Source organism: Paenibacillus sp. KN14-4R (genome assembly GCF_052180255.1).
Lineage (GTDB): Bacteria > Bacillota > Bacilli > Paenibacillales > NBRC-103111 > Paenibacillus_AM.
Map to the genome: position 1 here is coordinate 1,221,715 of NZ_CP197466.1, position 57,671 is coordinate 1,279,385.

The window sequence follows — 57,671 nt, forward strand, 5'->3', positions numbered from 1 at the left end:
GGGAAGCAGCTTGGTTATGAAGTGAAGCTATTAGGGATCGCAGAGAGCCAAGATGATCATATTAGTGTTTCGGTACAACCAACAATGGTGAAGAGAACACATCCACTTGCTTCTGTTAATGGCGTATTTAATGCTGTGTATGTGTACGGAGAAGCAGTTGGCGAGACAATGTTCTATGGCCCAGGTGCAGGCACAATGCCAACGGCTACTTCCGTCGTTGCAGATCTAGTTGCCGTGATTCGTAATCTACAAGCGGGTGTAAGTGGACATGAAGTGTTCAAGCCCTATAAAGAGAAAAAGTTGAAGTCTGATGAGCAAATTTCATCTAAATACTTCTTGTTGTTACATGTGGACGATAAAGCAGGTGTGCTAGCTAGAATTACACAAGTATTCTCGCAATATGATGTAAGTCTGGAATCCGTATTGCAGCATCCGAACGCACATAACCCGAATGCTGAAATTATTATTATTACACATGGTGCGAATCGTGCAGCAATGAATCAAGTGATTGCTGAATTTGACCATTTGGAAGTCATTCGCTCCATTAAAAGCGTGTACCGTGTTGAAGGTTAATCGATAAATTGATACGAATAGGGAGAGGCGGACATACGATGAGATACATGGGATTGCTGCATCAATATAAAGAGTTTTTACCAGTGAATGAGAATACACCAAATTTAACTTTACATGAAGGAAATACACCGCTTGTTCGTGCCGATCAGTTATCGGAAGAACTTGGTCTTGATCTGTATTTTAAATATGAGGGCTTAAACCCTACAGGTTCATTCAAGGACCGCGGTATGGTAATGGCGGTTGCCAAGGCGATGGAAGAAGGTTCACGTACGATTATGTGTGCTTCTACAGGGAATACATCGGCAGCAGCTGCAGCTTATGCGGCTAGAGGAAATTTGAATTGTATCGTGTTGATTCCAAATAACAACATTGCACTTGGTAAGCTTGCACAAGCGATGATCTATGGTGCAAAAGTAATTGCGATCGAAGGTAACTTTGACCGTGCGCTTGAAATTGTTCGTGAAATTACAGCAAAGCACCCAATCACTTTGGTAAACTCAGTGAATCCTTATCGAATTGAAGGTCAGAAGACAGCTGCTTTTGAAGTGTGTGAGCAGCTGGGCGAAGCACCTGATTATTTAGCAATTCCAGTTGGAAATGCGGGTAATATTTCGGCATATTGGAAAGGATTTAAAGAGTTTAAAGAGCGGGGTAAGATCCATTCCTTACCTAAAATGATCGGATTCGAAGCAGAAGGCGCAATGGCAATTGTCAAAGGAGAACCGATTCTGGAACCAGAAACAGTAGCAACAGCGATTCGTATTGGCAACCCGGCATCATGGAAAACAGCAGTAGCTGCAGCTGAAGAATCTAAGGGTCAAATTAATTATGTAACGGATGATCAGATTTTGCATGCCTATCGCTTGATTGCAGCTAAAGAAGGAATTTTTGCAGAGCCAGGTTCTGCAGCATCCATCGCTGGTGTATTGAAATTGCATAGTGAAGGATATTTCACTAAAGGCCAAAAGGTTGTATGTGTATTGACTGGACATGGATTGAAAGATCCTAACATAGCAATTAAAACCGTGGCTACAGAGCCGCTCGTTGTTCAAGATACAGAAGAAGCTGTAATGGAAGCAATTGCGAAGCTGGAATCGCAAGGTTAAGGTGGGAACAAGATGAGACATCAACGCGTACGAGTTAAGGTTCCTGCTTCTACAGCGAATTTGGGACCCGGGTTTGATTCGCTTGGGATGGCACTTGAAATATATGCTTGGATCGAGATGGGATTTGCTGAAAAGACTCAAATTGAGCTCTTTGGCGACAATTTGGAAGGAGTAGCACTTGATAAATCCAATTTGATTTATGAGGTTGCACAGATGGTGTTCGCCGAAGCAGGCGAACATCACCCTGAGCTGTACATTGGGATGTACAGCGAAATCCCCTTAACGCGGGGGCTCGGCTCCTCCGCGTCCGCTATTGTTGGCGCACTAAGCGCCGCCAACGCTCTGATCGGCGGTAAGCTATCCGCTGACCGCCTCTTCCAGCTGGCTTCCCAGCTGGAGAAGCACCCCGACAATGTTGGCGCCTCGCTGTTCGGCGGCATTGTCGTCGCATTCTGGGATGGTGCTCGGGCGGAGCACATCCGACTAGAGCCGCACCTCGATATGGAGGTGCTGGTTGCGATTCCGTCGTTCCAACTATCGACGGAAAAGGCACGCCACGTGCTGCCGCAGTCTGTGGCGCTTCCCGAGGCTGTGTATAACCTCAGCCATTCCTCTTTACTTGTTGCTTCATTTGCTACTGGTAACCTTGCGATGATCCGTCATGCGATGCAGGATCGCTTGCATCAGCCGCATCGTGCAGCGCTCATCCCAGGTATGACAGAGATCTTGGATCGCGCTGTAGAACACGGCGCACTTGGTGCCGCCCTATCGGGAGCAGGTCCAACGATGCTTGCATTACTAGATGCTCGAGGTGGGCGTAGAGATGAGCTTGAAGCCTTTTTAAGAAATACATTTGTGAAGCATCAGATTGAAGTTGATACTAGGCTGCTGCGCCCTTGTCTAACGGGTGTTCAAGTACTGCCTGCTGAACAAGGGGACTGTTCATTACTAGAGCTCGCAAAAGGAGAACTTGCTGTATGAGACGAATAGCACTACTAGGACCCGGTACGTTTTCCGAAGAATCTGTACAGCATTTTCTTGGGAGTGGTCACTATGAATATGTAAATAGTAGATTTATTTCTGACGTATTTACACAAACAGCTAGTGGGCAGACAGATTATGGTGTCATCCCGATTGAAAATACAATAGATGGTTCAGTTGCTCTGCATATGGACTGGCTTGTGCATGAAGTTGATTTGCCAATACAAGCTGAGTGGGTTTATCCTGTAGATATCAATTTAATAGGCTTTACACCCAAAGGGCAGATAGATTCTGAGAACCCGTATCGTCACATCCGTAAAGTGCTCTCGCATCCTGTTGCCTTAGCACAATGTCGCCAGTTTATTAAGCAGCATATGCCTGATGTAGAAATTGAACAGGTAAGCACGACAGCAGAAGGTGTGCGTCAGGTACAAGCTGCGAAAGATCCCGCAACTGCTGCTTTCGGGACAACAAATGCATCCAAACTTTATGATGTACCTGTACTTGCTGCATTGATTCAAGATCATAAAGATAACGTGACACGGTTTTTGTTAGTTGGGGAAGAAAAACCACAGCTGCAGAAATCTGAGCATATGAAAACGACGATTCTAGTCACGATGCCTGAGGATTATCCGGGTGGACTTCATCAGGTGCTCTCTGCATTTGCTTGGCGGCGCATCAATTTGTCTCGTATTGAGTCCAGACCTACGAAGAAGAAGCTAGGGAATTACTATTTTTATATCGAAATTGAGGGTTCTCTGGATTCTATTTTGCTGCGTTCATCCTTCGAGGAGATTGAGGCCATCGGCTGCGAAGTAAGAATATTGGGCTGTTACCCGTGCTATACGCACAAAAGCGGCCCCATTATGATGGAGGTGTAAGTTTCACATGTCAGAACAATGTATTTATTTAGACGGCGAATACGTTAGTAAAGCGGAAGCAAAGGTTTCCATCTTCGATCATGGTTTCCTATATGGTGATGGTATTTTTGAAGGAATTCGTATTTATAACGGCAACATTTTTAAATGTAAAGAGCACTTGGACCGCCTCTATGATTCAGCGAAATCGATTATGTTGAACATCCCGCTCTCCTATGAAGACATGCAAGACGTGATGGTAGAGACGATTCGTCGTAACGGTCTGCGTGATGGCTATATCCGTTTAATCGTCTCGCGTGGAGCTGGTGATCTCGGAATAGACCCTCGTCGTTCCCCTAAAGCAAGCGTGATCATTATTGTAGAAAAACTTGCGATCTATACCGAAGAAATGTATCAGAACGGTCTAAAGACGGTTTCCGTATCCCAACGCCGCAATATTCCAGATGCATTAAATCCGAAGATCAAATCACTCAATTATTTAAACAACATTCTGGTTAAAATCCAAGCGAATCTTGCAGGTGTGGGCGAAGCGATCATGCTTAACTCCCAAGGCTATGTGGCTGAAGGATCCGCAGATAATATTTTTATCATTAAACGTGGAACGCTTTACACACCTCCATGCTACTGCGGAGCTCTTGAAGGAATTACGCGTGGCGCGATTATCGAGCTTTGCGAGCGTCTTGGTTACAAAATGAAAGAAGAGCCATTTACACTTCATGATGTATATGTTGCCGACGAAGTGTTCTTCACAGGTACAGCAGCAGAAGTAATCGCTGTGCGTGAAGTAGATGGTCGTATCATCGGTGATGGTAAAGCGGGTCCGATTACGACTCACTTGTTACAAGAATTCCGTTCATTTGTTGAGGTTGACGGTGTAAAAATATACGAATAGTTCGTCCTGTGGACGCTTAAAATTCCGTGCAGACAGTGTTTAACACTTGTGCATGGGATTTTTTTTTGTAACTAGAGGTCAAAAGCCCAGAACCTGCATAAAATGTACTGTCTTGAGATGGGCGAGGGGATTAAAGGAATCAGAAGGAGGATTTAAGTTGAAAATTCATATTTCGAAAAAAGGGGATACCCTATTTAGTATCGCGACAAAATATAATGTCGATCTGGATAAGTTAGCCGCAACTAATCCCATGTTAGTAAGAGGAGATGACTTGGAGCCAGGCGTAAAGGTGAAAGTCCCAATTCCGCCCACACCCATTGAACTTCCTCCAGCACAGTATTTACATCAACATACGGTTCATCAAGGAGATACGCTGTGGAAGTTGAGCAAAGCATGGAATGTGCCATTGAAAGTCTTAATATCTGTAAATCCGCAGCTCAGAAATCCTAATGTGTTATTAAGCGGTGAAATTGTGAACATTCCCAAACTGGCAGACACAATCGCTCATGTCAGTATGGTTGCAGAGCCAGTTGTTAAGAGAAGTAAAGTAGAGGGACGTCAGCCAATAGAAACTGCCCAGGAAGAAGTTCGTGAAGAGAATCAAGTCGATTGGAAGCAAGAGACGATCACGGGTCAGGAAGCAGATACGTATACTGGTAATGCTTACGTAACATCTGAGAGTATCTTACCTGAAGTGAATTATAACTACGCGATAGAAGAGCAGCAGAGAATCATGCCGATGAATACAGAATGGGGAACGAACTATCCCGTCTATGAGACAAATGTGACAAACCCTTATGAAACGTATGCGATTGACCCTCGAACTAATATTCCAGCACTCCCATATGATGATTCAACTCAAATTGCGCCGGAGCAAGGGATTGATACGGAACAATTGAAAGCACAAATTCATCAAATTTTGAATGCTGCAGTAGATCAGCAATCTGAGGCAGCTCCATCAGCTAACAAACAGAAAACGACTAAATCTAGTGAGAAATCCAAGGTAAAGGCGAAAACCTCATCGCTTTCTAAAAAATCTTCCAAAACAACCTCTAGAACGACGACGAAAAATGGGCGGCCTTGGATCAAAATGTAAGGTACCATTTAAGAAATAAAAGTGGAGCATCTGAGCAGAAGCTGAGATACTCCACATTTGTTTATTAAGAAAAAAATTTCTATTTGGGCTGTCTTTGAGTAGAAATGAGCCACTTCCCTTCCTGCTCACCTACAATGAAATTGGGATTGATGGTTGGCGATTCTTCTGTAGAGAGTAGGCGTGCATTTTTTGCCTTCGGATCGATGCGATACCATCCTTTGCCTTCAACATAGAATAACGCTACTGCACCGGTCATATAAGGACCTGACAGCCGGGTTTCAGGTGAGATACCCATGGAAGTTTGGAACGAAATTTCTTGATCCATACTGGTCCACGTCCATTGCTCATTTCCTTTGTCCGCTTGAACGAGAACATTCCAGGTGTGTCCAGCATATTGAACAATTTTTTGTGTCAATTTCTTTCCACTCGGAGATTTATGAAGGATACGTGTTTGTCCGGTTGCGATATCAAGAATCTGTAGTCCGGAATCGGATGGGTAGATTATTTTTTTGCCTTCTAACCATTGCACATCCGTGATACATGAGCCTTCATAACAAGTATTCGAGCCTAAATTGTCATAATGCTTGATCGTTTTGCCATTAAAACCATCGAGAACTTCTAGCTGCATATGGATAATATTTTTATCGTTCATGATGCCCCAGATAATAGCAAGGGTTCCGGCTTGTGCATCGATGTCGAAACCGATTATTCTACCGTTTGCTTTAGGTACTGTCCATATCGAATCAAATTGCAGTGTGGTCGTGTCAAAACGCTGCAGCTCAGTAAATTTAGAGCCTCGTCGGATCGATATGATTTCTTCTGACTGCGAATTCCATTTCGGGTTTAGCAGTTCAGAATCGAATTGATATAAAAACGTTTGAAGCACATTGCCTTTGCGATTGACGAGTTCGTATATCATTTCAGCTCGCATCTCTGTCTCCACATGAAATGCGGCGAGAAGTAATCCATTATTTTTGCTTGATGGAACAATCGAGCTATATAAGTTATCAGCAGTGAAAGGATGATTTTGCGTACGTGTTACTGGATCATACCAGATGTACTTCGCAAGGGTTGTTGGCTCAAGTAAAATATGCTTCTCAGATTTCATTTGGAATCCACGTGCTGTACGGATACTTGTTGCGTCAAGTGTGACGAACTTATTTTTAATCGCCTCTTCATATTGCAGGGTTAAATCAAACGATCGATTATCGATCCAAGATATACTCCACTGTGCACCTGGAAGGGAGCGTTGATAATGCTCGTTAACCGATGTACGGTCAAGCTCCTCACTAAAGCTAAAGTTAATCATATACTTTTCGCCAATTTGAATTGGACGTGGCATGGTGATATGTTCACTGCTCCAATTAAAAGCTTGATCGATAAGTGGAATAGTAGAACTTGTAATTGTATATGTAATGGGCTTCATGTAATAAACATTGATCTGCTTGCTCTCATTGTGGCTAGGTGAGAAGAAACTGATGGCTAAGTCCGTCGTAGGCGCCCCTTTTAATGAAATGATAATGTGCTGGTCCCCTGAACCTATCGCTGCTGTGAAGGATACAGGCTCTCCTCGTGTAGTCGTAACCGCAATGTTGCGTCTAATCGTCTCGAACTGCTCCATTGTAGATGTCGTGGTTTTCGGAATGTTAAGGGAGAATGTAATTGCAGCATCTCGATGGGAGAACCAAATTTGTTGACCAGGTTCATAATCCCAGTATTGGTCATTCTCACTAATGCGAATAGAGTGAAATTTATCCTGCTGAATTTTATCAAAGAGTTTATTTGCCGACGCCGTACTATCCTTAGGTGTAGGAAGAGGCGTTGTTATAGGAAGTGGAGATTGCGGGTTTGGTGTCTGAGTTTGCTGCCTGCTTAATGATGTGAGTATGAGCACGATGCAGCATAGCGCAAATACACTTCCATATAGGATTCTCCAATTGGTTTTGGTCCAACGGTTCATCTTTTCTTTCCTCCTGAAAGTTTCATCCTTATTTCATAGAAGATTCTCTACTACTGGTTCGACCTCTCTTGTCCTAAATCCTCTATGTATATCCAATGCATCGAATGGGAAAAATAGAGAAAAATCGAATGAATAGAAGGGGATCAACGTGGTTGTTTTCAAAATACTGAGACAATGGAAGAAGATGCTTCGTCGCCAACGCAAATGGCTGCCGCTCGGATTCTTTATCGTGATCGTCCTGCTCATTATTGGCGGTTATAAAGCAAACGTAAAATCGGGCGTTAACCAGATACAAGGTGAAATTCAAAGTGTATTTGCACCTTCTGATCAGAAGATTCATCCTGATCAAGTGAAGACGTTGGCCGAGATAAGAAATACGAACCAGGATCGTGAAGTGATTTTACAGAAAAAGTATGTTTGTGGAGAAGAATTGCAAAATCTAGGACTGTTGTCCCCGAGTAAAGTGGATGAACTCCTTACTGAGCATCCTGATTGGTCGATTGCTTTACATCCAGATGGAACGGTTTATATGAGTCAACACATTTCGGATTTGTCGCCACAGTGTAAGAAGGGGGCTTATTTTGGATTGGATGAGAAAGGTGTTTTCTCATTATTTGACGGGCTCCCAGCTGAGAAGAAAGTCATGCGAACCTTTTTCCAATTAAATATTCAGCATTTACGCAGTGCGCTGCCGGATGATACGATTTCGCAGCTAATGAAAGGAATTCGTGTGAAGGATGTAGACGAATACAACTCTGTGTTATCAACATTTGCAGATTATGCATTGGCTGAGTATGCACCGAGAATAGACCCTTCTTCGTAGGTTTAAAACGTATGCGTCTGTAGAACGAAAAGGTCATGGATGAGATAGGTATCCACTCCTAAGCGGGGAGTGCCTATCTCTTTTTGTTGTGATCTGCTATAATGGCAGTGAATACATATGTTCGCTTTTTGGTGAAAAAGGAGAGATTTCGCTTGCGTATTTTAGGCATCGATCCGGGGATTGCAATTGTCGGTTTCGGCTTTATTGATAAAATAGGATCAAGGCTCACACCCGTCCAATATGGGTGCATCCAGACAGAGGCACATACAGACCCTGCAGAGCGTTTAAAACAGGTCTATGACTCCATTCAGGAGCTTATTAAGCGCTATAAACCGGATGCAGTGGCTATTGAGAAATTATTTTTCAATCGGAATGTGACGACGGCAATGTCGGTATCACAAGCGCGCGGTGTACTCATTCTAGCTGCTGTGCAGCATAACTTGCCCATTGCGGAATATACACCACTTCAGATCAAACAAGCGATTGTCGGTTATGGTAAAGCAGAGAAGAAGCAGGTGCAGGAGATGGTTAAGGTATTCTTGAAGCTGTCGGCTGTTCCGAAGCCTGACGATGTGGCAGATGCACTTGCGGTTGCTATTTGTCATGCACATTCATCCACTCTATTAAATAAAATGAACGAGGGTAAAAAAATATGATCGATTTTTTACGGGGTCGCCTTGCGGTTAAAGAAATAGATTATGTCGTATTGGATGTAAATGGGGTCGGGTATCGAGTATGGTGTCCAAATCCACATGAACCTAAATTTCGTGATGGAGAAGAATTAACATTGTTCGTTCATTATCATGTGAGAGAAGACGCACATCTGTTATTTGGCTTCCCGACTAGAGAAGAACAATATTTGTTTCGTAGATTAATAGAAGTATCGGGCATCGGACCGAAAGTTGCCCTCGGCATACTCGGTGGGGCTAGGCCTGAGGCTGTTATTTCGGCGATTCGTAGTGATAACCTGAACTTCTTATGCAAGTTGCCGGGTATCGGAAAAAAGACGGCTCAGCGTCTAATTCTGGACTTGAAAGACAAACTAGGTGCTGCACTGGAAGGTGGTGGAGCACTTAGTAGCGCTTCATGGGCTTCAAGTATTGATATCGGCTTAGGACTAGATCTTGTTCCAGCTGAAAGCTCTACGGGTGTCTCCTCCGAATGGCAGGCTGCCAAAGAAGTGCTGCTTGCACTTGGATATAGCGAAGCTGAGGCAGATCGAGCGATACAGTCGGTTCGTGGTAAGCTTTCAGAGACAGATAGCTCAGTTGATATTATCGTGCGTCATGCACTGCAGGCGCTTTATAAGCAGTAGAGTTGTAGGGGGATGAACATGGAAGATCGAATTATTTCCGCTAATTTAATGATGGAAGATAGCGGAGTCGAGTTTAGTCTGCGTCCTCGCTATTTAGCGGAATATATTGGACAAGCACAAGCCAAAGAAAATTTAAAAATATATATTGAAGCTGCTAAGCAGCGTAAGGAAGCGCTTGACCATGTGCTTTTGTATGGTCCTCCTGGACTTGGTAAAACGACGTTGTCGAACATTATTGCCAATGAACTGGGGGTCGGTATCCGAACGACTTCAGGTCCAGCGATTGAACGCCCTGGTGATCTAGCTGCGATCCTTACCAACTTGCAGGAAGGCGATGTTCTTTTCATTGATGAAATTCATCGCTTGCATCGTACAGTGGAAGAAGTACTGTATCCAGCTATGGAGGATTTTGCACTCGATATTATTATCGGAAAAGGACCATCCGCACGATCTGTTCGTCTGGACTTGCCTCCTTTTACACTAATTGGTGCGACAACTCGGGCAGGTTTGCTCTCATCTCCACTTCGAGATCGTTTTGGCGTTGTGTCACGCCTTGAATATTATTCTGTGGATGAACTGACTTATATCGTATCTCGTACAGCTGACATATTGGAAGTAGGGATTGTCGGTGAGGCGGCTAGAGAGATTGGGATGCGTTCACGAGGTACACCGAGGATTGCGAACCGCTTGTTGAAGCGGGTGCGTGATTTTGCACAAGTAATAGGTGACGGTATCATTACGCCTGAAATTGCAGCACAAGCTCTAAAATCGATTCAGATCGATGACTTGGGTCTCGATGAGATTGATCACAAAATGCTTCGCTCGATCATCACGAGTTTTGCTGGGGGACCTGTAGGTCTTGATACAATTGCGGCAACAATCGGGGAAGAAAGTCAGACGATTGAAGATGTCTATGAGCCCTATTTGCTTCAAATCGGTTTTTTGCAACGTACACCAAGAGGTCGTATGGTAACGCCTCAAGCTTACAATCATTTGGGTATTCCAATTCCTAAATCAAATTAAGCTTGCATACGTCAAAGATTCCGCGGGAGAGGATGAACTTAAAGATGAAATTAAGCAAATTATGGATGCATACGGGGAAATATGTTATAGCAGGAGCTCTATTATTTGGCGCTACATTGCCAATTGCAACAACCTCAACTTATGCAGCTGCAGCTGTACCTAAGCTAGATCAAATACGAGTTGCATTGTTTATGAATACGAGTAAAAGCAGCAATACGTCAGTTGTTACATTGAAATCAGATAAGGGGTTTGACCTTAATGTCCGCACGCCAAATGGTTCGACGCCGCTCTTTAGTTCAGCAGATTCATCTATTCGTGCATCTGCTGATGGCTACCGCGTATTATTGCTAGAAACGGATAACCAAGGTACAGCCAAAACAATTGCAGACCAGCTTTCTAAGGGTGCTGATAAAGTGAATCTAATTACATACACGAAGCAAGGTAAGCTGATGTACCGCGCTGAGTATGGTTATTATTCAACCCAAGAGCAAGCTGCTGCTGGACGGGATTCCGTACTGCGTAATGGCACAACGAGTGCATTGCTAGGTGCATTTAAACCTGTTGTAATAGGTAACGCTCGTTTACAAGCTGGGAATGCGGGTACTGAAAGTGAAGCAGTAAAGATGCTGGCTGTCGTGAATCAAGCTGGTATTTATGGCAACATCGTAGTTCAACCTGACGCTTCAGGCAACCCTCAATATATGGTTTGGATTGGTGATGAACAGGACGCAGCATCATTACAGACTTTTCAAGCATCTGCTGCGCAGCTATTACCTGGAATCTCACTGCAAGCTGTTGATTTAAAAAAGCCTTATGTCATCCGTAAGACAGATGCAGGAGCTCCTCATTTTGTATTTTATGGGGCGGGTAATACGAATTTGCTTATTCATCCTAAACAGCTTGGTGTAAGTGTGAAAGAGAAATCGGATAATACATACCGTGGTGATATTGAACTTAGCTTGTATAAAGATCGGCTCGCTGTGATTAATGAAGTAGCTTTTGAGCAGTATCTATACTCGGTAGTTGGTGCTGAGATGGGGGGATCTTTCCCGACTGAAGCATTGAAAGCGCAAGCTGTATCTGCTCGCACTTATGCATTAATGAATGGTCTGGCCTATGATATCGCTCATGTGGTTGACAATACTTATGATCAAGCCTATTACGGCATGAGCAGAGAAGCGAGTAACGTCAATCAAGCTGTGGATGCAACCAAAGGCGAAGTGATCATCGATGCACAGCAAAAATTAGTTGCTCCATTCTACTCTGCAAGTGCGGGTGGCGTAACAGCAGACCCTTCTGAGGCATGGGGTGGCCAAGGATATGATTATTTAAAAAGTGTCAGTTCGCCTGATGAGGCAACTGCTGAAAAATGGTATCGAGTTCTATTGAATGATGGAAAGACCGGTTATGTATTTGGAAATTATATGAAAGCAACAGGTAATTCGACAGTTGCTGGATTTTCATATTACCGGGTCACAGAACCGAACTTGAATGTTCGGATGGCACCAACGACATTCGCATCACTTGGACCCATTATTGGGAAGCTAAATGTTGGTGATCAAGTCGTCGTTTTAGAAGAAGTAATGATTGCGTCACCTTATGTGTGGGAAAGGGTCTTTGATGCAGCATCACTTGCTAATACACTAGGTAAAAATGGGGTATCGGTCAATGGGCGTATCTCTTCATTTGAAATTACGAAGCGGGGTCCATCAGGTCGAGTTGTAGAAGTTTCTGTGAATGGTCAGCCGATCAAAGTGAAAAATCCGGATGCAATTCGAACGACACTAGGCTCTCTTCCAAGCACATTGTTTGAAATTGAACAAACCGGGCGTTATACTATAAAAGGCGCTTCGGCTGTAAACAATCGGGATAATTCACAGCCTATCTATGCTTTGACCGGAAATCAATCGCAAGGAACGCAAATCTCGCAATCCCAGTATTTTGTGCTTGGAGCAAGTGGTAAGGGTAATTCATTGACTTCAGATCCTAATTTCCGTATTATCGGGAAAGGATATGGACATGGAATTGGAATGTCCCAGTATGGAGCTAAGAATTATGCCCTTCAAGGCTTTACGTATTTGCAAATCATTCAGGCATATTATAATGGAGTAACACTAACAAAAGGATGAAATCACATGGATGTTGAAGCTTTTGATTATATATTACCTGAGGAGCTAATCGCGCAGACGCCATTGGCGGATCGGACTAGCTCCCGTCTGATGACATTGAACAAGCAATCAGGCGAAATTCGTCACCAACATTTTGCTGATCTTATCCATGATATGAAAGCCGGGGATTTACTCGTGATGAACGATACACGGGTCATTCCAGCCCGGCTTTTTGGCGTCAAAAAGGACACTGGCGCTAAGGTAGAAGTGCTTCTGCTCAAATCACTGGGTGAGGACCGCTGGGAAGCGCTTGTTAAACCAGGGAAACGAATTCGAAGTGGTGCAACGCTTGTATTTGATTCAAAACTGAGTGCGATCGTTGAAGAATCGGGTGAGATGGGATCACGCATCCTAAAATTTGAGTATGAAGGTATTTTTAATGAAATTTTAGATGAGCTTGGCCATATGCCTTTGCCGCCTTATATTAAAGAACGTTTGGATGAAAAGGACCGTTATCAGACGGTTTATGCCAAGCACGAAGGATCTGCTGCTGCACCGACAGCAGGGCTTCATTTTACGAATGAATTCTTGAAAGCTGTTAAGGATAAAGGCATTCAAATTGCTTATATTACACTTCATGTGGGTCTTGGAACTTTCCGGCCGGTTTCTGTCGATCGGATTGAAGATCATGCGATGCATGCAGAGTACTTCGACGTCCCAGAGGAAACGGCTGCTGCAATCAATGAGACGAAAAAAAGAGGCAGTCGCGTAATTGCAGTGGGTACAACCTCTTCTCGAACACTTGAAACAGCAGCGCGTGTGAGCGCGGCGAAGCAAGAACAAGCAGATGGAGTTAAGCAATCAAGTTCTTCTGAGTTTCAACCGATTACAAGCTGTCAAGGATGGACGGATATTTTTATTTATCCAGGCTATCAGTTCCAAGTCGTTGATGCATTAATTACGAATTTCCATTTGCCAAAATCAACATTGTTAATGTTAATCTCAGCAATGGCGGGACGTGACAATATTTTACGAGCCTACGAAGAAGCAGTTAAAGAACGCTATCGCTTCTTTTCTTTTGGCGACGCGATGTTTATTTATTGAATATAGATTAGGATGTGAATGAAGTTGGCAGCAGTAACGTACGAACATATTAAAACTTGCAAACAGTCTGGCGCTCGTCTAGGTCTCGTTCATACACCGCATGGTACGTTTGAAACTCCGGCATTTATGCCAGTGGGTACGCAAGCAACCGTGAAGACGATGAGTCCGGAAGAACTCAAAGTGATGGATGCGCAAATTATTTTGAGTAACACGTATCATCTATTTCTTCGCCCTGGTCATGAGATTGTTAGAAAAGCAGGTGGATTACACAAGTTCATGAATTGGGATCGTCCGATTCTAACAGATAGCGGCGGGTTTCAAGTCTTCTCATTAAGCGACATGCGTAAAATTACAGAAGAAGGCGTACACTTCCGCTCTCACTTAAATGGAGATAAGTTATTCCTTTCCCCAGAAGTAGCCATGGAAATTCAAAATGCCCTTGGTTCGGATATCATGATGGCGTTCGACGAATGTCCACCGCCAGATGCAGATTACAATTATGTGCTCAAATCACTTGAGCGCACAACCCGTTGGGCAGAGCGCTGCTTGAAAAGCCATGCAAGACCACATGATCAAGCACTTTTCGGTATTGTGCAAGGCGGAATGTTCAAGGATTTGCGCAAAATGAGCGCGGAGCATTTGACTTCCATGGATTTCCCGGGTTATGCTATTGGTGGACTAAGTGTTGGCGAGCCTAAACCTGTGATGTATGAGATGCTTGAATGTACAGTTCCATTGCTTCCGACAAACAAGCCTCGTTATTTAATGGGGGTTGGGTCACCGGACGCGTTGATCGAAGGTGCAATTCGCGGTGTCGATATGTTCGATTGCGTGCTTCCGAGTCGGATTGCGCGTAACGGAACGTTAATGACATCTAGTGGACGGTTAGTCATTCGCAATGCGAAGTTTGCGGAGGATTTTGGTCCGATTGATCCAGAATGTTCGTGTTATACGTGTCAGAATTATAGTCGTGCGTATATTCGTCATCTCATTAAAGCAGATGAAACATTCGGTCTTCGTTTGACAACGTACCACAATTTGCATTTCTTACTCCAATTAATGCGTGATGTCAGACAAGCTATTATGGAAGATCGCCTCTTGGATTTTCGAGATGGGTTTTTCACAAAGTATGGACTCTATGACAATGATAGAGGATTTTAAGAACTAGGGAGGAATTTTGAAGATGAGTTTCTTAGCTGCTGATGCCGTTGGAGGTTCCAGTTTGTTAACCTTTTTGCCATTAATCGTGATGGTCGTGTTGTTCTACTTCTTGCTTATTCGTCCACAGCAAAAACGTACAAAAACACGTAACATGATGCTTGGCAACTTGAAAAAAGGTGATAAAATCGTTACAATCGGCGGTTTGCATGGTACGATCATGGAAATCACTGACGATGTGATTGTTCTTCGTGTAAACGATGCAACAAAATTAACGTTTGACCGTTCTGCTATTAACACGGTTGTTTCAACTTCTGAAGCAAGCGCTTCGTAATCCATCCCTTTTGTGTGATGGGTCATAAAATAAAGGGCTGCCCAAAATGTCGATTTAGACAATGGGCGGCTCTTTTTTTAATTCCACATCAATAAAACCAACCTGAGCGAGTCAGCGAATCTGTACCTGCCCTCAGGTCCAAGATAATAAAAACACCCTGCACTTAAACGCGCAGGATGTGGATGTTATTAAGAAAAGTAATGTGGTTAATCGCTCAATCCACGCTGTCGAACAGGGGTATTTACACGGTAAGGTAACCGAGCAGTCTGAGCACCCTCAGCAATTTGCAATCCATATCTGGCTGCTGTAATGCCAAGGATTAAACCGGCTCCCATATCAAGGAACCAATGAATACCAAGATAGAAGATGGAGAAAATAATAATAACAGCTGTAATGGCACTAAACCATTTCCAGAAAACATTACCTGATCTTGCAGCAATAATCGCAATTGTGACAGAAAGCGAAGTGTGCAAACTCGGGAAACAGTTATTCAGTCCAGACATCTCACGATACGATTGCTCAAAAGTCGGGAAGACATTCGAGATAAGCATATTGACATTCGGATTTAAATACCATACTTCATTGACTTGGAAAAATAAATAAAATGGCATTGCCACAACGTAATTGATAATGATGGCATAACAAAGTGCATAAAATAATTGATATTTTTTCTCCCAAGTATACAAGGCAATGGAGACTATCATTAAAGTGGAGAAAATAACGACATAGAAAAAGCTTGTGACATAAGTCAGCGTATCATTTAAGAAAAAGTGCTGAATGTTGGCTACAAAATCTTTTTCAATCTGATAAAAAATAAGAGTAAAGTCGGTTTTATTATGGATAAACTTCTCGATCCATAACTCTAGTTTATTTATTAAGAGAATCGAGACAAGTGCTAGAAAATGTAATAAATACTTTGGGGAACGAAATAAACTTGTTATAAATGCAATCGTAATCCGAATTGGATCTTTTCTTGTTGCAATAAATAAAAGAACGATTGTACAAATTGTAGTATATACGGACACATGTGTCATTGACTCAAATGGACCCATGATGTAATTTCCTCCTAAAAATTGGAGCATTTATGAAGACAACTAGGTCATTATAGCATACATATAAATTGTTTACTATGAGGTGCTCACAATTGGCTTACTTTCTAGAATTTACCCCAAAGATGCCGCCAATCCCCGCGGATAATAGAGACACGCATAATAATAGGAATGAACGCCCGTTCAAACCCGCATCAAAACTTAGAAATGCGATCATAAAAATGATAAGTGTATAAATGCAACCGAGCATGCCCCCATAGTACCAACCTTTAGTGCCTGATTTTTTACCTGCAACCCAGCCACCAACAAGTAAGGAAATAATATGATTAATATATGAAAAGGCTGGCAAGTTGGATTCATTAGCAGAAGTTAATAGAAGAATGAGAGATGTGAAAAGCGTGCCTGCGAACATAATGACAAAAGCATAAATGAGGCCGGACAATATGGGTGACATCACGCGTGCCTGACTTACTTTATTGATTGGATTCATAGTTTGGTCCATCCCTTCTTTGACTCACATTGATTTATCACATTGTATGGTCAAGCTGATAGAAATAGTACAAGTTATCTGGAATGATTGGATGGATTGCCAAGAATTAAGCAAGTTAGAATTGTATTTTCATAAAATTGCAGGTCACACTAAGGATTGAAATCGTTAGAAATGAATAGGCGGGAGGCTTGAGAAGGTTGAATGAGCTGACCTTGATTCTGCGTTTGGTTCTAATTGGTTTAGTTGTGATATTGATTGTGCGCCCGATTTATAAGGTAGAAGTGGGCAAGCTGTCAGTCATTGATTTTGTCATCTTGATGATGGTTGCGCAAATTACGGTAATGGGTTTTATGGAAACTGATCGTAAAGTGATGGATGTGTTGTTACCTTTGGCGTTATTGGCAGTTGTGCGCTTCATGTTATCTGTAAAGATGCCTGTTCGAAATATACCAAAAGAAGGAATTCCTCAAGCTGCCACTAGGAGTGAACTTTTATCAAATGGGTTGATTCGTTATGAGGGGCTGCCATTACCGCTTATCTTGGATGGGAAAGTACAAGATGAAAATTTGGAAAAAATAGGGCAAACTCGGTTTTGGCTAAAAAATCAGCTGCAAGAAATGGGCGCACAAGGTTTTAAACAAGTGTTCTTCTGCTCCTTTGATCATCGCGGTCGGATGTATTTTTTGGATAAAAAGAGAAGATAAACCTATCTGGGTAACCAGCTAGGTTTTTACTATTTTACGCCCGAGTTTCAAAATACGTGTTAGATCTGTTCGATTTATTAATTTGAGTGCAATAATCATGAACAGATAGGTCAAAAAGGCAGTCATTGAGGCAGTAAGAAAACGAAGGGTTTCGCTACTTGTCCAATGAACTTGCATCACGAAGTTACATACAAAACCGGTAACAGTCATTGCTATACATACTTTGAGTAGATCATAACCATTAACCGTAAATTGTAATGTACGCTGCACAGCCCACAGATGAAGCAAAGTGACGAGAATAGTATTGGCGTTGAAAGCTATAATCGCGCCTTTAATGCCTATTTCCGGCTGTTTGACAAGGATGTAAATAAGAGTTAATTTGATCGTTGCACTGATAAGTGTATTAATGAGTGCAGTCCCGGGCCGATCAAGGACTTGGAGAGCGGCTTGTAAGGGAGCTTGCAGGTAAATGAAGAGAGCGACAGGTGCCATCATTTTAAGCATGATTCCAATTTCTGCATTGTTGTACATCAGCTGACAAAGTGGACCAGCCAGTACGAACATGATGACGGCAAAAGGAGCTCCTGATACAAGTGCCAGCCGTAAAGAATGATTCATACGGGAGTGGATGAGGGCAGCATCCTTATGAGCAGCCGCCTCAGATAATGATGGGATGAGAACTGTTGAAAGTGAATAAGTTAATGCGGTTGGCAAGAGTAGGATGGGAATGACCATACCTTGCAGAGCCCCATACTGTGCAGTTGCAAGAGCAGTTGCAATGCCGGCAAGTGCTAAGCACCTCGCGATGAGGATCGATTCGATTAAATAGGAGAATGCCCCAACAAGTTTGCTTCCAGTAACCGGAATTGAGATGGAAATAATTTGTTTGAAAATTCCCAGTCTGCCAATAGGCGGTGCGGGAATGGGTTCTAGAACAGCTGCTGCGCGATTCTTTATTTTAATTCCATGTCGATAATGAAAGTATAGAACGGCAACTCCTCCGATTTCCCCGATCATGACACCTACCATAGCGCCCGCAGCCGCTAAATGAATGCCATATGGCAGCATGAGGAAGGCAAATAACAAGATCATGACGATTCGAATCGAGGTTTCCGCTATCTGAGAGACCGCTGTAGGAATCATGTTATGTTTACCTTGAAAATAACCACGATACACTGCCGAGATGGAAGCTGTAATAATAACAGGTCCCATGCACATGAATGTATAAAAAACACGGGGGTCAGTTAAAAGATGCTTTGTGATCCAAGGAGCGAAGACATAACTTAATGAGGTTAAGGTGACAGATAAGATAATGGAAAAAGTTAATGAGATTCGTAAAATGGCGCTCGCCCTCTTGTCGTTGCCTTCTGCTTCAGCCTGCGCAATTAGCTTTGCTACGGCAAGCGGAACTCCACCGGATATGAGTGTAAGGATGAGGACAAGAAAAGGCCATCCTAATTGGTATAAGCCTACCCCTTCGGCACCAATGACGCGGGGTAATGCGATTCGTGGAATAAAGCCAAGAATTCGGGTGATGATGCCTGCTCCAAGCAAAATCAGTGTCCCTTTAATAAATGATTGCTTGCTCACGCTAACTCGTCCCCTTTAGACCGTATACAATCACCATATGCGAGTCATGTCCAAGCTGATGCTAACATTTTCTGGATAGTCATTGGAATCAGAAGGGAAATGGTGTAATCTAGTAGAATGGATGCGATTACAGAGTCGCTTTGCCTACGCTCAACATGGAGGAGGATACGTAATGAATCTGGAGGATCAACAAGACGTGAAGGAGCATGAACTTACTGAAACCGAACTGTCTGAAATGATCAAAGACATGTGTAAGAGCAAGGCGGAAGAAATTCGTATGATCGGCTATGAAAACGTGACAGACAAAGATGTATGGGACTGTGTTTCTGATAAATACAGAAAAAGTGGCACTCCATATCTACATCAAATGGTGAATGATATTTTTTCATTAAAACCGACACAATTTATGAATTGGTTGACCATGCAAATGTACAAAGGGTCCTAACTCGACAGAGGAGGGGCTTTTTTGTTGTGTATGGGAAAGTGATTTCTAATTTGTTGCAAATTGCTGTAAATTGACGCGTTTTTCTAGCGTGAGTATAATAGGAATATTGAGTTAGGAAGGGAGACAAGCAGGCACATGAATTTTAAACGGATTAGCGTTTTTATCCTGACCGTTGTAATCACACTTGGCGTCGTTATTTGGTCAAGTCCGAGCTTGGTCAGTAAAATTAATTTGGGGTTAGATTTAAAAGGCGGCTTCGAGATTCTGTATGTAGCGGAACCACTTGAAGCTGGCGGAAAAGTAACGCAATCCGCACTGAATGAAACAGCGAACAACATTACAAAGCGTGTCGATTCACAAGGGATCGCTGAACCGGAAATTCGTCCGGAAGGTACTGATCGTATTCGTGCTCGTCTAGCTGGTGTAAAAGATGAAGCAGCAGTTCGTGAAATGATTAAGAAGCCTCAAGAGCTTTCCTTTAGAGGTTCTGATGGAACAAAAGAATTGATCGGAACTGACTTCGTGCCAGGTGGTGCTAAAGTTGGCTATGATGGCAGAACGAATCAGCCTTTGGTTGAGATTAAACTGAAAGATCAAAAAAAGTTCAGAGACATCACAGCTAAAATTTCTGCTCTCCCAGCAGGAAAGAATACGCTTGGCATTTTCCTAGATGAAGAAATGTTATCGGATCCACAAGTTAGCCAGACATTGGATACTGATGTAGCAACAATCTCAGGGAGATTCACGTATGATGAAGCGAAAAAACTTGCAGATACGATTAACTTAGGTGCGTTACCGCTTAAATTAACGGAGAAATATGTACAGTCCGTTGGTGCTACTTTGGGACAAGCGTCTTTGGAACAAACAGCAAAAGCAGGTATCATCGGATCTATTGTGATTTTGTTATTCATGGTTCTTTACTACCGTATTCCAGGTCTTGTAGCGGCTTTCACGCTCATTACATATACGTGGTTACTACTTCTCGTATTTGACTTAATGCATGCTACACTAACACTACCGGGGATTGCGGCGCTGGTGCTCGGAATCGGGATGGCCGTCGACGCCAATATCATTACGTATGAACGGATTAAAGAAGAAATTCGTTCAGGTAAAAGTGTGGCATCTTCGGTTAAAGCAGGCTCCAAACATTCTTTCCGTACAATTATGGATGCGAATGTGACGAACATCATTTCAGGTGTTGTCTTGTACTTTATTGGAAATGGTGCGATACGCGGCTTTGCTGTTGTGAGTATGCTAAGTATCGTGATTTCCATTCTAACGAACGTGTTTCTTTCCAGATTCCTCATGCATTTGCTTGTTCGCGGGAATGTCCTGAAGAAGCCAGGTTTATTTGGTGTAAAGGAGGCTGACATCCGTGAGCTCTAAGTCCAGATTTCATTTAGATACAGGATCGCATAGCAATCGTTTTGATTTTATGAAACACCGCAAGAAATTTTTTGGAATATCCATTACAATCACAGTACTCGGCTTCATTATGCTGCTCGTGTTTGGATTAAACTATGGTGTCGATTTTAAAGCAGGTTCCTCTGTTGATGTTCATGTGCCGCAAGCTGTTGAGAAGGCGAAGGTGCATGAGGTATTGAAAGGTGCTGGCTTTGAAGAAGTGATCTTAACCATCGGTGGCGATAACAATAACTTGATTTCAGCTAGATTCGAACAAGTGTTGGATGATCCATCTGTGAAGAAAATTGATACAGCGATGAAAGCGGCATTCGGCGAAGGTGCATCCATGGAAGTTAACATCGTGCCTCCTGATATTGCACAAGAGCTCGGACTTAAAGCGATTTATGCCGTAGCGATTGCAAGTATTGCGATCTGTATATATGTAAGTATCCGATTTGAATGGAGATTTGCAGTAGCTGCAATTATTGCGATTTTGCATGATGCTTTTATCACAGTGAGTGTATTCTCTATTTTCCAATTAAAAGTAGACATTCCATTTATTGCAGCGATCTTAACCATTATCGGTTACTCGATTAATGATAAAATCGTTATTTTCGATCGTATTCGTGAGAATCAACGTTTTACGAAGTTGAAAACGGCTGAAGACTTGTCATTGATGATTAACAACTCGATTTGGCAGACAATGGCTCGCAATATCAACACGGTATTAACAGTACTCTTTGCAGCATCATGTTTGTACATTTTCGGTAGTGAGTCCATTAAATTGTTTGCATTAGCAAAAATAATCGGTCTCATTTCGGGTGCATACTCCTCCATCTGTATCGCAAGTCCGCTATGGTATTTGTTTAAACGTGGTACAGTTGGTACAAAGCGGAAACCTACTCTTGCAAAAGAATAGTAATGGTTCTGGAAGACATGTTCATTGCGTAAGATGATATACAAGTCTAAATTGACGGCCGCGTGAGCTTCTTTACGCGGCCTTTCGTCAGTAGAAGCGAGTATTCCGCTGGATAATTTTCATGGGGAGGGCAACATGACTGTAGAACGTTTGAGAAAAGCTGCATTTGCTGCTTGGTCTGGTATTGCAGTAAATGTTATTCTTGCCGTGACTAAGGGGTTTGTGGGCTGGTTTTCTGGAAGTAAGGCACTTTTAGCGGATGCGATCCATTCTGCATCACAGGTCGCAGGATCTTTTGCTGTAATGATTGGTCAACGCGCTGGAAAAATGGCGCCGCAGCCTAACAATCCGTACGGACGAGGGAGAGCCGAGTATATTGCTTCGGTTATTGTTTCATTGCTCATGCTTATTGTTGGCGTGGAAATTGGCATCTCAGCAATTAAATCAATTTATCATGGCGGCATTGCTGAACCCAATGGATATTCGCTAATTGTGATCGTTGTTTCTATTATCGTTAAAGAGGCGATGTTCCGATATCAATTCCATTTAGGCAAAAAGACACATTCACCGTTTCTTTCAGCACATATGTGGTCACACCGATCGGACTTATATTGCTCTTTAGCCGCTTTAGTTGGGGTTGGCGGAGCTTATCTTGGTCAATTATTGTCACTATCTTTTTTCAACTATTTAGACCCATTAGCAGGCCTTATCATTTCATTCTTTGTTCTAAAAATGGGCTATGATTTAATGATGGAGGCGATTTATAACACACTTGACCGTGCACTTCACCATGAAGATGCACAAGAGTTAATCCAAACTGTTCAACGGGTTAAGGGTGTTATTATAATCGAGGAGTTACGGGCAAGAGAACATGGACACTATGTAATTGTAGATGTCAAAATCAGTGTGAATCCTAGGATTACCGTTCAAGAGGGGCAAGAGATTGCCAAAACAGTTAAAACGCAATTAATGAAAAGATTCATTCATATCTCCGATGTTTATGTCCATGTATTTCCATATGACCCGGGTTATCCTTACAAGAATAATCTGAATGTGGACCATAGCGACTTCCCGTCATTGTTGCATTAACGGAAGTTATGATTCAAATTTCGCTTATTCGTGTTTGATGGCAAGGGGGAGTTAAGGTGTTACTTGGTAAAGGAAGATGGCAAGTTGGTAACGTAGATGAGGCGAGATTGGCCTCAATTTCACAGATGATGGAGCTACCGCCGCTTGTACTTCAGCTGCTGGCATCTCGGGGTTTAACGAAACCTGAGGAAGTACAGCGATTTTTATATGGTGGAATGGAAGGATATCATGATCCTTATTTACTCGATGGGATGCAGGTTGCTGTTGATCGAATCAAGCTTGCCATTGAAAAGGGTGAAAAGATCCGCGTTTATGGTGATTACGATGCGGATGGGGTAAGTTCAACCGCATTAATGGTACGGTTGTTGCAAGGACTGGATGCGAATGTAGATTATTATATTCCACATCGGGTAAAAGAAGGTTATGGATTAAATTGCGAAGCTGTAGATCAAGCAAAGCAAGATGGCGTATCCTTAATTGTAACGGTTGATACAGGTGTAAGCGCTGTAGATGAGGTGGCTTACATACATGAATGCGGGATGGAAGTCATTGTAACAGATCACCATGAACCTCCAGCTTTGCTGCCTACCCCGCTTGCTCTTATTAATCCGAAGAAACCAGGCTGCTCTTATCCATTTAAAGGATTGGCAGGTGTAGGTGTCGCGCTGAAGGTTGGACAAGCTCTTCTTGGCAGAGTACCCGAGGAGCTGCTCGAGCTTGCTGCTATCGGTACTGTAGCTGATCTGATGCCGTTACAAGATGAGAATAGACTCATTGTGAAGCAAGGGCTTGATCGGATACGATCAGGAGGATTTGCAGGAGTAAGAGCATTACTTCGGGTTTGCAGTATTGAGAAGCGAGATGTTTCCGCTGGTCACATTGGATTTTCAATTGGACCGCGTATTAATGCTAGCGGACGATTAGAATCTGCGGAGACGGCTGTCCGCCTATTGCTGACAGAAGATATGTCAGAAGCAGATGAACTTGCTCAAGAACTAGATATTCTTAATGTTGAGCGTCAGCGTATCGTAGAAGAAATGACAGCAGAGGCTGTAGCGATGGTTGAAGCTCAGCGCATCGAATCGGGGCTCCCTTATGTACTTGTGCTAGCGGGAGAGAAGTGGAATATCGGTGTTGTCGGCATTGTAGCTTCTCGGATTGTAGAACGTTATTATCGCCCTACACTTGTGCTTAGTATTGATTCTGAACGGGGTACGGTTAAAGGATCAGCACGTTCGATTGCAGGATTCCATCTTCACGAAGCGCTTACAGAATGCGACCCAATATTAGACCATTACGGTGGCCACAGTGCGGCAGCAGGGATGTCATTTCAAGCCGAGTATTTAGAAGCATTCACGAAGCAGATGAATGGAATTGCATCCCGCCTACTAAGTGAGGAGGATCTAGTACCTTTATTAGGTGCAGATCTGGAGTGCAGATTGGAAGATATTCCGCTACCATGTATCGAGACGTTACAGCTTCTTGCGCCCTTTGGTATGGGAAACCCAGCACCTAAATTCGTAATTCGTGAGCTTGCGGTTACTGAAGTTCGAACAATGGGGAAAGAAAGCCAACATTTGAAGCTTGGACTTTCCCAAGTTTCTGGGGATACAAACTTAGCCATTGAAGGTGTTGCTTTTGGTAAAGGTGAGCTAAGTCCATGGATGACCATTGGTGCAAGACTAGAGACACTTGCTGAACTGTCGGTGAATGAGTGGAATGGCATCCGTAAGCCACAACTCATGTTGAAAGATATTCGTATTCCACATGTTCAGATATTTGATTGGCGGGGAAACGCTAAGGCAGCAGATAAGCTGTCATCCCTTCGTACAACAGTAGCCACATGTACTGCTGTTGGGCAATCCATAATTGGTTTGGTTTTGTTCGAAGATCCGAGTACGGAATTACATTCAGCAGTACAAAATGTTGCTTTAAGTAGTGGGTTGCCTGTTTGGATGCATCATGCTGCAGAGGACCAAGTAACCCCACTTAACGAACTGGCAAAGATGTATGCTTTTCAAGTGGTGACTGATGTGGTATTCTACAATTTGCCGGCGCATGTTTCCCAACTGCGTCAAGTTGTTGTGCATGCTACCTGTTGTCAGCGTATTTATGCGCTTTTTGCTGATACAAATCCACTGCTAAGCGGCAGTATACCATCACGGGAACAATTTAAAACCCTATACGGATTACTTGGTCGTGCTGGCTCGTGGGAAACGCAAAGTTCGCTTTTTGAGCGTCAGCTTGCTAAGCGACTTCAGGTTTCAGAAACATCAGCGACCTTTATGCTTCAGGTGTTTGAACAATTAGGTTTTATCGAGCATGAAGGTGACCAGAGTCGTTTGGCTGCACAACCGCCAAAGCGTGATTTGACGGCATCTTACTTGTATCAAGCGAGGCAAAATCGAAGTGAAGTCGAACAACTGTGTATGTTCAGTTCAGCTAAAGAGCTCGAGCATTGGATTGCACAACCATAACACTATTTCATTGAATGATTGGAGGGGTACTGATGAATTTTAAAGAGCACATTCGTGTGATTCCAGACTTTCCTCAGCCAGGTATTCGCTTTAAGGATATTACAACATTATTAAAAAATGGTCCCGCTTATAGAGAGGCAATTAACCATATTGCTCAGCTCGTAAAAGATTTAGAAATTGATGTAATCGCAGGCCCTGAGGCTCGTGGTTTTGTAGTGGGTGCACCACTTGCATACGCTCTAGGAGTTGGTTTTATTCCAATTCGTAAAAGTGGTAAACTGCCTGGTGAGACAATTGAGGCAGAGTATTCCCTTGAATATGGTAAAGATAAGTTAGCTATGCATAAAGATGCGATTACACCAGGTCAACGCGTATTGATCGCGGACGATTTACTTGCAACTGGTGGTACAATTAAAACTTCAATCAACCTAATTAATCAACTTGGTGGTCAAGTGATTGGTGCGGCATTTATGATCGAGCTTTCCTACTTGAATGGTCGTGAGATGTTAGGCGATATTCCGACATTCTCAATGGTTACGTACTAAAATAAATGTAATAATTACACCCCTTAGAAGATATATCGGCGTATGTACCGTGTATCGGATGATGGGTGTCTTTATTTTTAGGTATGAATATGCCTCAGCAGTTGACGTAGGGCTATCGCCCAAGGCATAATGAATTAAAATTACTTAAGGGAATGGATGGGTCCATGGGCATTGAGCTTTTACTTCAAAAGGCGTCGACTTATCTAAAAGAAGCCGATCTCAAGAAAATTGAGGAAGCATATGAGTTTGCCGATCAAGCACACCATGGTCAGGTGCGTCGATCAGGTGAGCCTTATATTTTGCACCCTGTTGCGGTGGCTGAAATTATAGTGAATATGCAGATGGATACGACTTCCATAATCGCTGCCTTGCTTCATGATGTCGTTGAAGATACTACGGTCCCCTTAGATAGGGTAAAAGAAAAGTTTGGCGAAACGTGTGCAATGCTTGTTGATGGATTGACGAAGCTTGAGCGTATTCAATTCAAGTCAAAAGAAGAGCAGCAGAACGAGAATTATCGAAAAATGTTTGTTGCAATGGCGCAAGACATCCGCGTGATCTTAATCAAACTCGCAGATCGTCTTCACAATATGCGAACTTTAAAGTTTCAGTCGGAAGAAAATCAGCGCAGAATTGCTTATGAAACTATAGAAATTTTTTGCCCAATCGCACATCGCCTCGGTATTTCTGCTATTAAATGGGAGATGGAGGATACTGCACTTCGCTTCTTAAATCCTCAGCAATATTATCGTATTGTCAATCTCATGCAGAAAAAACGTACGGAACGTGAACGCTACATCGAAGAAGTGGGCATTAGTATTAAAGATAAACTAAAAGATATGGGTATTGACGCGGATATCTCAGGACGTCCAAAGCATATTTATTCCATTTATAAAAAAATGTCCGCGAAGAACAAACAATTCAGCGAAATATATGATTTGATGGCACTTCGCGTTATTGTAGATAACATCAAAGATTGCTATGCAGCACTAGGTATCATTCATACACTGTGGAAGCCGATGCCAGGTCGCTTTAAAGACTATATTGCGATGCCGAAGACCAATATGTATCAATCTCTGCATACGACTGTAGTAGGTCCGTCTGGAGAGCCGCTGGAAGTGCAAATTCGTACATGGGAAATGCATCGGACCTCCGAGTTCGGGGTTGCCGCACACTGGGCCTATAAAGAAGGTACGGTTGCACCGGCAGGTTTTGGCGATAAGATGAGCTGGTTCAGAGAAATTCTGGAGCTTCAACAAGAGACACATGATGCAGCTGAATTTATGGAATCCATGAAAATGGATTTCTTCTCCGATCTTGTATTCGTATTTACACCAAAAGGAGAAGTATTTGAATTGCCAGCAGGATCAGTTCCGCTTGATTATGCGTATCGGATTCATACTGAAGTGGGAAATCGGACAATTGGTGCAAAAGTGAACGGTCGTATCGTGCCTCTTGACCATAAGTTGAAAACGGGTGATATCGTTGAAATCTTAACATCCAAGCATTCCTATGGTCCAAGCCAGGACTGGGTCAAAATTGCTCAGTCTTCTCATGCTCGTTCCAAAATTAAACAATGGTTTAAGAAAGAAAGACGAGAAGAGAATGTAGAAAAAGGTCGCGATGCGATTGAACGCGAACTAAAGCGTATGGGAATTGAACCTTCCCAGTTCATGTCGGAAGATAAATTGATGGAAGCTGCACGCAAATTTACATTCAATGATGTTGAAGATATGTTATCAGCAATCGGTTTTAGCGGTCTAACAGCTGCTCAAGTCTGTACGAAGCTAACAGAGAAAATGCGTAAAGAAGCAGAAGAAGCGCAAATTATTCAACTAACGAATGAAATTAAAGAAGTGAAATCAGCTCCGGAACGGAAGAGCAGACCGACCAATGGTATCCGTGTTAAAGGTGTCGATAATCTGCTTGTTCGATTTGCACGCTGCTGTAACCCAGTGCCTGGGGATGATGTGGTCGGATATATTACACGCGGACGCGGTGTATCTGTTCACCGTGCAGATTGTACGAATATCCCGGTTGGAGATAACGAAGAAGGTAATCGTGTAATTGAAGTGGAATGGGCGGAAGCAATGGAAGCTAATTTCAATGTTGAAATTGAAATTACTGGCCATGATCGTCGTGGTTTACTGAACGAAGTACTGAAGGTCGTGTCGGAAAGCAAGACAATGATCTCTGCTGTATCAGGTCGTTCAGACAAAAATCGGATGGCACAAATCCATATGACCATTTTGATAAAAAACATCGATCATCTTCAATCCGTTGTTGAAAAAATTAAACGTGTTCAGGATGTATATTCCGTTCAACGTATTATGCAAGCTTAAGGAGAAGACATTGAGATGCGAGTTGTGATACAGCGCAGCAAGGAAGCTAAAGTTACTGTAGATGGACAAGTTGTTGGTCAAATTGACCGAGGACTTGTACTGTTAGTCGGTATAACTCATGATGATACCTCCGACGATGTGCGTTATGCGGCAGAAAAAATTGCTGGCTTGCGTATTTTTGAAGATGAATCTGGAAAAATGAATGAATCCGTCATCCAAGTCGGAGGGCAGATCTTATCGATATCCCAGTTTACGTTGTATGGCGATTGCCGGAAGGGCAAACGTCCGAATTTTATGGCAGCAGCTCGTCCTGAGCAAGCAGAGCCGCTTTATAATCAATTTAATGATTTGTTGAGAGAGCAAGGTTTACTGGTGGAGACAGGTAGATTCGGTGAAATGATGGACGTGAGTCTAACGAATTGGGGTCCTGTTACGATTGTACTTGAAACCAAGCAAAGCTAATAGATACGAACCGTCATCTTCTTAAGGTTGAAGAATGGCGGTTTTTTATTCTTATAAATTACCTTACAAATGGCGATACTAGCAATTAGGAAAGTATGCAGATGAGGAGAATTGCAGCCTGATGCGCCAATCGATGAAAGAAATATTAATGACAAGGTCATCCGATGGTATGATTCAGTCTCACCATGAGGTTATGCGTGTTGGTGGCAGACTTAGTGACATGGAAGTGGGACAATTTGACCTGGTATCCCCTAATCAAGTACGGAGGCTGCCTCACAAAACAATACGATAATAGCTCGATTAAAGACGTTTCGACCTTGATTTATCAAGGGTTGGGACGTCTTTTTCTGTGCAAGGAAGTGAGGATTTTTTTCCAATTGCAAGGAATTATGGTACACTAGTCATGTTTGCAAATTTCGACACTATATACGGATTTATACATGAAAACATTCTAGGATGGTGGACAATGTCAACACAAAGCAGTCGACACAATAAGCAATCTAAAACTTGGTTAATCTTTATGCTCGTACTTATACTGCTAGCTGTAGCAGGAGCGGGCGGCGCATTATATTATCAATATAAGCACCAAAAGCACCTTGGAATTCCTCAGAAACTTGAACAAGTAGAGTCTGCAAATAAGATCAATGATGAATACGATGTCATTGTAGTGGGTACTGATCCAGAGGGTATTACAGCAGCTGTATCTGCTGCACGTAATGGACAAAAAACACTGCTTATCGATGGGAATGGCAGAGAAGTGCTTGGTGGGTTATTCACAGTGGGTTGGCTCAATTCATTGGATATGAACATAAGTCCCAATAGCGGTGGAATTTTAAATAAGGAAGTACCTTTGAATAAAGGTTTGTTTTCCGAATGGTACGACAAGGTAGAAGGAGATTCTTTTGACGTAACGACAGCAGCTAATGTTTTTTATGATATGGTGAAAAAAGAGTCTAACCTTGATTTGATTATGAAAATGAAAAGCATCAAACCAAAAATGAAAAAAGGCACAGATGGTAATGATGCAATCGAAGGAATTGTTGTAACAAAAGCCGATGGCACGGAGCAAACAATTAAAGCTAAAGCAGTCATTGATGCGACGCAGGATGCTGATATCGCTGTAGCTGCAGGTGTGCCGTACACGTATGGTCGCGAAGATTTAGGTGACAAGAACACGAAAATGGCCGTTACACTCGTGTTTCGCTTAAAGAATATTACACCTGAAGTATGGAGCAAGGTAAAAGATCGAATGCAAAATGATAATGATCCAGGAACAGGTGCTAACGATGTAAGTGCATGGGGATATAAAGAAATGTATGATTATCCATCCAGCAATCCGAAACGTGTTGCGATGCGCGGTCTTAACATTGGTAGACAAAATGATGAAACCATGTTAATTAATGCTTTGCAAATTTATGGTATTGATGGTGCTGATCCTGCTTCAAGAGCAGAAGCATTCGAAATTGGGAAGAAGGAAATTCCCCTTGTTGTAGACTATATGAAGAAGAAATTCCCTGAGTTTGCGAATATCGAACTGGATGCAACAGCTCCTGAATTGTATGTACGTGAGACGCGCCATATTGAAGGAGAATACCGCTTAAACATCCTGGATGTATTAGAGAATCGAGATCAGTGGGATCGCATCGGATTTGGTTCCTATGAAGTGGATATTCAGCGTTCGTATGCTGGAGATGGAGGAGCAGTAGTAGCGGATTCTGACCAATATGCCGTTCCGTTCCGCAGTATTGTTCCTAAGAAAGTGGACGGTCTGCTTGTAGTCGGACGCTCTGCAAGTTTTGATACACTACCACACGGTTCAGCACGAACAGTACCAGTGGGGATGGCAACGGGTCAATCTGCAGGTGTTGCTGCCAAAATCGCAGCTGAAGCGAATGTGACATTCCGTGAGATGTCGAATAAAAAAGATCTGATTGTGAAACTACAGGAACAAATCAATCAACAGGGAATGGATGTTAAACCTTTCACCATTGCGCCCTACGCATTTATGAAACATCCACAATATGAAGGCTTAAAAGCTGCAGTCACATACGGTTTAGCCTATGGTAGCTATGGTAACGTAGCGTTTGAATTGGATAATAAATCAAATCCGGTTCGTTTTGTTAATCTATTGTATGGAGCTAAAAAAATGAAGCCAGATGCATTCAAAGGTGATCCGGGATCCGCATTGAAATTCACTCAAGATGCAACGGCTGATCAGATTGTTGAACAACGTAAGGTGCTTGCAGGTAAGGAGTTAACATTAGATCAAGCCTGCTATACAATTGCGCTATCGCTTGGGATTCATGTTGATAATCCAAATGATGCACAAGCAGAATTGATAAAACAAGGTGTGTTAACAGGGTCGTCAATACAAACAATTAAAAACAAATCAAAACTAACGGATGGCGATAGTTACATGTTAATTAAAGATTTGCATGATCATTTTGTTGGAACGAAGTTGTAAGTAAATTTGTAATAGGAATGTAACCTGTTTTTCATGCCACATTAATATGGATTGCCTATAATAAAAGTCGACCCCCTTTTATAATATGATATGGATGGCTCGCAGCGGTTGCTTGCGGGTCTTTTTCTTTGTAAAATTGTAAATGCTAACTATTAGTAAGTAATTTATGAAAAATAAATGAAACTCTATCCTCTACTGAGGTGATATGTTAAAATGATGAGTAAGGAGATGATCGCTATGGATGATTTTTTATGTCCAAAGTTTGAAAGTGCGTTTGAGCTGCTCGGAAAAAAATGGACTGGCTTAATCATTAAAGTATTATTAACAGGCCCTAAAAGGTTTAAGGATATTTCGGATGTCATTCCCGCGATGAGTGATCGAATGCTGTCTGAAAGATGTAAAGAGCTTGAACTTTCCGGTATTGTATTACGCCACGTATATCCGGAGACACCCGTTCGTATTGAATACGAATTAACGGAAAAAGGTAAAGATTTATTTTCTGTTATGGAGGAAGTTGGTAAATGGGCGGAGAAGTGGGGCTCAAGCTGTAATTAAATAAATATTGCTTCGTGGAATATTTTGTGATATTAATTAAGTAACATATCAAATGTGCGGAAGAACCGCCTATAGATACGCGTATTTATCGTATCTGTAGGCGGTTTCTTTTTGTGCAAAGGAGGCAAGATAACTTTACGAGATAGATGATGGAATCAAATCAAGCTAGGGGGAGATGCATACAAAACGATTCACACAAAACGGGGCATGAAGGAGTGAAATTGAAATTTCTTGACTTTATCTTTTTCGATGATTAATATATACATTATTATAACTTTAAAAGACTTTGATCCAGTGAAGGGATAAAGTAGTTTGCCCCCACATATTTAGAGAGGAAAGCCTTGGCTGTGAGCTTTCTTATGATGAGCAACCGAATGACCTCCCAGAGGACAACCAATGAACAACACGCTTGGCATCTGCTAAGCGAAGTCAGTAATTGGATTGCGTACACGGGCGTTAACCGTTTAAGCGAAGTGTTTATCATTCTTTTGATAAAAAGAAGATAGCCTTCGAAATGTGGGTGGTACCACGGGTGAATTGTGAATACAAATCTCTCGTCCCTGATGTTTTTTACGTCGGGGATGGGGGATTTTTTTAATTTTTATAACATTAGAATATCGTGAGGGAGGGAATCAAATGGCGATACAAAAGCCAAAAGGAACAGCGGATCTGCTGCCTGGAGTAGTGGAGAAGTGGCAGTTTCTAGAATCGAAGGCAAGAGAGCTGTGTCACCGTTTTAATTATAAAGAGGTGCGTACACCGATTTTTGAACAAACCGAGTTGTTTACACGCGGTGTAGGCGAGACTACGGATATTGTGCAAAAAGAAATGTATACGTTCGATGATAAAGGCGAGCGCAGCATGACACTTCGTCCTGAAGGTACAGCTGGTGTTGTTCGCTCGTATGTGGAGAACAAGCTGTATGGAGAGCCGGATCTAACGAAGCTGTATTACATGGGGCCGATGTTCCGCTATGAGCAGCCCCAAGCAGGGCGTCAACGTCAATTCCACCAATTCGGGATTGAGGCGTTTGGCTCAACAGATCCTAGCTTAGATGCAGAGGTTGTTGCTCTGGGTTACGCATTTACACAAGAAGTTGGTTTGAAGGATGTAACGGTTGAAATTAACTCCGTAGGAACGCCAGAGATTAGAGCGGTTTATCGTGAGAAACTAAGAGCCTTTTTTGCACCAGTTAAAGACCAACTTTGTAAGGATTGCCAAACTCGTTTTGATACGAACCCACTTCGAATTCTCGATTGTAAGAAAGACGTTGCATTCGGGGAAGGGGCTCCAGAATTGTTGGCAGATTTAGATGATGCAGCGAGATCGCACTTTGAATCGGTTAAATCCCACCTGACAAAAATGGGTGTACCCTTTAAAGTAAATACACGTCTTGTTCGTGGATTGGATTACTATACACATACGGCCTTTGAATATAAAGCTGCAGGTATTGGAGCGATCGATACGATTGGTGGCGGTGGTCGTTACAATGGACTTGTGGAGCAAATCGGTGGACCGGATCAATCAGGTGTTGGTCTTGGAATCGGTCTGGAACGTATATTACTTGTACTTGAAGCGCAGCAAGCGCACATCCCAGTTCCCAGACCGCTTGATGTATACTTAATCGGTTTAGGTGAAGCAGCGGAGAAGGAAACAACAAGTTTACTGCACAAGCTTAGGCTTGAAGGGCTTGTAGCCGAAAAGGACTATCAAGGGCGTAAGATGAAAGCCCAAATGAAGTCCGCAGATCGTTATCAAGCGAGTTATGTTGCGATTTTGGGTGATGATGAGTTGGAACGTGGAGAAATCTCCGTTAAGGCAATGGCAACAGGTGAACAGGTATTAGTGCCGCTTCATGAACTAGCGGCTTGGATTCATAAACAGGGGAACAATTAGAGGAGGAAAATGACGATGATGCTCAAAACACATAACTGTGGCGAAATTACGAAATCACATGTTGGCGAGACAATCACATTAAACGGTTGGGTACAAAGAAGACGTGACCTTGGGGGCGTACATTTTATTGATTTACGTGACCGCAGTGGTATCGTTCAAATTGTTTTTAACCCAGATTTCTCAGGGGAGGCATTAAAAGTTGCAGATCGTGCACGTAATGAATATGTGCTTGCTGTAACAGGAAAAGTAGTAGAGCGTGATGCTGAAACCGTGAATAACAACATCCCAACGGGTGAAGTTGAAGTTCAAATTACAGAAATCGAAATTATGAACGCGGCTAAAAACCCACCATTCTTCATTGAGGATGGTATTGAAATTGATGAGTCTTTGCGTTTGAAATATCGTTACTTGGACCTTCGTCGTCCTGAAATGCAAAAAACATTAATGCTTCGTTCCAAAGCATCAAAAATTTTCCGTGACTTCCTAGACGAAAATGGATTTATTGATGTGGAAACACCAATTTTGACAAAATCCACGCCTGAAGGCGCACGTGACTATCTTGTACCAAGCCGTGTACATCCAGGAGAATTCTACGCATTGCCACAATCACCACAGCTATTTAAGCAGTTATTGATGGTAAGTGGAATTGAGCGCTACTATCAGATCGCTCGCTGTTTCCGCGATGAAGACTTACGCGCTGACCGTCAGCCTGAATTTACACAAGTCGATATTGAGACTTCCTTCATGTCTCAAGATCAATTGCTTGAAATGATGGAGAAACTCGTTGCTCGTCTCATGAAAGAAACAACAGGTGCAGAAATTGAAGCACCATTTGAGCGTATTACTTATGCAGATGCAATGGGTAAATACGGATCAGATAAGCCAGACCTTCGCTTTGGTCTTGAATTAGTGGATTTGTCTGATATGCTTGCAGACACAGAAGCTAAAGTATTTGCAGGTGCAATTAAGTCCGGTGGACAAGTAAAAGCACTTAATGCAAAAGGTTGCGGATTGTGGAGCCGTAAAGATATTGACGATTTGACTCCTTATGCAATGCGTTATGGTGCGAAAGGTCTCGCGTGGATTCAAATGAAAGACGGCGAGATGAAAGGCCCAATCGTGAAGTTCTTGAATGAATCCGAACAAGCGGCTATCAAAGAGCGCTTAGAAGCAGAAGAAGGCGACTTGCTATTGTTCTCGGCTGATTCTAAAAAGGTAGTTGCGGACGTTCTTGGTAACTTACGTTTAAAAATTGGTAAGCAATTGGGACTTATCGATGAATCTAAATTTAAGTTTGCTTGGGTTGTTGACTTCCCGTTACTTTCTTACGATGCAGATGAAAAACGCTATGTAGCTGAGCATCATCCGTTTACTCGTCCAAAAGAAGAAGACCTTCATTTCTTCGATACAGATCCAGGTCAAATTCGTGCTCAAGCATATGATTTGGTACTTAACGGTTATGAAGTGGGCGGTGGCTCGATGCGGATTTACAAGCGTGATGTGCAAGAAAAAATGTTCGCAGCGCTTGGATTCTCTCCTGAGGAATACAACGAGCAATTTGGCTTCTTGCTAGAAGCGTTTGAATATGGTACGCCTCCACACGGCGGAATTGCGTTTGGTTTTGACCGTTTAGTCATGCTAATCACGGGTCGTACTAACCTTCGTGAAACAATTGCATTCCCGAAAACAGCAAGTGCATCAGACTTGTTAACAGATGCTCCAAGTCCAGTCGATACCAAACAATTAGACCACCTTTCACTTCAAATTGCGCTTAAAAAGAAAAATGAAGAGAAAGTAAACTCGTAAGAACCATTCATTAAAATCGCTAAGGGCCCCAAAGGGCCCTTTTTTTAAACAGGAGGTTAACTTCAACATGTTGCATGCATTTTCTCGTACAGAACTGGCTATTGGGCCAGATGGTCTGGAATTGATGAAGAATAGTACTGTAGCGGTTCTTGGCGTTGGTGGTGTTGGCTCAATGGCAGCAGAAGCGCTTGCTCGTACTGGAGTTGGACGCATTGTACTTGTAGACAAAGATGTCGTAGATATCACGAACATTAATCGTCAGATTCATGCACTCACAACGACTGTAGGTCAATCTAAGGTTGATCTGATGCGTGATCGGATTCATTTGATCAATCCAGAGTGTGAAGTCATTACCTTGCATATGTTCTATACAGAAGAAACGTATGAGCAGTTTTTTGCTTATCCGCTTGATTACGTAATCGATGCTGCTGATACGATTATGTATAAAATCCATGTGATTAAGGAATGCTTGGCTCGTAAAATTCCAATCATCTCGTCAATGGGTGCAGCGAATAAAATGGATCCATCTCGATTCCAAGTTGCTGATATTTCGAAGACTTCGATGGATCCGATTGCTCGAGTTGTTCGTACGAATCTTCGTAAAGAGGGCATCAAAAAAGGAGTCAAAGTTGTGTTTTCCACGGAAGAACCAATGAAACCCCGTGAAGATGTGACCAAAAAAATTGTTCCAGAGACAGCACCGGATATTCGTAAAGCGAAGCAGCCCCCTGCTTCTAATGCATTTGTACCACCAGTTGCAGGACTGATCGCAGTGAGTGTAGTTGTTCAGGATTTGCTCAAAAAGTTGGACCAGTAGCAGTTAAATATGTGGTTCGTATATCAATCACTTCGGACGAGAGTTTGTGTAAAATTCCGTCCGAAGTGATTTTTTTGTTATAATGAAGGGAAGGAGATGAACGGGAATGGATTTATTTACGTATGCCGCTGAAGCGGAAGGCAATCGTTCAAAGCTGCTTGCGGATCGGATGCGACCGCAAACACTGGAAGAATATATTGGACAAGAACACATTGTAGGGGCTGGTAAACTACTGCGTCGTGCAATTGAGGCGGATCAAATTAGTTCTATATTGTTATATGGGCCACCGGGATCAGGGAAGACGACGCTCGCGCATATCATATCAAATCGTACAAAGGGCGAGTTCGTAAAGTTGAATGCAGTTGATGCCAGTGTGAAAGACGTGCGAGAAGTGATCGATCAGGCAAAGACGACGAAAGCGATGTATGGTCGTAAAACGATTCTGTTCTTAGATGAGGTACATCGATTTAATACATCCCGGCAGGATGCGCTGCTGCCAGCGGTAGAAGAAGGCACCATTATTTTCATCGGTGCCACGACAGAGAACCCGTTCCGCTACGTGAACGGGGCCTTGCTCTCCCGCTCGACGCTGTATCAGCTCGAGCCATTAACCCCTGCGCATGCGCTTATCGCCATGCGCCGCGCCCTCACCGACGAGTCCCGTGGCCTCGGTGGAATCAAGCTTAGCGCGGATGAAGATGCGCTTGTGCATATCGCGCAAATGGCGAATGGGGACATTCGCCGTGCGCTCCAAGCGCTTGAGCTGGCCGCGCTGTCAACACCACCCGATGCGGACGGAACGATCCGCATCAACCTTGAGACGGCGGAAGAGTCGATCCGCCGTCCCCTCGTCAAAGCGGACGAATCGACGCAATACGACGTCTTGTCCGCTTTTCACAAGAGCGTGCGCGGCTCTTCGAGTGCCGCTTTGTTCTGGTTTCTCTACGCAGTTGAGAAACTGGGTATGGACCCGAAGGTTTTCCTTCGCAGATTAATCGTCGCATGCTCGGAAGATATTGGCTTAGCCAATCCGCAAGCGATGCCACAGGCAGTAGCTGCATTAGAAGCTTTTCAACAAATTGGCTGGCCGGAGTCGAAGTATGTCATTTCCCAGGCAATCTTGTTTGCTGTTGAAAGTCCGAAGTCGAATGCTGTTCCTGTGGCAATTGGCAAAGCGATGGGGCTCATGGAGCGTATCCGCTCAGCTGAGGTGCCGATGCATTTACGTGATACGCACTATTCAGGTGCAGAGCAGCTAGGGCATAAAGGGTACATGTATCCACACAATTATCCGAATCACTATGTGGAACAGCAGTATTTGCCAGCACCCATTAAAGATGAAATTATTTATGAAGCTACCGATCAAGGGATGGAAGCCAAAATCCAGATCAACCAGCAAAAACGCAGAAATTCAAGACTCAAGTAACCGGCTATTTTCGGAAAAGCAAATGGATAAAACGTCAAATTTGCAGATTTTTCTTGTTGAGAGGCTTTAAATCCTCGCATATGCACTATAAATCTTATTAATAAGGGCAGTTGCCGCGTTTTGAGTCAATCTATGCCGTTTGACGGTAGAGTTTGAAACTAGATATAATTAAGACAGTATACCTAATTTATCGTCCAGTACGCATGAGAGGAGTGAGACACCGATGGGGAGTTGACGGTTGTAAGAGCAGTGTCGTTTAGCGGAAAGTTTGACGCAACATAATTTATTTATAATCCAAAGGAGGTGTACCTATCCTGCTTATGTATAGAGGATAGGAAATAATTTGACAGACCCTTTACCGAGTATATTAAACTTAGTGTTAGTGATGTTTCTGGTATTATTGAACGGATTTTTTGTAGCAGCTGAATTTGCAATGGTGAAAGTAAGAGGCAGCCGAATCGATACACTTGTTGATGAAGGGAATAAAAGGGCCTCGTTCGCTCAAAACGTTGTGAACAATTTAGATGCTTACTTATCTGCTTGCCAGTTAGGAATTACGCTAGCATCATTAGGACTAGGTTGGCTGGGTGAACCTGCAATTGCCAATTTGATTCGACCCTTGTTTGGATCAATCGGCATTACGAATGATGTAATCATTCATACAGTATCAGTTATTATTGCATTTGTTATCATTACGATTTTACACATTGTATTAGGTGAGCTGGCACCGAAGACGCTTGCGATTCGCAAAGCGGAGAGTGTTACATTATGGACTGCTGCTCCGATGATGTTTTTCCATAAGCTGATGTACCCTTTCATCTATGTATTGAACAGAATGGCGAATGCATTGCTGCGAGTAATAGGTATTGAGCCGGCTAGTGAGCATGATTCAGCACATACGGAAGAAGAAATTCGGATCTTAATGAAAGAAAGTAATAAAAGCGGGTTAATTAACAATACAGAGCTTGCTCTTGTTGATAATATCTTTGAATTCGCGGAAACGACAGCTAGGGAGATTATGATTCCCCGAACTGAAATGATTTGTCTATATACGAATTTGTCATTTGAAGAGAATAAACAAATCGCCCTGCAGGAAATGCGCACGAGGTATCCGATCTGTGAGAAAGATAAGGATAACATTGTAGGTTTTATTCACATCAAAGACTTACTTAAATTCCAAGAGGTAAAAGACTATCGTTCAATTATTAGACCGATTACTTCGATTCCAGAATCGATGCAAATCAGTAATTTGCTGAAATTGATGCAAAAGAAGAAGACGCAAATTGCGATTTTGATCGATGAGTATGGCGGTACTTCAGGTCTCGTCACACTTGAGGATATTATGGAAGAAATCGTTGGTGAGATTCAAGATGAATTTGATGAAGAGCGTCCAACAATCGAGAAGAAAGAGGACTCCTCGTATTCACTTGATGGTCTAATGCTAATTGATGAAGTTAACGATTATTTTGGGTTTGAGATGGAATCAGAAGATTATGATACCATTGGAGGATGGCTGTATTCACAGATTGAAATCCCTCCAAAAAAAGGTCAATCAATCACATATAACGATCATGTACTCATTGTGGATGAAACGGATCATTTACGGATCTCCAGAATTATTGTACGTAAAAGAGAACTGACACAAGAAGATACAATTGAAGCCGTATCGTAAGCATAAATCCAGAGAAGGTATCCGAACCAGGATGCCTTCTCTTTTTCAAATAAGATGAAGTTGACAGCGAAAAATATTTGAGTTATTATTATCTTAAATTAAAGATATTATTCAGGAAGGGGCGAAAGTGGATGATTGAAAAGAAGAAAGATCAATCACTTGACCTGTTTATCGTATTATCACGTGCTTATAATTCAGTCAGCGCCCATGCAATTCGCGATATTCGGGAATGTGGACTCAATGGAACTGAATTCGGCGTTCTTGAATTATTGTGGCACAAGGGTGGGCTTCCTTTGCAGCAAATTGGTGAGAAGGTATTGATGTCAAGTGGTAATATCACTTATGTTGTCGATAAGCTTGAAAATAAAGGTTTACTCGTACGTAAGCCATGTCCAACAGATCGCCGTGTCACTTACGCAGAAATTTCTGAACAAGGAAGTGAGCTGCTCGCTCGGGTTTTCCCAAAGCATGAAGAAGCGATTCGATTAGCAACATCAGGCTTAGATGCAGAGGAGAAGCAGCAGGCGATTCAATTGTTAAAAAAGTTAGGGCTGGCTGCACAGAAGGCATTTTAGCCTTTTGCTTTTGTCATAAATCTTAAATTTAAGATATTGGCGAATAAAGTTATTTTATTAAAAAGTGAAGGAGTGAAAATTATGACATTACACATTTATGGGTTGGATCAGCAAGCAGTTGGCGCATTTGATGAAGGAAGAATTACGGAACAGAAACCAATCGGATTTCCAGGTGAAGATTCTGCGGTTAAAGGTGTGGGACCCTTATTTTACTGGGCATGGGCTGAGGCGCATGAAGATAGTATCATTGGACTTCATCCCCATCGCGGATTTGAAATAATGACATATGTAATAAATGGAAAAGTAGGACATCGTGATACATTAGGTACTCGCAGTTTTGTGGGTGATGGTGGTGTGCAAGTCATGCAGACAGGTTCGGGTGTATCGCATGAGGAGCATTTTGCAAAAGGAACACAGGGGATGCAAATCTGGTTCGAGCCTTTTCTAAAGGATGCATTGAAACGGATGCCAACCTATGCACAGTTTGAACATGAGCAGTTTTCGATGATGGAACAAGAAGGGGTACGGATTAAATCAGTCATCGGGGAAGGTTCTCCAATTGAGCTCGCTGCTGAAGTTCAAATGTGGGATGTGGAAGTTGCTACTGGTGCTGCATATACACAATCTGTGCCAGCAGGCTATTCATTAACGCTATTGCAAATTGGTGGTCAAGGAGATTGGTCAACATCTCAAGGTGAAGCCGCAGCAACACTTCAAGGAAAAGACTTTGCTGTTTATAACGCGGAGAAAAATTCGACAATTCAATTAGAGGCAACTGGAGATACATCCATGCGTGCGCTCATTATTCAAATTCCGACTGAAGTGAACTATCCGCTTTTAAGACAAAAATAATTTATTTATGCGAACAGGAGTGTATGAAATCATGACAAATATATTAATTCCTTATTACAGTGCTTACGGACATATTTACAGCATGGCGAAAGCTGTTGCTGAAGGAGCAAGCCAATTAGAAGGTGTCAATGTAAGAATGGTACGTATTCCTGAATTTGATTTTTTAAAAGAGAAAATGCAGAGCCAGCCCTTCTATGTGCAAGCGCAGGAAGTGCAAAAAGATATTCCAGAAGCAACACATGCTGATCTTTCATGGGCGGATGGGATTGTATGGGGAATTCCTTCGCGTTATGGCTCAATGCCTGCACAAGTGAAGCAATTTCTCGATTCAGCAAGTTGGTTGTGGATGAAAGGAGAGCTCGAAGGTAAGGCGACTGCTGTATTTACCAGTTCGGGATCCATTCATGGCGGGCAAGAAGCAACGATATTAACTTCCTTGGTCCCGTTGCTTCATTTTGGTCTAGTATTTGTCGGGTTACCATATGCGGAGAATCCAGAGCAATTAACTGCCGATGGGATTGGTGGTTCACCATATGGGGCATCAACAGTGGCAGGACCTGATGGGACAAAAACACCTGATCCGCGGGAACTTGTGATGGCTGCAAGACTTGGAGCACGAGTAGCGAAAGTGTCAAAGGCACTTCAGACGTTAAAATAAACAAAGCCAAAGCACCACGCATGCAGTGGTGCTTTGGCTTTTTGTTCAATTGGTTCTTACTTATCTGCTCGATAAGTTATTTTATTGTTTCACGATGTCGATAATACCGCCACCGAGGCAGATCTCACCGTCATAGAATACAACGGATTGTCCCGGAGTGATTGCTTTTTGCGGTTGATCGAACACGACTTCGCAAGTGTTGTCATCCAAGAATTTCATCGTTACACCTTGATCTGCCTGACGATAGCGGAATTTCGCTGTGCATTTATATTCACCTTGCGGTTTCACTGGGGAAATCCAGTTCACTTGTACGGCAGATAGACTGGTGGAATACAGATGCGGGTCTTTATCACCTTGAACAACGTACAAAATATTGCGATCCAGATCTTTACCAGCTACAAACCAAGGTTCGCCGTTACCAGCTCCACCAATACCAAGCCCTTGACGTTGGCCGAGCGTGTAGTACATGAGTCCATCGTGACGTCCCTTCACTTCACCGTCATAGGTGCGGATGTCACCTTGCTGGGCAGGTAGGTAGGAACTTAGGAACTCTTTAAAGTTACGTTCTCCAATGAAGCATACGCCTGTTGAATCTTTTTTCTTCGCAGTTGCAAGACCGGCAGCGGCAGCAATTTCCCGTACTTGAGGTTTCGGCATATGTCCAATCGGGAACATGGCTTTGGATAATTGATATTGATTTAGTGCATGTAAGAAATACGTTTGATCTTTATTGGAATCATTCCCACGCAGTAGAACGAATTCGCCATCACGCTCTTCGACCTGTGCATAATGACCCGTTGCGATGAATTCAGCACCAAGGGCAAGTCCCTTTTGCAAAAATTCACCGAATTTAATCTCGCGATTGCACAAAACATCTGGATTAGGAGTTCGTCCTGCGCGGTATTCATCTAAGAAGTAAGCGAATACTTTATCCATGTATTGCTTTTCAAAATTTACCGTATAAAAAGGGATTCCGATCTGATCACATACACGGCGAACATCTTCTGCGTCTTCTTCCGCTGTGCAGTGTCCAAATTCATCCGTATCATCCCAATTTTTCATAAAAACGCCAATGACGTCATAGCCTTGCTCTTTTAGTAGCAGTGCAGCCACAGAGGAGTCGACCCCTCCAGACATGCCTAACACGACACGCGCTTTATCACTCATGGTTTGAACCTCACTTTCAATCGTCTGTCCAGACTATTATAACGTTTTTGGACCGAATTATAAAATATGTCATCGATATGTAACTTTTTTTCTTATATAATTGTTATAATTATGTTAACATGTATTCTGATAAACTCTCTAAAAAAATTGGTTTACATGATAGACAAATAGGTAAACCTTGAAATGTAAGATGAAAGATAGTCAAATGAGGTGCTTTGTTTGAAAATTTCCACAAAAGGTCGCTACGGCTTAACGATTATGATGGAGCTTGGTACACGGATGGGTGAAGGTCCTACCTCACTTAAAAGTATTGCTGAGAAACATCAATTATCCGAACACTATTTAGAACAACTGGTTGCTCCACTTCGAAATGCTGGGCTTGTGAAAAGCATTCGCGGAGCCTATGGCGGATATATACTTTCTAAAAATCCCGAAGAAGTGACTGCGGGAGAAGTAATTCGAGTATTGGAGGGTCCGATTTCTCCGGTGGATTTCACGGAAGAAGATGATCCAGCCAAACGTGATCTATGGATCCGTATTCGTGATTCGATTGCAGAGGTTTTGGATTCCACGACCTTGGCTAATCTTATTTATTTTAAAGACGAAGGCAAACAAGATAACTATATGTTTTATATTTAGTAGGTGATTGACTATGAAATCGATCTATTTAGATTATGCGGCTACGTCACCTCTTCATCCTGACGTACTAGAAGCAATGCTTCCATACTATTTGGAAGCATTCGGCAATCCTTCCTCCCTTCATGCCTATGGACGTGAGGCACGCAATGCACTTAACCGTTCGCGGGACGCCATTGCGATGCACTTAGGCTGTCATTCATCAGAGATCATATTTACGAGCGGTGGTACAGAAAGTAGCAACTTGGCCCTGTTCGGTATGATGCAGACACTAGGTAGTGAAAAGAAGCACATAATCACGTCGCAAATTGAACATCACTGTGTTCTTCATCCTTGTAACGAGCTAGAAAAGATGGGTTATGAAGTTACATACGTAAGCGTTGATTCAACTGGACTTGTGTCAGTCGAGGAAATTGCAAATGCAATTCGACCAGACACGGCCCTGATCTCCGTTATGTATGGTAATAATGAAGTCGGCACGGTTCAACCTATCGAGCAAATCGGTGAGCTCGCTCGTAAGCACCAAGTGATCTTTCATGTGGATGGCGTTCAAGCGCTAGGCAAAATTCCACTTCATCTGGCAAGCTTACCCGTTGATTTAATGAGCTTTTCTGCTCACAAAATTAATGGTCCAAAAGGGGTAGGCGCATTGTATGTTGCGAAACATGTCCCTTTAAAAGCGTATCAGCACGGTGGCGGTCAAGAACGTAAACGACGCAGTGGTACAGAAAATGTGGCAGGAATTGTTGGATTTGCTAAGGCGATAAAGTTAGCTACAGAAGAGTTAACATCTCGAGTAGCACACGCCGAGCAATTACGACAAGCGATGATTAATAAGCTAGAAGCCGAGCTTGGACCTGTCGGTGACAACTGGGTAATTAATGGGCATCTAACTGAGCGATTACCGCATATTCTTAACATCAGTTTCGTTGGACTTGATACAGAGACATTGTTGATGAATTTGGACCTTGATGGAGTAGCTGCTGCAAGTGGGTCGGCTTGTACTTCCGGTTCCTTAGAAATATCCCATGTTCTTAAAGCGATGCATTTACCAGAAAATGTTACATTGTCTGCGGTGCGATTTAGCGTAGGAATTGGGAATTCTATGGAGGAAATTGAAACGGCTGCCCAGAAAATTGCAACCATCGTGAAACGTACACGTATATAGAGGGATACGAAACGATTTTGATTGACTAATTAAGGGCGCCGAAATCCGAAAACATCGGATGGAGGTAGAAGAACTTGCGAAAAGCACGGAATATTGTCGGGCTTCCGATTTTCTGTTTACAAACTGGAAAAAAGGTTGGCAATGTGAACGATTTACTTATTAGTCAAGAGTGGCAAGTTCATGGAATTTGTCTTCGTCAAAAAAATTGGTTTACGACCCCACAATATATGAAATGGGAAAGTCTCTCCTCATGCGGTGATGATGCGTTGACGGTAGAGGAAAACAACTTATTAACCGAATGGGATGCAGAAAGCATTACATTGCTGGATGGTAAGCGAAAAGTAAAGGGTCTTCCGGTCGTTACGACTAATGGTATCCAACTCGGATATGTTGAGGACGTTTATTTAGAGGAACAATTGGGAAATAAAATAATAGGGTTTGAATTATCCGAAGGATTCATTTCCGATTTAATAGAAGGTCGCAAGTGGCTTCCTTATGAGGAACCAGTGATACAAGGTGAAGATGCACTCATCGTTCCTGTTCACTGTCAAGATCAATTAAAGGATTTCATTGTAGACAAAGAGGAATAGGGTGAGATTATGATGCGTTGTCCAAATTGTAATTCAAAAGATATAGGGAAAATCGGCTCCCATCAATTTTATTGCTGGGGCTGCTTCATTGAGCTTAGTGTTCATGGCGAGAAAATGTCTGTCTATCAGGTGGAAGAAGACGGGACTCTAAGTTCACTTGATGACTTGTTTTTTGAAGAAGAAATGCAAGATATGCCGCAAGTACACGCCAACTAACCATAACGGGTGCTTGGGCTGCCCGACTTTATATGCGTCGAATTTAGCTGTACCTTCCCATCAATGGGGGAGTGTACTGCTTAGATTCGGCGCTTTTTCTCGTTTGGACAGGGATTATTTTTTAGAGGTTGTACATATACTTTCTGTAATACGTTGCTAAGAAAGTTTTCATGTACAAGGAGGTGGTACGAATGGAGCGATTTTGGAGAAGTCCATGGTTTGTAGGCTTAGTGTTCGCGCTGCTCGGGTTACTTACCTTGTTTATGATGTTACAAATCAAGCCTCTTTTGATGGGTATCTTTCAATTTTTAGAGGCGGTGCTGGCACCGTTCTTTGTGGCGATGATCATCTCGTATGTATTAAATCCAATAGTAAATATGTTGAATCAACGTCGAGTACCGCGGACAATCGCGATTCTTTTGATATATGCGCTATTTTTCACCTTACTGACCGTTATCTTTATGAATCTGATACCGGTTTTTATTAAGCAGCTGGATGAGTTAAATGAGCATTTACCTGAACTAACGACGCGTGTGCGAATTTTTATGGATGGGTTTAATCAAAATAAATTTTTGCCAGACTCGATTCGGATGGGGTTTAACAATTCACTGTTGAAAATGAATGAGGTCGTCTCGCAATCGATTACGAGCTATATCAATGGGATCGGTAGTACGCTTAATACATTATTCGTAGCCTTTATCGTACCGTTCTTGGCCTTCTATATTCTCAAAGATTTTCAAATCATTGAACGGACTGCTCTTGCGATCGTACCGCGATCCCATCGCAAAGAAGTGGTGTCATTGCTTATTGATATCGACACAGCGCTTGGCAGCTATATCCGTGGTCAGCTCCTGGTCTGTTTAATAATTGGCGTTTTTGCATATATGGGCTATTGGACGATTGGGATGCCTTATCCGCTGCTGCTCGCATTTATTGTCGCCGTATTTAATATTGTTCCGTATCTTGGACCGTTCTTAGGAGCTGCACCCGCAATTCTTATGGCTTCAACGATTTCTTTCAAATTAGTGACGCTCGTCATAATCGTGAACACGATCATTCAGATTTTAGAGGGAAATGTGATATCACCGCAGGTGGTCGGACGTACCTTACATATGCATCCACTGACGATTATTATGGTTCTGCTCGTAGGTGGAGAAGTGGCGGGAATGATGGGACTTATTCTTGCAGTGCCATTCTTTGCTGTATTAAAAGTTATTGTCCAGCATGTGTTCAAATACTATGTACATCGAAAAACAAAGAAAGTGTAAGGGGTTAGAGTTGACATGCTTTTACCGTCTAGATATAATTTTCCTTATATAAAATGTTGATGAAAACATAGTCGATTATAGACCACGGTACAGAGAAAAGGTTACGGATTCGAAAGTTTATCTGAAGCTCATCAGATGGAAGACGAAGCTGGGTGTAAGAACCTTACGTGAAGAATAATCAACTGCTAATTTCGGAGTGCAGATGAACTCTGCCGGTTGGACCCGTTATTCGTCCGCACAAGGAGATTGCTTAATCGATAGGTAAGTAAACGATTGCAATAACCAGGGTGGTACCGCGAATATGAATTCGTCCCTGTTTGTAGGGGCGATTTTTTGTTTTTTTCCATAAAAAAAGATTGTTTAAGGGGGCTTCTTCCAATGAAATCAAGTGAAATTCGTTCGAAATGGTTGCAGTTTTTTGAAGAAAAAGGTCATAAAGTAGAGCCGAGTGCACCGCTTGTACCGCATAATGATCCATCTTTGTTATGGATTAACGCAGGTATGGCGCCGCTCAAGCCATATTTTGACGGAAGAGAAATTCCTGAGAATCCCCGCATTGTAAATGCACAAAAATGTATTCGTACGAACGATATTGAAAATGTCGGTAAAACACGCCGTCATCATACATTCTTCGAAATGTTGGGTAACTTCTCGATTGGTGATTATTTTAAAGAAGAAGCAATTACTTGGGCTTGGGAATTCTTGAGCGATCCGAAGTGGATCGGCTTTGACCCAGAACGTATTTCCGTAACCGTATATGAAGAGGACCAAGAAGCATTCGATTTGTGGAATAAGAAAATTGGTCTGCCTGAAGAGCGTATCTACAAGCTAGGTAAAGATAACTTCTGGGACATTGGTGAAGGACCATGTGGTCCGTGTACCGAAATTTTCTACGACCGTGGAGATAAGTACGGCGATTTAAGCGATCCTGAATGCTGGCCAGGTGGTGAGAATGAACGTTTCCTAGAAGTATGGAACAATGTATTCTCCCAATTCAACCATAACAAAGATGGCTCTTATACGCCGCTTCCGAAGAAGAACATTGATACAGGTGCAGGACTTGAGCGCTTTGCTTCCATTTTACAAGACGTAGATTCGAACTTTGATACAGATTTGTTCATGCCTTACATCGAGAAAACGTGTGAAATGGCTAAAGTTGAATACCACGTGAATGCGGAACATGACGTTGCACTTAAAGTGATTGCCGACCATATCCGTACAGTTGTGTTCGCGGTTGGAGATGGCGTACTTCCATCGAACGAAGGCCGTGGTTACATTATCCGTCGCTTGCTGCGCCGTGCAGTACGTTATGGAAAAGTACTCGGTATGGACAAGCCGTTCTTGCACACGTTAACGCCTGTTGTATGTGAAGTGATGGGCTCCCATTACACGGCAATTGTTGAAAAACGTGAGTTTATTGAGAAAATCATTCGTTTGGAAGAAGAACGTTTCCACGAGACATTGTCTGATGGATTGAACATTCTGGCTGAAATGGTTGAAAAAGCACACGAGAACGGTTCCTCTGAAATCTCAGGAGCTGATGCATTCAAATTGTATGATACGTATGGTTTCCCGTTTGACTTAACGGAAGATTTTGCTGCTGAAAAAGGAATGAAAGTCGATCAAGCAGGTTTTGATGTTGCGATGCAGGAACAGCGTGATCGCGCGCGTGCTGCTCGTCAAGATTCTGATTCCATGAAAGTCCAAGGCGGCCCATTAAGCCAATTAACGGATAAAAGCGAATTTGTTGGTTATAATGAAATGGGAGTATCTGCTAAAGTAATTGCCATCGTACACGAGCAGCAATTCGTTGAATTCGTAGGGGTTGGTGAGACTTGTCAAGTGATCTTAGATCGCACACCTTTCTATGCAGAAAGCGGTGGTCAGGTCAGCGATACAGGTACAATGAAGAATGATCAAGTGACACTCGTCGTTGAAGAAGTAGGCAAAGCACCACACGGTCAATTCGTGCATACGGTTCACGTAGAATCAGGTGTATTGCGTAAAGGCGATGAGGTGTTAGCTGAAATTGCACAAGAAAATCGCGAAGATATTATCAAGAACCATACTGCGACACACTTGCTGCATAAAGCGCTCAAAGAAGTGCTAGGAACACATGTAAATCAAGCAGGTTCCTTAGTGGAAGCTGAACGTTTGCGGTTTGACTTCTCTCACTTTGGTTCGATTACTGCCGAAGAATTGCAAGAAATTGAGCTTCGTGTCAACAAACAAATTTGGTTGAACACACCTGTATCCATTACGACTAAAGCGATTGACGAAGCGAAGGCAATGGGTGCAATGGCTCTATTCGGCGAGAAGTATGGCGATGTTGTTCGTGTTGTACAAATCGGCGATTATAGCTTAGAGCTGTGCGGAGGCTGTCACGTAGCGACAACAGGACAAATTGGTATTTTCAAAATTGCATCTGAATCCGGTATCGGCTCCGGCGTACGTCGTATTGAAGCTGTGACAGGTCGTGCTGCTTATGAATATATGGATGGGCAGCTTAACCTCTTAAAGGATGCTGCAGAATTGTTAAAATCGAACATTAACGATGTGCCGAAGCGTGTAGAACTTACCCTTGTGAACATTAAAGAAATGCAACGTGAGATCGATTCTTTACGTAGTAAATTAAGTCATATTGAAGCAGGATCACTTAGCGATCAAGTGAAACAAATTGGTGACGTGCAAGTTCTTGCGGCAGCAGTTAATGCACAGGATATGGATTCTCTTCGCAATATTGTGGATGAGATGAAGAATAAATTAGGATCTGCTGTAATCGTATTAGGTGCCGCTTCAGGTGATAAGGTAAACCTTGTAACAGCAGTTACACAGGACTTGATTGCAAAAGGCTTCCATGCAGGAAAGATCATTAAAGAAGTCGCTTCGAAATGCGGCGGTTCTGGCGGTGGTCGTCCGGATATGGCGCAAGCAGGAGGTAAAGAACCTGCGAAGCTAGAAGAAGCTCTGCAGTCCGTAGAAGCGCTAGTTTCAACGATTTTGACGTAATATTTTCAAATGTGACCGTATATTTGCTATCTTGTAACGGCGTTTTGTGAGATAATAAGTAAGAGTTTTGTAGATCGGAATGGAGGTGTATACGGTGAATTCGATGGATAAAACAATGAAATTCAGCATGAAAGCTGAAGAAATCGATGTTACGCCCAAAGAGGTTCTTCTTACCGTTTATAATGCGCTGCAGGAGAAGGGATATAATCCAATTAATCAGATTGTAGGGTACCTTCTATCTGGAGACCCGGCTTACATTCCGCGTCATAACAACGCGCGCAGCCTCATCCGTAAGAGAGAACGCGACGAGTTAGTTGAAGAACTGGTTCGCTCGTATCTTAGTCAGCATAAATGAAGGACTGATATGTAGTGATTAGACTCATGGGATTAGACTACGGGGACAGAACGATTGGCGTGGCGCTCAGTGACTTACTCGGCTTTACAGCACAAGGATTAGAAGTGATCCGTCGTAAAAGTGTGGAAAGTGATTGGGAGAGATTAAGTCAGATTATTCGGGAGTACGAAGTTCAAGAGATTGTAGTTGGATTACCGAAAAATATGAATGCTACCATTGGTCCACGTGGTGAGCTTTGCATGGCATTTGCTAAAGAATTACAAGAAAAATTTCAATTACCCGTACATCTTTGGGATGAGAGATTGACTACTGTATCGGCGACTCGGACTCTGCTTGAGGCAGATGTTTCTCGTAAAAAGCGTAAAGCTGTTGTCGATAAAATGGCTGCCGCTCTTATCCTCCAGGGATATATGGATTCTAAGATGAAGAGGTGAGGGAAATTATGGCTAACAATGAACCTAACAACATGGAAGAACCTGAAATCATTTACATTCCCGATGATGAAGGAAATGAGGAAGAATTTGAAGTTATCATGAAGTTTGATGTGGATGGTTCTGATAAAAAATATATGATGGTTGTCCCTGTAGATGGGGATGAAGAAACAGATGAAGTCTATGCATTCCGTTATGAAGAAGACGAGAATGGTGATGACTTGAAGTTATATACCATTGAGAATGAAGAAGAGTGGGAGATTGTAGAAGAAACTTTTGCAACTCTTGTCGCTGAGATGGAGGAAGACAATTAATGAGTTTCATCCAGACGAATGTATTACAAGGTGTTTATGGTGACGAGATCATTCTTGTCGATGAGCAAGAAGAATCCACTGTCTTCAAGATTATGGCTGAGTTCGATTATGAAGGTTCCAAATATGCGGTGCTTCAATCCGATGAGCATAAAAAGGAAGAAGAAGTCGTTATTTATCGCATAACATCTTCTACTGAAGGGCAATATGAGCTTGAAACGATTGAAGACGACGATGAGTGGGAAGCTGTATCTGAAGTGTATGACGAAATTGCTTACCCAATTGAAATCGACCAGTAAGATTGATGAGGAGCGGAGTCCATTCCGCTCTTTTTATGTGATATGACAAGTTAAGATGGAGGATCAATATCAATTATGGAACAATGGAACGAACCGGCAAAAAAGAAGCCTAAACGCACCGCGGTCCGTGTGTTGCTCGTAATCGTGATTCTTCTGCTGTTAGTAGGGGCAGGTTCATTCATCTATGTTTATCAACAGTTAAAGCCAACTCCTGCAGGGGATAAGGAAGTACGAGTGAAAATCGAACAGGGAATGGGGACGCGTAAAATTTCGAGTCTCCTTGAAGAAAAAGGACTTATTCGTAATGCTGCTGTATTTATGGGTTACTTGAAGTGGAACAATCAAGGGTCGCTTTTTAAAGCAGGTGAATACGCGATGACTCCAGGTGTTACATTTGACCAAATCATTGATCAATTAAATAAAGGCTTGATTGTGAAAGAAGAAATGGTTCGATTGACAATTCCTGAGGGCTACACGATTCAGCAAATTTTTGATAAGCTTAAAGGATTGACTGAATTTAATGCCGATGTATTTTTAAAGCAAGTGGATCAGCCGACTGGTCTTACTTCTGAAGTTGCACTGCAAATTCCGAACAATGATAAACTGCGTCATCCATTAGAGGGATATCTTTTCCCAGAGACTTATGAGTTTAAGAAAGGGTCAACAGAGAAGGATATTATTGTACGGATGACGGAAGAGTTAGATAGCAAGCTTGAGCAGCTGCCGATTGGGTGGAAAGATCAGTTAACGAAGCACAATGTGACTTTTCATGAAATGCTGACGATCGCTTCATTAATTGAAAAAGAAGTCGCCGTAGATAAGGAACGTGGGCTTGTTGCGGGTGTCATCTATAATCGGTTAAACAAGAAAATGCCGCTGCAAATTGATGCGACGATTCAATATTTGTTCGACAAGCCAAAAGAACGCTTATTATTGAAGGATTTAAAGATTGAAAGTCCTTATAATACGTATTTGAATGCAGGGCTTCCACCTGGACCAATTGGCTCTCCGAGCTTGGATTCCATTCGTGCTGCGCTTTATCCAGAAGCGTCTAAGTACTTGTTCTATGTAACAAAGAAAGATGGTTCCAAAGAGCATTTGTTCGCGGAAACATTCGAAGAGCATCAGAAAAACAATGCAGAAAGCAAAAAATAAAGAAATGCAAGCAGGTATGCTTGTCGTTGGAAGTGAGGTACCTATGAAAAAACCAGAATTGCTCGTAAGTGCGGGCTCGTTAGAAGAAATGCGTCAATTGATCGAAGCAGGGGCAGATGCTGTGACGATGGGGGAGCATACATTTGGATTACGTCTTGCTGGAGATGTATCCGTAGCTGAGCTAAAAGAGGCAGCAGAGTGGGCACATGCGCGCGGAGCTAAGGTATATGTGTCTGTGAATCAAATCATGACTAATGAGCAAGTTGCGATTTTACCCGACTATCTTCGTGGACTTGATAATGCAGGCGTAGATGGTATTTTATTTGGTGATCCTGCCGTACTCATGGCTGTGAAAGAAACGGGTGTAAAGTTGAAGCTGCATTGGAACGCGGAAATGACTTCCACGAACTATATTACGGCGAACTATTGGGGAACAAAGGGTGCTTCCCGCGTATTCTTAGCACGTGAGCTTAACTTAGAAGAAGTGATTGATTTTAAACAACACTGCGATCTTGCGGTACAGGTTCAAGTACATGGAATTACAAACATTTATCATTCCAGACGTGAACTTGTGCGCAGCTACCTTGAGCATCAAGAAAAGGGCGATGCAGGAAGTCAAGATCGCTCAATCAAGCGTGGTTTGTATTTAATTGAACAAGAACGTCAAGATGAGCGTTACCCGATTTTTGAAGATACGACAGGCACTCATATTATGAGTTCTGACGATATTTGCATGCTGGAGAGTTTAGATGAAGTAATGGCAGGTAATATCGATGTGCTTTATATCGAAGGCTTGATGAAGTCGTTGGCTTATAACGTAGCAACAGTGAAAAGCTACCGTGCAGCCATTGAAGCTTATACAGCTGATCCTGAGAACTATACATTTAAGGAAGAATGGTTAGATTCGATTCGTGAGCTTCAAGATCCTGATCGTGAGTTATCTTTCGGATTCTTCTTCAAAGAGCAAGTATACTAGGTTGTAAATAAAGAGGTGAATGGAATGAATGTTGACGCAGTGGTTGAAGCTCGTGCACGCGGCAAACGGGTAAGATTGGATAAACCTGAATTGTTGGCACCAGCAGGAAACTTGGAAAAATTGAAATTTGCTGTACATTACGGCGCTGATGCGGTATATATCGGTGGACAGAAATACGGATTGCGCTCCAATGCGGATAATTTCTCCATCGAAGAAATGCGTGAAGGCGTGGAGTTTGCAGCTAAATACGGTGCGAAAGTATTTGTAGCGACGAATATTTTTGCGCATAACGAAGATATTGAAGGATTAGAAGCCTATTTGCGCGATATTGCAGGCGCTGGTGTTGCTGCAATTATCGTGGCCGATCCCCTTATTATTGAGACGTGTAAGCGTGTTGCACCAGGTATTGAGATTCACTTAAGTACACAGCAGTCGACTGTGAACTGGCTCGCGGTGAAGTACTGGAAAGAAGAAGGTATTGACCGTGTTGTGCTAGGCCGTGAAGCAAGTATGGAAGAGATTGATGAGATCAAGCGTAACGTGGAAGTTGAGATTGAGACTTTCGTACACGGCGCAATGTGTTCCTCCTGGTCGGGTCGATGCGTATTGTCCAATCACTTTACAGATCGTGATTCGAATCGTGGGGGTTGCTCACAATCATGCCGCTGGAAATACGATTTGTTTGCGACGGATCAGCCATTAGCCGATTCACCACTTGCAAGTGGTCTTCCTTTGTTTGCGCAAGAAGATGATTCTTTCACAATGGGTTCCAAAGACTTGTACATGATTGAGCATATTCCAGCGATGATTGAATCGGGTGTGGATTCTTTTAAAATTGAAGGTCGTATGAAGAGTATTCACTATGTAGCAACAGTTGTGAATGCTTACCGCCAAGCAATTGATGCTTATTTTGATAATCCAGAAGAATTTAAGCTTAAGCAGCAATGGCTGGAGGAAATCTACAAAGCCGCGAATCGTCCACTTAACACTGGATTTTTCTTTGATGTACCTGGTCGTGAAGATCACATCTATGAGCCAGAAGATAAAGCGATTGGTTATGACTTTACAGGTCTTGTGCTTGGGTATGATGAAGCGACTGGAATGGCTACGATTCAACAGCGTAATCATTTTAAAAAAGGTCAAGATGTTGAGTTCTTCGGGCCTAACGGTACTTACTTCAAACAAATGATTGAAACGATCTGGGATGAAGAAGGTAATGAGCTAGATGCAGCGAGACACCCTCTGCAAGTGATCAAAATTCATACGAATCAGCCTGTTAGTGAATTTGATATGATGCGGAAAAAAGTAGGGAAATAATGAAACTAGTCCTTTTGACTTCTTTTTAGGTCAAGAGGGCTATTTTTATTGTGTCGAATTCAGAAAGTTAATCTTTGAAAATTAAGTTTTTTTTACATAAATGCCGATACATACTATACAACAAAAAAAGTATACTTCATGGTGGTGATTGAGGAAGATGTCCAAATGGTTAGAAACTATTGTATCTCTAAGCAAGAAGGTAGGTAATCAAGTCCTTGGTTTAGTTGGCAAACTCAAACCTAAGACTAAAGCCTTAGCAAGTGGAAGTGAAAGACAATCCTCTAATAATGGGGTTCGGCTCGTTAATCCGCTGCGTTCAGTAGGACTTAAATTATTTGTTATCTTTTTTGTTTCTATTCTAGTATTTGTATTAACGGTTGGGATTTTATCTTATCAAATCTCAAAAAGTGTTATTCAGACGAAGGTGTCCAAAGTTTCTTCAGAAGCGATTGTGCTTGCGCAGCAGAAGTTAGATTATTTCTTTTCAACTTATGAGAAAATGTCCCTTCAGCTTATTTCAGATAATAACCTGAAATCTCAAATTGAAGCAGTTAAAAAGCAGAAAGAAGGCAGCTACGAATATTTACAAACAACTCGATCAATGAGTGATAAGCTGAATCAATTCATACTTACGGATACGAATGTGAAGTCGATTCAGCTGTATAGTATGGATGGCAAGCAGCTTAAGCTTTATGGGGATATGCCAAATGAAACAGATACCAGTGATAATGGTTGGTTCAAGAATGTTGTGGATCAGCAAGGTAAAACGGTATGGATTTCGAATGGTTCTAAATCTGTTTCCCAGAATAAAGATGAGGTGGCAATTGGCAGGGTCATTAATGATGTCAATTCTCTAGGTGGCTCGATTGGTGTCCTCGTGATTGAAATCTCACTGAATACGATTGCAAAAGATATCGATATGATTCATTTAGGCGATCAGGATGATATTGTAATAACAGATTCCAACAATATCCTTATTTATTCCGAACAAGCGGATAAAATCGGGAAAAAATCAGCTGTAGAATTGAATCAAAATGAACTACAAGTAGACAAAGGTTCCATGCAGCGTGATGACCAGCAAGTTGTATATGCACGATCTGCCGTTACGAATTGGTTCATAGTCGGTAGTGTTCCGATTCGAGAGTTAGTAAGAGACGCCGATCAGATTTTTAATGTAACGATCTATGCAGCTATCATTGCAGCTATCCTTGCTATTTTAATTGGTCTCTTCATCGTTCGCATGATTGGTAAACCTTTAAAAGCTTTAATGAATCTAATGCGTGAAGGTGCGAGTGGTAATCTGACAGTTCGTTCGAGATTCAAGTCTCAAGATGAGATCGGTCAATTGGGTCAGAGCTTTGACCTGATGATGCAAGAAATTACTAGCTTAGTGAAACAGACGAATCAATCGGCTCAAGAAGTTCTTGAGACTGCGGCTGAGCTTACACATGCTTCTAAGACGACAGCGACAGCAGCTAAGGAAATCGCTGTTGCAACGGATGAAATTTCTAATGGGGCAGCAGGGTTGGCTAATGAATCTGAAAAAGGATCCGAGTTAACCCATCATATTACAGAAAAGATGAAGAACGTTATTCATTCCAATTTGGAAATGGGTACTGCAGCAGGCGAAGTTCGTTCGTCAAGTGAGAAGGGTACTCAATATATGGGTGAGCTCATCTCCAAGACGAATATTACTGAAGAATTAGTACGTTCGATGGCTTTGAATGTGAATAAATTGAAAGACAGTACAAGCTCCATTCGTAAGATATTGGATTTACTCAATAACATGACGAAACAAACAAACATTTTGTCCCTCAATGCAACGATTGAAGCGGCAAGAGCAGGAGTTGCGGGTAAAGGATTCATGGTTGTTGCGGATGAGATTCGCAAACTCGCAGACCAATCCAAGCAATCCATTGAAGTTGTAGGCCAGATTACGGAGACGATTCAAGCTGGAATTGAAGAAACCGTTCATGTGCTTACAAATGCAAATCCAATATTCAATGAACAGATTGTTTCTGTAAAAGAAGCAAATACGATCTTTGATCAAGTTCACGAGCAGATGAGTGGCTTCATTGTTCAATTAAGTGAAGTGAGTGACTCGATCGTTGAATTGGATCAATCACAAAATGTATTAGCTGGAGCGATGACAAGTGTTAGTGCGGTTGCAGAAGAGTCTCTAGCTACTTCTGAAGAAGTTGCATCCCTATGCACCGAACAGTTATCAATCTCTGAGAACCTTGTGAAGTTATCGGATAAACTCGGGGATTTATCCAATTCCTTGAAGGAGAGTTTATCTCGATTCAAAATTTAAGATATTCAAACAAAAGTGGAAGACTCCTGACATAAGCAGGGTCTTCTTTTTTTGTTCGATAGGGATCGTTTCTCCTTAGGTTTGAGTGTGAATCGTAACGTCGATACTAGTAGTACTTGTAGTGGAAGGAGGTAATTAAGCATGCGAATTCCTCAAATTGATCTGATTATTTTAATGCGTCGACGTATCACGATTGTGGTCGTTGTGATGAGTATTGCTGTGTCATGTCTTGTCGGTCGTTTGTTCTGGATTCAGCTCTTAACACCGAGACGCTACTCTTTCGAACATATTGATTTGGTTGCAAATTCGGTTCAGCATCGGAAAAGGGGGCTGGAGCTTGATAGCGGCAGGGGTGATTTTTATGATCGTAATCAGCAATTACTTACGGGTGAGACGATCCCTGTGCTCGTTTTTTTCCATACAGACCCGCAAGATAAGAAGAAAACGTTAGTACCCCAGCAGCAGTTGAACAAACTCATATCTATTTTAAAAACAAATTTGGAGTCGTGGAACTTTTTTGCTGCAACATTAAATTCATCATCTGATTTTTGGAAAGAGCCGGGTCAAGAAGAACCGATAGCACTGACAGAGGATCAGATCAAACAAATTGAACAGCTTCAGCTACAAAATGCAGCGATCGTTGATTATAAGAGAAGGTACCAAACTACACCACTGGCTGCTCAATTAATCGGGTATATTGGGCAAAATCCAATCCGAATCGAGACAACCTTTGCGCAGGAACTAAAGCGAGGGCTGCTTACAACAGACAGTAAAATAGGTGGAGCGGGATTAGAAAAGACATTTCAGCGCTGGCTGCTTGGACTTGGCAAGACTTCGCTCACTTATTATGTGGATGCCAAAGAACGTTTCC

The 57,671-nt window shown here is 42.5% G+C and carries 53 protein-coding genes and 1 pseudogene (2 of these 54 only partly in view); 49 read left to right on the plus strand and 5 right to left on the minus strand.

Features of this window, described 5'->3' with window-relative positions:
* From ACSBOP_RS05810 to ACSBOP_RS05835, 6 genes are all read left to right on the plus strand, one after another.
* Positions 1-573, plus strand: partial view of a homoserine dehydrogenase gene (locus ACSBOP_RS05810; RefSeq protein ID WP_442603492.1) — the 3' end only. It extends 717 nt beyond the left edge of the window; the window shows 573 of its 1,290 coding nt (coding positions 718-1,290); its start codon lies off the left edge, out of view; it ends in the stop codon at positions 571-573.
* 38 nt (positions 574-611) lie between these two features.
* Positions 612-1,679 carry a threonine synthase gene (thrC, locus tag ACSBOP_RS05815; RefSeq protein WP_442603493.1) on the plus strand — a complete coding sequence of 356 codons (1,068 nt, stop codon included), beginning with the start codon at positions 612-614 and terminating at the stop codon, positions 1,677-1,679.
* A gap of 12 nt (positions 1,680-1,691) precedes the next feature.
* The gene (gene thrB, locus ACSBOP_RS05820; protein ID WP_442603494.1) at positions 1,692-2,660 is read left to right on the plus strand and encodes a homoserine kinase; all 969 of its coding nucleotides are present in this window, start codon (positions 1,692-1,694) and stop codon (positions 2,658-2,660) included.
* Positions 2,657-3,541, plus strand: coding sequence for a prephenate dehydratase (gene pheA / locus ACSBOP_RS05825; RefSeq protein ID WP_442603495.1), 885 nt, complete (start codon positions 2,657-2,659; stop codon positions 3,539-3,541). The genes thrB and pheA overlap by 4 nt, the downstream gene beginning before the upstream one ends.
* Before the next feature lie 7 nt (positions 3,542-3,548).
* On the plus strand, positions 3,549-4,430 hold the full coding sequence (gene ilvE / locus ACSBOP_RS05830) for a branched-chain-amino-acid transaminase (RefSeq protein ID WP_442603496.1): 882 nt from the start codon (positions 3,549-3,551) through the stop codon (positions 4,428-4,430).
* A 157-nt stretch (positions 4,431-4,587) separates the two neighbouring features.
* Positions 4,588-5,526, plus strand: coding sequence for a LysM peptidoglycan-binding domain-containing protein (locus ACSBOP_RS05835; protein ID WP_442603497.1), 939 nt, complete (start codon positions 4,588-4,590; stop codon positions 5,524-5,526).
* 79 nt (positions 5,527-5,605) lie between these two features.
* Here the strand turns inward: ACSBOP_RS05835 and ACSBOP_RS05840 are convergent, their stop codons facing one another.
* On the minus strand, positions 5,606-7,486 hold the full coding sequence (locus ACSBOP_RS05840) for a hypothetical protein (protein ID WP_442603498.1): 1,881 nt from the start codon (positions 7,484-7,486) through the stop codon (positions 5,606-5,608).
* A gap of 148 nt (positions 7,487-7,634) precedes the next feature.
* Here ACSBOP_RS05840 and ACSBOP_RS05845 point away from each other — a divergent pair, with 148 nt between their 5' ends.
* The 8 genes from ACSBOP_RS05845 to yajC all read left to right on the plus strand — a co-directional run bounded on the left by ACSBOP_RS05845 (position 7,635) and on the right by yajC (position 15,351).
* Positions 7,635-8,309, plus strand: a complete 675-nt coding sequence (locus ACSBOP_RS05845; protein WP_442603499.1) for a BofC C-terminal domain-containing protein — start codon at positions 7,635-7,637, stop codon at positions 8,307-8,309.
* Between the two features lie 152 nt (positions 8,310-8,461).
* Positions 8,462-8,965, plus strand: a complete 504-nt coding sequence (gene ruvC, locus ACSBOP_RS05850) for a crossover junction endodeoxyribonuclease RuvC (protein ID WP_442603500.1) — start codon at positions 8,462-8,464, stop codon at positions 8,963-8,965.
* Positions 8,962-9,624 (plus strand): Holliday junction branch migration protein RuvA, encoded by a 663-nt coding sequence (gene ruvA / locus ACSBOP_RS05855; protein WP_442603501.1) that lies wholly within the window; start codon positions 8,962-8,964, stop codon positions 9,622-9,624. Before ruvC ends, ruvA begins: the two co-directional genes overlap by 4 nt.
* 18 nt (positions 9,625-9,642) lie before the next feature.
* On the plus strand, positions 9,643-10,647 hold the full coding sequence (ruvB, locus tag ACSBOP_RS05860; RefSeq protein ID WP_442603502.1) for a Holliday junction branch migration DNA helicase RuvB: 1,005 nt from the start codon (positions 9,643-9,645) through the stop codon (positions 10,645-10,647).
* A 44-nt stretch (positions 10,648-10,691) separates the two neighbouring features.
* Positions 10,692-12,776: a SpoIID/LytB domain-containing protein gene (locus tag ACSBOP_RS05865; protein WP_442603503.1), complete on the plus strand. Its 2,085-nt coding sequence runs from the start codon at positions 10,692-10,694 to the stop codon at positions 12,774-12,776.
* 6 nt (positions 12,777-12,782) lie between these two features.
* The gene (queA, locus tag ACSBOP_RS05870; protein WP_442603504.1) at positions 12,783-13,859 is read left to right on the plus strand and encodes a tRNA preQ1(34) S-adenosylmethionine ribosyltransferase-isomerase QueA; all 1,077 of its coding nucleotides are present in this window, start codon (positions 12,783-12,785) and stop codon (positions 13,857-13,859) included.
* A gap of 18 nt (positions 13,860-13,877) precedes the next feature.
* Positions 13,878-15,020, plus strand: a complete 1,143-nt coding sequence (gene tgt / locus ACSBOP_RS05875; RefSeq protein WP_442603505.1) for a tRNA guanosine(34) transglycosylase Tgt — start codon at positions 13,878-13,880, stop codon at positions 15,018-15,020.
* Positions 15,021-15,042: 22 nt separating this feature from the next.
* Positions 15,043-15,351, plus strand: a complete 309-nt coding sequence (gene yajC, locus ACSBOP_RS05880; protein WP_442603506.1) for a preprotein translocase subunit YajC — start codon at positions 15,043-15,045, stop codon at positions 15,349-15,351.
* A gap of 206 nt (positions 15,352-15,557) precedes the next feature.
* Here yajC and ACSBOP_RS05885 read toward each other — a convergent pair whose 3' ends face one another.
* Positions 15,558-16,403 carry a phosphatase PAP2 family protein gene (locus ACSBOP_RS05885; protein WP_442603507.1) on the minus strand — a complete coding sequence of 282 codons (846 nt, stop codon included), beginning with the start codon at positions 16,401-16,403 and terminating at the stop codon, positions 15,558-15,560.
* A 97-nt stretch (positions 16,404-16,500) separates the two neighbouring features.
* Complete coding sequence (locus ACSBOP_RS05890; protein WP_442603508.1) at positions 16,501-16,890, minus strand: TIGR04086 family membrane protein; 390 nt, start codon at positions 16,888-16,890, stop codon at positions 16,501-16,503.
* 506 nt (positions 16,891-17,396) lie between these two features.
* Between ACSBOP_RS05890 and ACSBOP_RS05895 the strand changes: the two are divergent.
* A pseudogene (locus ACSBOP_RS05895) lies at positions 17,397-17,594 on the plus strand (YetF domain-containing protein); the annotation flags it as partial.
* An 18-nt stretch (positions 17,595-17,612) separates the two neighbouring features.
* On the opposite strand, the gene spoVB reads toward ACSBOP_RS05895, so the two are convergent.
* Positions 17,613-19,184: a stage V sporulation protein B gene (gene spoVB, locus ACSBOP_RS05900; protein ID WP_442603509.1), complete on the minus strand. Its 1,572-nt coding sequence runs from the start codon at positions 19,182-19,184 to the stop codon at positions 17,613-17,615.
* Between the two features lie 172 nt (positions 19,185-19,356).
* On the opposite strand from spoVB, the gene ACSBOP_RS05905 reads away from it, so the two are divergent.
* From ACSBOP_RS05905 to wrbA, 19 genes are all read left to right on the plus strand, one after another.
* Positions 19,357-19,629 (plus strand): post-transcriptional regulator, encoded by a 273-nt coding sequence (locus ACSBOP_RS05905; protein WP_442603510.1) that lies wholly within the window; start codon positions 19,357-19,359, stop codon positions 19,627-19,629.
* Positions 19,630-19,764: 135 nt separating this feature from the next.
* Positions 19,765-21,015, plus strand: a complete 1,251-nt coding sequence (secD, locus tag ACSBOP_RS05910; protein WP_442603511.1) for a protein translocase subunit SecD — start codon at positions 19,765-19,767, stop codon at positions 21,013-21,015.
* Positions 21,005-21,952 carry a protein translocase subunit SecF gene (gene secF / locus ACSBOP_RS05915; RefSeq protein WP_442603512.1) on the plus strand — a complete coding sequence of 316 codons (948 nt, stop codon included), beginning with the start codon at positions 21,005-21,007 and terminating at the stop codon, positions 21,950-21,952. The genes secD and secF overlap by 11 nt, the downstream gene beginning before the upstream one ends.
* A 135-nt stretch (positions 21,953-22,087) precedes the next feature.
* Positions 22,088-23,041 carry a cation diffusion facilitator family transporter gene (locus ACSBOP_RS05920; RefSeq protein ID WP_442603513.1) on the plus strand — a complete coding sequence of 318 codons (954 nt, stop codon included), beginning with the start codon at positions 22,088-22,090 and terminating at the stop codon, positions 23,039-23,041.
* A gap of 56 nt (positions 23,042-23,097) precedes the next feature.
* Positions 23,098-25,518 carry a single-stranded-DNA-specific exonuclease RecJ gene (gene recJ / locus ACSBOP_RS05925; protein WP_442603514.1) on the plus strand — a complete coding sequence of 807 codons (2,421 nt, stop codon included), beginning with the start codon at positions 23,098-23,100 and terminating at the stop codon, positions 25,516-25,518.
* Between the two features lie 32 nt (positions 25,519-25,550).
* Positions 25,551-26,063 (plus strand): adenine phosphoribosyltransferase, encoded by a 513-nt coding sequence (locus ACSBOP_RS05930; protein ID WP_442603515.1) that lies wholly within the window; start codon positions 25,551-25,553, stop codon positions 26,061-26,063.
* Positions 26,064-26,227: 164 nt separating this feature from the next.
* The gene (locus ACSBOP_RS05935; RefSeq protein ID WP_442603516.1) at positions 26,228-28,405 is read left to right on the plus strand and encodes a RelA/SpoT family protein; all 2,178 of its coding nucleotides are present in this window, start codon (positions 26,228-26,230) and stop codon (positions 28,403-28,405) included.
* Between the two features lie 15 nt (positions 28,406-28,420).
* A complete protein-coding gene (gene dtd, locus ACSBOP_RS05940; RefSeq protein ID WP_442603517.1) occupies positions 28,421-28,867 on the plus strand; it encodes a D-aminoacyl-tRNA deacylase in 447 nt (148 codons plus the stop codon).
* Between the two features lie 121 nt (positions 28,868-28,988).
* Positions 28,989-29,159, plus strand: coding sequence for a hypothetical protein (locus ACSBOP_RS05945; protein ID WP_442603518.1), 171 nt, complete (start codon positions 28,989-28,991; stop codon positions 29,157-29,159).
* Positions 29,160-29,333: 174 nt separating this feature from the next.
* On the plus strand, positions 29,334-31,331 hold the full coding sequence (locus ACSBOP_RS05950; protein ID WP_442603519.1) for an FAD-dependent oxidoreductase: 1,998 nt from the start codon (positions 29,334-29,336) through the stop codon (positions 31,329-31,331).
* 237 nt (positions 31,332-31,568) lie between these two features.
* Positions 31,569-31,886 carry a winged helix-turn-helix transcriptional regulator gene (locus ACSBOP_RS05955; protein ID WP_442603520.1) on the plus strand — a complete coding sequence of 106 codons (318 nt, stop codon included), beginning with the start codon at positions 31,569-31,571 and terminating at the stop codon, positions 31,884-31,886.
* A gap of 636 nt (positions 31,887-32,522) precedes the next feature.
* The gene (hisS, locus tag ACSBOP_RS05960; protein ID WP_442603521.1) at positions 32,523-33,782 is read left to right on the plus strand and encodes a histidine--tRNA ligase; all 1,260 of its coding nucleotides are present in this window, start codon (positions 32,523-32,525) and stop codon (positions 33,780-33,782) included.
* 15 nt (positions 33,783-33,797) lie between these two features.
* The gene (gene aspS / locus ACSBOP_RS05965; protein WP_442603522.1) at positions 33,798-35,588 is read left to right on the plus strand and encodes an aspartate--tRNA ligase; all 1,791 of its coding nucleotides are present in this window, start codon (positions 33,798-33,800) and stop codon (positions 35,586-35,588) included.
* Positions 35,589-35,655: 67 nt separating this feature from the next.
* A complete protein-coding gene (locus ACSBOP_RS05970) occupies positions 35,656-36,405 on the plus strand; it encodes a tRNA threonylcarbamoyladenosine dehydratase (protein ID WP_442603523.1) in 750 nt (249 codons plus the stop codon).
* Between the two features lie 106 nt (positions 36,406-36,511).
* Positions 36,512-37,831, plus strand: a complete 1,320-nt coding sequence (locus ACSBOP_RS05975) for a replication-associated recombination protein A (RefSeq protein WP_442603524.1) — start codon at positions 36,512-36,514, stop codon at positions 37,829-37,831.
* A 385-nt stretch (positions 37,832-38,216) separates the two neighbouring features.
* Positions 38,217-39,503 (plus strand): hemolysin family protein, encoded by a 1,287-nt coding sequence (locus tag ACSBOP_RS05980; protein ID WP_442604393.1) that lies wholly within the window; start codon positions 38,217-38,219, stop codon positions 39,501-39,503.
* Positions 39,504-39,634: 131 nt separating this feature from the next.
* Positions 39,635-40,078 carry a MarR family winged helix-turn-helix transcriptional regulator gene (locus ACSBOP_RS05985; RefSeq protein WP_442603525.1) on the plus strand — a complete coding sequence of 148 codons (444 nt, stop codon included), beginning with the start codon at positions 39,635-39,637 and terminating at the stop codon, positions 40,076-40,078.
* Between the two features lie 81 nt (positions 40,079-40,159).
* Positions 40,160-40,930 carry a pirin family protein gene (locus ACSBOP_RS05990; RefSeq protein ID WP_442603526.1) on the plus strand — a complete coding sequence of 257 codons (771 nt, stop codon included), beginning with the start codon at positions 40,160-40,162 and terminating at the stop codon, positions 40,928-40,930.
* 31 nt (positions 40,931-40,961) lie between these two features.
* Positions 40,962-41,588 (plus strand): NAD(P)H:quinone oxidoreductase, encoded by a 627-nt coding sequence (gene wrbA, locus ACSBOP_RS05995; protein ID WP_442603527.1) that lies wholly within the window; start codon positions 40,962-40,964, stop codon positions 41,586-41,588.
* A gap of 81 nt (positions 41,589-41,669) precedes the next feature.
* Here the strand turns inward: wrbA and mnmA are convergent, their stop codons facing one another.
* Positions 41,670-42,755 carry a tRNA 2-thiouridine(34) synthase MnmA gene (gene mnmA, locus ACSBOP_RS06000; RefSeq protein ID WP_442603528.1) on the minus strand — a complete coding sequence of 362 codons (1,086 nt, stop codon included), beginning with the start codon at positions 42,753-42,755 and terminating at the stop codon, positions 41,670-41,672.
* Between the two features lie 219 nt (positions 42,756-42,974).
* Between mnmA and cymR the strand changes: the two genes are divergently transcribed.
* The 15 genes from cymR to ACSBOP_RS06075 all read left to right on the plus strand — a co-directional run.
* A complete protein-coding gene (gene cymR, locus ACSBOP_RS06005) occupies positions 42,975-43,394 on the plus strand; it encodes a cysteine metabolism transcriptional regulator CymR (RefSeq protein ID WP_442603529.1) in 420 nt (139 codons plus the stop codon).
* A gap of 13 nt (positions 43,395-43,407) precedes the next feature.
* Positions 43,408-44,559 carry a cysteine desulfurase family protein gene (locus ACSBOP_RS06010; protein ID WP_442603530.1) on the plus strand — a complete coding sequence of 384 codons (1,152 nt, stop codon included), beginning with the start codon at positions 43,408-43,410 and terminating at the stop codon, positions 44,557-44,559.
* 74 nt (positions 44,560-44,633) lie between these two features.
* Positions 44,634-45,149, plus strand: a complete 516-nt coding sequence (locus ACSBOP_RS06015; protein ID WP_442603531.1) for a PRC-barrel domain-containing protein — start codon at positions 44,634-44,636, stop codon at positions 45,147-45,149.
* A gap of 9 nt (positions 45,150-45,158) precedes the next feature.
* Complete coding sequence (locus ACSBOP_RS06020) at positions 45,159-45,365, plus strand: hypothetical protein (RefSeq protein WP_258208258.1); 207 nt, start codon at positions 45,159-45,161, stop codon at positions 45,363-45,365.
* Positions 45,366-45,556: 191 nt separating this feature from the next.
* Positions 45,557-46,633, plus strand: a complete 1,077-nt coding sequence (locus ACSBOP_RS06025; RefSeq protein WP_442603532.1) for an AI-2E family transporter — start codon at positions 45,557-45,559, stop codon at positions 46,631-46,633.
* Positions 46,634-47,011: 378 nt separating this feature from the next.
* The gene (gene alaS / locus ACSBOP_RS06030; RefSeq protein ID WP_442603533.1) at positions 47,012-49,642 is read left to right on the plus strand and encodes an alanine--tRNA ligase; all 2,631 of its coding nucleotides are present in this window, start codon (positions 47,012-47,014) and stop codon (positions 49,640-49,642) included.
* A 94-nt stretch (positions 49,643-49,736) separates the two neighbouring features.
* On the plus strand, positions 49,737-49,997 hold the full coding sequence (locus ACSBOP_RS06035; RefSeq protein ID WP_442603534.1) for an IreB family regulatory phosphoprotein: 261 nt from the start codon (positions 49,737-49,739) through the stop codon (positions 49,995-49,997).
* Positions 49,998-50,014: 17 nt separating this feature from the next.
* The gene (gene ruvX / locus ACSBOP_RS06040; RefSeq protein WP_442604394.1) at positions 50,015-50,431 is read left to right on the plus strand and encodes a Holliday junction resolvase RuvX; all 417 of its coding nucleotides are present in this window, start codon (positions 50,015-50,017) and stop codon (positions 50,429-50,431) included.
* 8 nt (positions 50,432-50,439) lie between these two features.
* A complete protein-coding gene (locus ACSBOP_RS06045; RefSeq protein ID WP_442603535.1) occupies positions 50,440-50,742 on the plus strand; it encodes a DUF1292 domain-containing protein in 303 nt (100 codons plus the stop codon).
* Entirely contained in the window at positions 50,742-51,038 is a 297-nt protein-coding gene (locus tag ACSBOP_RS06050) for a DUF1292 domain-containing protein (RefSeq protein ID WP_442603536.1), read from the plus strand. Before ACSBOP_RS06045 ends, ACSBOP_RS06050 begins: the two co-directional genes overlap by 1 nt.
* A gap of 75 nt (positions 51,039-51,113) precedes the next feature.
* The gene (gene mltG / locus ACSBOP_RS06055; protein ID WP_442603537.1) at positions 51,114-52,193 is read left to right on the plus strand and encodes an endolytic transglycosylase MltG; all 1,080 of its coding nucleotides are present in this window, start codon (positions 51,114-51,116) and stop codon (positions 52,191-52,193) included.
* Between the two features lie 43 nt (positions 52,194-52,236).
* On the plus strand, positions 52,237-53,169 hold the full coding sequence (locus ACSBOP_RS06060; RefSeq protein WP_442604395.1) for a peptidase U32 family protein: 933 nt from the start codon (positions 52,237-52,239) through the stop codon (positions 53,167-53,169).
* Positions 53,170-53,193: 24 nt separating this feature from the next.
* Positions 53,194-54,486, plus strand: a complete 1,293-nt coding sequence (locus ACSBOP_RS06065; RefSeq protein ID WP_442603538.1) for a peptidase U32 family protein — start codon at positions 53,194-53,196, stop codon at positions 54,484-54,486.
* 157 nt (positions 54,487-54,643) lie between these two features.
* Entirely contained in the window at positions 54,644-56,800 is a 2,157-nt protein-coding gene (locus ACSBOP_RS06070) for a methyl-accepting chemotaxis protein (RefSeq protein ID WP_442603539.1), read from the plus strand.
* A gap of 141 nt (positions 56,801-56,941) precedes the next feature.
* Positions 56,942-57,671: the beginning of a peptidoglycan D,D-transpeptidase FtsI family protein gene (locus tag ACSBOP_RS06075; protein WP_442603540.1), read on the plus strand. Its footprint extends 1,109 nt past the window's final position; 730 of the gene's 1,839 nt are visible here — the first part of the coding sequence; it begins with the start codon at positions 56,942-56,944; the stop codon falls past the right edge of the window.

Excerpts from the sequence above, each read along its gene's own strand:
- mnmA (WP_442603528.1), bottom strand. The coding sequence starts at position 42,755 with ATGAGTGATAAAGCGCGTGTCGTGTTAGGCATGTCTGGAGGGGTCGAC.
- ACSBOP_RS05930 (WP_442603515.1), top strand. The coding sequence starts at position 25,551 with ATGAATTTTAAAGAGCACATTCGTGTGATTCCAGACTTTCCTCAGCCA.
- queA (WP_442603504.1), top strand. The coding sequence starts at position 12,783 with ATGGATGTTGAAGCTTTTGATTATATATTACCTGAGGAGCTAATCGCG.
- ACSBOP_RS06070 (WP_442603539.1), top strand. The coding sequence starts at position 54,644 with ATGTCCAAATGGTTAGAAACTATTGTATCTCTAAGCAAGAAGGTAGGT.
- ACSBOP_RS05970 (WP_442603523.1), top strand. The coding sequence starts at position 35,656 with ATGTTGCATGCATTTTCTCGTACAGAACTGGCTATTGGGCCAGATGGT.
- dtd (WP_442603517.1), top strand. The coding sequence starts at position 28,421 with ATGCGAGTTGTGATACAGCGCAGCAAGGAAGCTAAAGTTACTGTAGAT.
- ilvE (WP_442603496.1), top strand. The coding sequence starts at position 3,549 with ATGTCAGAACAATGTATTTATTTAGACGGCGAATACGTTAGTAAAGCG.
- ACSBOP_RS06010 (WP_442603530.1), top strand. The coding sequence starts at position 43,408 with ATGAAATCGATCTATTTAGATTATGCGGCTACGTCACCTCTTCATCCT.
- ACSBOP_RS05865 (WP_442603503.1), top strand. The coding sequence starts at position 10,692 with ATGAAATTAAGCAAATTATGGATGCATACGGGGAAATATGTTATAGCA.
- ACSBOP_RS06050 (WP_442603536.1), top strand. The coding sequence starts at position 50,742 with ATGAGTTTCATCCAGACGAATGTATTACAAGGTGTTTATGGTGACGAG.
- mltG (WP_442603537.1), top strand. The coding sequence starts at position 51,114 with ATGGAACAATGGAACGAACCGGCAAAAAAGAAGCCTAAACGCACCGCG.
- ACSBOP_RS05980 (WP_442604393.1), top strand. The coding sequence starts at position 38,217 with ATGTTTCTGGTATTATTGAACGGATTTTTTGTAGCAGCTGAATTTGCA.
- ACSBOP_RS06060 (WP_442604395.1), top strand. The coding sequence starts at position 52,237 with ATGAAAAAACCAGAATTGCTCGTAAGTGCGGGCTCGTTAGAAGAAATG.
- thrC (WP_442603493.1), top strand. The coding sequence starts at position 612 with ATGAGATACATGGGATTGCTGCATCAATATAAAGAGTTTTTACCAGTG.
- ruvA (WP_442603501.1), top strand. The coding sequence starts at position 8,962 with ATGATCGATTTTTTACGGGGTCGCCTTGCGGTTAAAGAAATAGATTAT.
- ACSBOP_RS06025 (WP_442603532.1), top strand. The coding sequence starts at position 45,557 with ATGGAGCGATTTTGGAGAAGTCCATGGTTTGTAGGCTTAGTGTTCGCG.
- ACSBOP_RS05905 (WP_442603510.1), top strand. The coding sequence starts at position 19,357 with ATGAATCTGGAGGATCAACAAGACGTGAAGGAGCATGAACTTACTGAA.
- ACSBOP_RS05885 (WP_442603507.1), bottom strand. The coding sequence starts at position 16,403 with ATGGGTCCATTTGAGTCAATGACACATGTGTCCGTATATACTACAATT.
- ACSBOP_RS05920 (WP_442603513.1), top strand. The coding sequence starts at position 22,088 with ATGACTGTAGAACGTTTGAGAAAAGCTGCATTTGCTGCTTGGTCTGGT.
- ACSBOP_RS05950 (WP_442603519.1), top strand. The coding sequence starts at position 29,334 with ATGTCAACACAAAGCAGTCGACACAATAAGCAATCTAAAACTTGGTTA.
- tgt (WP_442603505.1), top strand. The coding sequence starts at position 13,878 with ATGAAGTTGGCAGCAGTAACGTACGAACATATTAAAACTTGCAAACAG.
- ACSBOP_RS05975 (WP_442603524.1), top strand. The coding sequence starts at position 36,512 with ATGGATTTATTTACGTATGCCGCTGAAGCGGAAGGCAATCGTTCAAAG.
- ACSBOP_RS05985 (WP_442603525.1), top strand. The coding sequence starts at position 39,635 with ATGATTGAAAAGAAGAAAGATCAATCACTTGACCTGTTTATCGTATTA.
- hisS (WP_442603521.1), top strand. The coding sequence starts at position 32,523 with ATGGCGATACAAAAGCCAAAAGGAACAGCGGATCTGCTGCCTGGAGTA.
- ruvB (WP_442603502.1), top strand. The coding sequence starts at position 9,643 with ATGGAAGATCGAATTATTTCCGCTAATTTAATGATGGAAGATAGCGGA.
- ACSBOP_RS06045 (WP_442603535.1), top strand. The coding sequence starts at position 50,440 with ATGGCTAACAATGAACCTAACAACATGGAAGAACCTGAAATCATTTAC.
- ACSBOP_RS06020 (WP_258208258.1), top strand. The coding sequence starts at position 45,159 with ATGATGCGTTGTCCAAATTGTAATTCAAAAGATATAGGGAAAATCGGC.
- ACSBOP_RS05840 (WP_442603498.1), bottom strand. The coding sequence starts at position 7,486 with ATGAACCGTTGGACCAAAACCAATTGGAGAATCCTATATGGAAGTGTA.
- ACSBOP_RS05990 (WP_442603526.1), top strand. The coding sequence starts at position 40,160 with ATGACATTACACATTTATGGGTTGGATCAGCAAGCAGTTGGCGCATTT.
- alaS (WP_442603533.1), top strand. The coding sequence starts at position 47,012 with ATGAAATCAAGTGAAATTCGTTCGAAATGGTTGCAGTTTTTTGAAGAA.
- secD (WP_442603511.1), top strand. The coding sequence starts at position 19,765 with ATGAATTTTAAACGGATTAGCGTTTTTATCCTGACCGTTGTAATCACA.
- pheA (WP_442603495.1), top strand. The coding sequence starts at position 2,657 with ATGAGACGAATAGCACTACTAGGACCCGGTACGTTTTCCGAAGAATCT.
- ACSBOP_RS05955 (WP_442603520.1), top strand. The coding sequence starts at position 31,569 with ATGGATGATTTTTTATGTCCAAAGTTTGAAAGTGCGTTTGAGCTGCTC.
- ACSBOP_RS05935 (WP_442603516.1), top strand. The coding sequence starts at position 26,228 with ATGGGCATTGAGCTTTTACTTCAAAAGGCGTCGACTTATCTAAAAGAA.
- ACSBOP_RS05945 (WP_442603518.1), top strand. The coding sequence starts at position 28,989 with ATGCGCCAATCGATGAAAGAAATATTAATGACAAGGTCATCCGATGGT.
- thrB (WP_442603494.1), top strand. The coding sequence starts at position 1,692 with ATGAGACATCAACGCGTACGAGTTAAGGTTCCTGCTTCTACAGCGAAT.
- ACSBOP_RS05890 (WP_442603508.1), bottom strand. The coding sequence starts at position 16,890 with ATGAATCCAATCAATAAAGTAAGTCAGGCACGCGTGATGTCACCCATA.
- aspS (WP_442603522.1), top strand. The coding sequence starts at position 33,798 with ATGATGCTCAAAACACATAACTGTGGCGAAATTACGAAATCACATGTT.
- wrbA (WP_442603527.1), top strand. The coding sequence starts at position 40,962 with ATGACAAATATATTAATTCCTTATTACAGTGCTTACGGACATATTTAC.
- yajC (WP_442603506.1), top strand. The coding sequence starts at position 15,043 with ATGAGTTTCTTAGCTGCTGATGCCGTTGGAGGTTCCAGTTTGTTAACC.
- ACSBOP_RS06065 (WP_442603538.1), top strand. The coding sequence starts at position 53,194 with ATGAATGTTGACGCAGTGGTTGAAGCTCGTGCACGCGGCAAACGGGTA.